We start from the raw sequence: 57,671 nt of genomic DNA on the forward strand, positions 1-57,671 counted from the left end.
AAATCCTGATTTTATACTAATAAGGAAATGATCATAGAGATACTTTTCATTTTCTGTCATAGTGTAAAAAAATTAAGACACTTCCCATCCTTCAGAAACAAAAGAATGTGTACTTGTTTAGTTAGGTATCAATTATTTAAAGTTAATATCAATTCTAGTCCAGCCTCATAATATTAGCGCCCAGCTGATTAAGACGTACGTCGATATTCTGATATCCACGGTCTATCTGCTCTATATTGTGTATCGTACTTTTTCCATCGGCACACATAGCGGCAATAAGCAAAGCTATACCGGCACGTATATCCGGTGAGGTCATAGTTGTGGCACGCATAGGACGTTTTCCTGTACCAATTACCGTTGCACGGTGCGGATCGCATAGTATAATCTGTGCTCCCATATCGATAAGTTTATCCACAAAGAACAAACGGCTTTCAAACATCTTCTGATGTATCAACACACTGCCTTTGGCCTGAGTAGCCACAACAAGAAGCACACTGATTAGGTCGGGAGTCAACCCCGGCCATGGAGCATCGGCAATAGTAAGAATCGACCCGTCGATAAATGTATCTATAGTATATTCTTTCTGTGCAGGAATATATATATCATCTCCTCTGCGTTCCAACTGGATACCCAAACGGCTGAATGTATCGGGGATAATACCCAAATCATCGTAGGCTACATCTTTAATTGTAACTTCTGATCCTGTAATAGCTGCCATACCGATAAAACTACCGATTTCGATCATGTCAGGCAATATACGATGTTTTGCAGCACCCAAAGAAGTTACTCCTTCGATACGCAACAGGTTAGACCCCTGCCCGTCTATCTTGGCTCCCATCTTGGTAAGCAAACGGCAAAGTTGTTGTATATATGGTTCGCAAGCTGCATTATAGATTGTGGTTTCTCCTTCGGCTAATACCGCAGCCATAACAATATTAGCTGTACCGGTAACAGAAGCCTCATCGAGAAGCATATATGTACCCTTCAGCTTTTCGGCTGATATATTATATATCTGTTCTGCGTCGTTGTAATTAAATTCAGCACCTAGTTTTTGTATCCCGACAAAGTGAGTATCGAGACGGCGGCGACCAATTTTGTCTCCTCCCGGCTTAGGCAAAATAGCCCTGCCAAAACGAGCTACAAGAGGTCCTATAATCATCACCGAACCACGCAAAGAGGCACTTCTCTTCAAGAATTCCGATGTTTCCAGGTAGTCTATATTTACATTTTCGGCCTTGAATGACCAAGTATCTTCTGCCAACCTTTTGGTTTCGACACCCATATCGCCCAATAGACGTATCAGGTTGTTTACATCCAGAATATCCGGAATATTTTCTATAATAACTTCCTCTGCGGTAAGCAATGTCGCACAAATAACCTGCAATGCTTCATTCTTTGCTCCTTGTGGAATAATTTCTCCACTCAAGCGACAACCTCCCTCTATTATAAATGATGCCATGTTTTTAGCTAATATATTTTTTTAATAAATTCTAACTTCGGGTTCAAGCTCGATACCAAATTTATCGTTCACTGCCCCCTGCACTTCTTTCATAAACCTGACGATGTCGTTTCCATCTGTTGTGCCATAATTGACTATAATAAGCGGCTGGTTGGGATATGTTCCTACGTCGCCTATTCTTTTTCCTTTATATCCTACTTTATCGATAAGAAATGCGGCTGATGTTTTTACCAACCCATCTTTATACGGAAAAACAGGCAGAGTCGGATATTCTACTAAAATCTTATCCGCAGACTCTTTTGTAATATACGGATTTTTAAAGAAACTTCCGGCATTTGGCAGTACCCTTTCATCCGGTAGCTTTCTTTGACGAACACGTATAACAGCATTGCGTACATCCTCAACTGTAGGTTCTTCTATCTCTTCTAGTTCTTTATTCAGATCGGCATACTTGGGAGTGTAAACGAAAGAACGTTTCAGGTGAATAACAACAGATACGATCAAATATTTATTTGTCCTTTTGAAGATACTGTCACGATATCCGAACTCACATTCCGCGTTCGAAAACGAAACAATCTTCCCTGTTTCCATATCTATTGCAACAACTTCACGTATCACATCTTTTACTTCAGCCCCATAAGCGCCTATGTTTTGTATAGGTGCAGCACCTACCGTACCGGGAATCAGCGAAAGATTTTCGAGCCCTACGAAACCACGTTCCACACAATAAGCGACGAGTTCATCCCAGTTTTCGGAAGCGTTGACTTCCAGAAATACATCATCGTCTTCGTCATCATCGTCTGATATTTCACGAAGCCCTTTGATATGGGGATAAATCACCAGTCCATCAAAGTCTTTGGTAAAAAACAGGTTGCAACCGCCACCTATTATCAGCTTTTTTTCGTCCGGGTAATCAGATAAACATTTGCGAAGCTCTTCGATTGTAGTGGGCTTGCAAAAAATCTTTGCTTGAGCTTCTGTTTTTAATGAATTGTAATCTTTTAATTGGGTTTGCCTATAATAGTCCATTTCAGGAATTATTGATTCTACATAAATCCGGTATCAACGCTTTCGCTTCAACCAGAAAATTAATATACCCAGTGCGACAACAATTCCAAGAACAATGAGAACTGTCTGCCAATGGGTCATGATGAATTTGATGATAAATATTAAAGCTATGACGGCAAGAATAATGCCTACTATTTGCAAAACTCTGCGGATTGTCTGCTTTCTTTTTGCGGCTTTTTCTTCTTCGCTTATATCGAGAGAGTCATCCTCTTCGCTTTCACTACTTTCTTCTATATCAACATGCTCTTCCGCTTTCACATCTTCAAATGGAACGTAACCTTTTACAACATCCTCCGAAATAGATTCGATCTCCTCAAAATCTACATCTTCAGTCTGAACCAAGGCTTCTTCCTCCCCCTCGTATATTTCCATCGGAATATCATCAGGATTGATATAGCTGTCTTCGGTTTCATCCAACAGTGATTGATCTTCTACACCAGTCGGCTCAACAATCTGAGGCGTAACCTTAGCGGCTTGCGCCCTTTCGGTATCAGCAAGACGGATAATTGTATCTACACGAGATGAAGCCACCTTTGTATCAAAGTCCCCATCCTCAACCATAGATATCAGTTCATCTTCTATAGCCGGATACTTGATCATAAAAGACTTCAATGCATTCGCAAAATCACGAAAGCGTTGTATTTTTTCTATTTTTGCCTTTACTTCTTCCCCACTTCCTGAGGACAAGTCAAGCACTTTATCTGCCAATATAGATTTTAAGCGCTCCATAAATAATTAATCAGAAATATATTTATCTGTTTCCGTACATTTGCTCGTAATACTTCATATAGTCGCCCGAAGTAACTTCTTCAACCCATGCCTGATTGTCGAGATACCAGTATATTGTTTTCACAATACCTTTATCGAAGGTCGTCTCGGGCAACCATCCCAATTCGTTCGATATTTTAGCAGGGTCGATAGCATAACGTTGGTCATGCCCCTGACGGTCTTTCACAAAAGAGATAAGATTGTCGTTGATCCAGCTTATATCGATGCTTCCATCGGCGGCGATTTCTTTTTTCTTCAATACGTCACGATACTTAGGTTCTTTCTCCATTATATCGTGTATTGTTTTTATTACCAGTTTAACGATCTCAATATTTTTTCGCTCGTTATGTCCTCCTATATTGTACACTTCGCCTAAACGTCCTTTGTGCAAAACAATGTCGATAGCCTTACAGTGGTCGTCCACGTATAGCCAATCTCGCACATTGCTGCCATCGCCATACACCGGAAGTTGTTGTCCTGCCAAAATATTGCGTATAATGAGCGGAATAAGCTTTTCAGGGAAATGGAATGGTCCGTAATTATTCGAACAACGGGTTATATTAATCGGCATCTTATAGGTTTCGCCATAAGCTTTTACAATCAGGTCGCCACCTGTTTTTGCTGCACTATAAGGAGAACGGGGATCTAAAGGAGTTTCTTCTGTAAAGTAACCTTCTTCGCCCAACGATCCGTATACTTCATCTGTAGATACCTGCAAGAATTTCACGCCTTCGCGCCAAATCGGATAATTATTTTCATCTTTGCCTACAGTCCAAAATTTTCTCGCTGTATCCAATAAATTCTGAGTACCAAGAATATTCACCTGCAAAAACAACTGAGGATTCTCGATACTTCTATCAACATGACTCTCTGCCGCAAAGTTGACAACATAGTCTATCTGATGATCCGAAAAAACTTTCTCCGTAATATTTTTATCACAGATATCTCCCTTTACGAATGTCACGCGGGAGTCCTTCAACTCCTCTGCAAGGGTTCCAAGATTTCCGGCGTATGTAAGTGCATCAAATATAACGAGTTTTGCTTCAGAATGTGTCGCCAACATGCGTTTCACAAAATTCGAGCCTATAAATCCGGCTCCGCCTGTGATTAAGTATGTCATTGTTTTATATTGTTATTTATTATTCATCACAAAAATAAGAAAAAAACAATATTAAAAACATTCGCAAGGGTATTATATGAGGTAAATTTATTTATCTCAATCCTTCCATTTTGAAAAAATGCCACGTTTGTGTTGTATTTTTTAACAAATAGACATTTTTTTCATATATTTGTGGCATCCATAAATCAAAACCCGTTTTTTATAATGAAGGCAGAATTAGTATTACAAGACTTAAAACGCAGATTTCCGAACGAACCTGAGTACCATCAGGCTGTTCAGGAAGTATTAGAATCCATTGAGGAAATTTACAATCAACACCCTGAATTTGAGAAGGCAAACTTAATAGAAAGACTATGCATCCCTGATCGTATCTTTTCTTTCCGTGTAACATGGGTTGACGACAAAGGCAATACGCATACCAACATGGGATATCGCATACAACATTGCAATGCCATAGGCCCATACAAAGGTGGTTTACGCTTACATGCTTCTGTAAATCCGTCTATATTGAAGTTCCTTGCTTTTGAGCAAACGTTCAAAAACTCGCTTACAACCCTACCTATGGGAGGAGCAAAGGGAGGTTCGGACTTTAGTCCTAAAGGGAAATCTACCGCAGAAATCATGCGTTTCTGTCAGGCTTTTATGCTCGAACTGTGGCGCAACATTGGTCCCGACACAGACGTTCCGGCAGGAGACATCGGCGTAGGTGGCCGCGAAGTAGGATATTTCTTCGGAATGTACCGCAAGTTGGCTCGTGAATTTACAGGAACATTCACAGGTAAAGGGCTTACATTCGGTGGTTCGCTCATCCGCCCCGAAGCTACAGGTTACGGAAATGTATATTTCCTACTCGAAATGCTGAAAACAAAAAACATTGACATAAAAGGCAAAAAATGCCTTGTTTCAGGTTCAGGAAATGTAGCGCAGTATACTTGCGAAAAATTGATAGAGTTGGGAGCAATACCTGTTACATTATCTGACTCTAACGGGTACATCTACGATCCTGAAGGAATCACAATCGAGAAGCTGGAGTATGTAAAAGAGTTGAAAGAGCTTTACAGAGGCCGCATCAGCGAGTATGCAGAAACATACGGTTGCAAATACGTTCCGAGTGCACGTCCTTGGGGAGAAAAAGGCGATATCGCACTACCATCGGCAACACAGAATGAAATAAACGGAGAGGATGCTAAGAAACTTGTTGCAAATGGCGTTATTGCAGTATCGGAAGGAGCAAACATGCCGTCTACACCTGAAGCTATAGAAGTATTCCAACAAGCGAAACTACTCTATGCACCGGGAAAAGCAGCCAATGCCGGAGGAGTTTCTGTATCGGGACTGGAAATGACACAAAACTCGGAGCGCATAAGCTGGTCTGCTGAAGAAGTTGATAAGAAGCTGAAATGGATTATGCAAAACATCCACGAAAATTGTGTGAAATACGGCACAGAAAAAGACGGATATGTAAACTATGTAAAAGGTGCTAACATAGCCGGATTTATGAAAGTTGCCAAAGCCGTAATGGCTCAAGGCATCGTATAAAGCCGTTTTATAAATAAAAGAGGCTGAGTAATTACTTTTACTCAGCCTTTTCTTTTCGCTGAAATCCATAAAAATTAATTTATATCTTTGCAATACTTCAACAATAAAACATCTGCCAAACATGAATAAAAAGTATATACTTTTCGGACTTATTATTATTTGCAGTATCACTTTTATGAGTTGTTCTCAAAAAGATGAAAAGCAAATAACGAAAAAGGAAGCCGCCTTATCTGTAATCTATAACAGAAAAAGTGTACGCAGTTTTATCAAAGACAGACCTGTTTCGGAAGAAGATATTCAGTCACTCATAAAGGCCGGCATGTCTGCACCTTCGGGAAAAGATACGCGTCCGTGGGAATTTGTGATTATAAATGACAGGGCTATATTGGATAAAATGGCAGAAGAACTGCCTACAGCCAAGATGTTATCTCAAGCGCCAATGGCAATTGTTGTTTGTGGAGATACTATCCGTTCTTCGTACTGGTATCTCGATTGTTCGGCTGCAACAGAAAACATTCTTCTGGCTGCCGAAGCGATGGAGCTGGGGGGCGTGTGGACTGCCGCTTACCCATATCGGGACAGAATGGCAACAGTGATAAAGCATACGAATATGCCCGCACAAATTTTACCTTTGGTTGTAATACCAATAGGCTACCCAATGGGAAACCATTCGGTAAAAGATAAGTATGACGAAAAGAAAATACACATGAATAAGTGGTAGTTTTATAAATCTACCTGAAATAATCCGTATTTTTGTAATGAACAAATACCATCGATATGAATGATTGGAAAGACCGTCTGAATGTTGTGTATTCCACAAATCCGGACTTCAAATATGATACAGACAAAGAAGAGGAGCAAGACACCCTCCCGAAAGAAAAACAGCAATTACGCATCCAGCTCGATAAGCGCAACCGCAAAGGAAAAGCGGTGACTCTGATCACAGGATTTGTAGGAACAATCGAAGATCTCGAAGAGTTGGGTAAATTCTTAAAGGTAAAATGTGGTGTTGGCGGATCGGCAAAAGACCACGAGATAATTGTACAGGGAGATCTCCGTAACAAAGTATTAGAACTACTCCAAAAAGAAGGGTATGTCAAATCACGCATCATTTGATGATGAAATAAACTTATACGTATATAAAGCCTCTGCCGGCTCGGGAAAAACACACCGACTGACAGAGAAGTATCTTAATTTGCTCTTCTCATCTCCCTTTGCATATAGGCATATACTCGCAGTAACCTTTACCAATAAGGCTACAGACGAGATGAAAAGCCGTATAATAGAAGAGTTGGCAAATATCGCCACAGGGCAAGAATCGGATCATATAAGTTTTCTCTCGAAAGAATATAAATACAACGAAGAACAGGTAAGAAAAGAAGGTCGGGATATATTGGTACGTATCCTGCACGACTATTCTTCTTTTTCGGTAAGCACTATCGACAAGTTTTTCCAACAAACAATGCGGGCTTTTACCCGTGAAATAGGTTTAGGAGGCGGATACAATGTAGAACTCGATACCAACAAAGTATTGGGCGAAGCTATCGACTCCATGCTGTACGATCTGGAACGGACAGATAATAAACTATTGTTGGATTGGTTGATTCGTTTTTCGGAAGAAAAAGTAGAAAACGGAGAAACCTGGAATATCCGCAACGATATACAATCCCTATCGTCCGAAATATTTAAAGAAAGCTACAAAGCATATAGTAATCAGGTGCAAACAGACATCAACAACAAGCAACTGATGACCGACTATAAAGATATGCTGTTTACCATTATCAGGGATTTTGAAAAAGCATCGCAGCAGATCGGAGAAAAAGCATTGAACATAATGTCTCGCTTCGGGCTCAAAGGTGAAGATTTTAAAGGAGGAACCCGCTCTCCGTTTCTTAATTTCTTGAAATGGGCTAACGGAACGATTGCCGAACCAACGGATACGTTCCGCACGTTAGCCGATAATCTTAGCGGATGGTACACCAAAACAACAGGCTCAGCAACACGAGATAAAATAGAAAATGTATATCCCGAACTCAACATCTGTGTGTGCGAAATTATAAACCACTATGACAACTCACTTATCTATCAGACAGCATACGAAATAAACCGTTACTTCTTCACATTAGGGATACTGGGAGACGTAGATAAAAAAATTCGGGAATATAGTACCGAGAATAATATCATGCTAATTTCGGATACGACCGAACTGCTAAACCGTATCATAGAGGGCAATGAATCTCCGTTTATATACGAAAAGGTCGGTCAACGAATCAACAATTACATGATCGACGAGTTTCAAGACACATCGGGCATGCAGTGGCAAAACTTTCTCCCATTGGTAAAGGATAGTCTCGCTAGCGGCAACAAAAACTACATAGTAGGCGATGTAAAGCAAAGTATTTATCGTTGGAGAAACTCAGATTGGAAACTTCTGGATGAACAACTCGATATAGATTTCCGAACCGAAGGCATAGAACATGATACGCTGGACACCAATTGGCGGAGTTCCTGCAATGTTATTAATTTCAACAATGCAGTATTTTCTATTGGTTCGGCGTTGTTGCAAGATACATTCAATAAATCGTTGCAAGATCTTGATAATGCAAAACTCAAGCCATTCCTCACACGAATAACAAAAGCTTATGACGAGCTGTATCAGGAGATACCCGAAAGCCATAAAAACAACGAAGGGCGAGTAAGAGTAGAATTTATTGATACAGACGAATATATATGGCAGAATTATGTATTGGATCAATTACCTATAGAGATAGAGCAATTGCAAGAAAGAGGTTACAGCCTCAAAGATATTGCTATACTGGTACGTACCAAAAAAGAGGGAGCAGATGTAGCAAATTGCCTGTTGGAATATAAAAAGCTGCACCCGGACTCAAAATATCGTTATGACATTATATCGGATGAAGCGCTGTTTGTAAGCAACTCAAAGAGCATCAAACTTATAATTGCCCTACTAAAGCATTTGCACAATCCTTTGGATAAATCACTGAAGGCATTGGCTGTTTTCGAATATTTCAAATACAGCAAGCAAATGAATGCCGAAGAGGCGCTGCTCAAATACTTCTCGGCAAAAGACGATCTGCCTCAACAGATAGAGGACAGGCTGAGCCATATACGAGAACTACCATTGTATGAAATGACAGAAGAGATCTTCAATTTGTTTCGTGAGGCAATGGAAAACGATGAGCAAGTATATATACAATCGTTTCTGGACATGGTGCTCGACTTCACTGTTCGTAATTCTTCCGATCTGGATGCATTTCTCAGATGGTGGGACGAGACAGGTACAAATAAGACTATTTTTACCCCGGATGGTCAAGATGCAATACGGATTATGACAATACACAAGTCGAAAGGGCTGGGTTTTAATGTTGTACTAATTCCGTTCTGCAACTGGGAAATAGATCATAAGCTAACAACGATACTGTGGTGTCACCCACAAACAGAACCGTTCAACAGACTACACCTCGTTCCTGTAAAATATTCACAAAAGCTAAAAAACACCATTTTTGCTTACGAATATTTCGATGAGCGGCTTCATGCCTTCATCGACAATATCAATGTATTGTACGTGGCATTTACTCGTGCAAAAAATGAACTGATAGCTTATGCCCCCAAGCCGAAAAAAGAAGAGGTGAACAATATATCGTCTTTGTTATGGTCTACAATAAACAGCGGCTCTTTAGGTGATGGCAAACAAGCTTACACAGACTTATCTCAACACATAGATGAAGAAACTGCGACTTTTGAAATAGGTGAAAATTATGTACCAATCAAAAAAGTTACGCACAGATCGGTAGAAGAAATCAGTGTAGATAGCTTATCTAGTATTCCTTATGACGAAAGAGTGAAACTATTGTTGAAAAACAAGTACTTTTTCACCGATACCGGACAGCGAGACTACGGTACTCTGATGCACGAAATTGTGAGTAAGGTAAAAACAATTGACGACGTACAGAAAGCTGTAGAAGAATATCACATTGTGGGAGAAGTGACTACAAGTGATAAGAACAAGATAACAGGACTATTAGAAGAATACCTTTCCAATCCTCTGGTTGCCCCGTGGTATAGCGGTGAATACAAGGTATTGAATGAGATACAGATATTACAGCCCAAAGGCAAGTTTGTTCGTCCCGACCGTGTGATGATAAAGGGCAAGGAGGTTATTGTAATTGACTATAAATTCGGAGAAAAGGAAGACAAGAAATATATCCGCCAGGTGAAATATTATGCCGATCAGATCCGTAAAATGGGCTACACCGACATAAAAGGATATATTTGTTATATCACGTTAGGTAAAATTGTAGAAATATAATTTGTGGAGAATCCTTTACAAGAGCCGACTTCAGGCAGTACCGACATTCCAATTAACTAATTATTTAACTATTTTACTATTTTTAATACAGTGTAAATAAACTATTTACGCATATCCCACGTTTATATTATGTGTTTTTCATAGTATTAGATTTTAAGGTTAACAATAAAGATTGGTTGTCGTGATGACAACCTTTTCTTTTTTATATAACCTTTAATACAATAAACGATTAAATAATATCAACGATTGGTATCCGGACTGCTTTATTCAATCGACCATTACAACTCTTACCGACCTTATTTTATCCATTTAGGGAAAAGAGTAGCGAGAGAGGAAGCATATAAGGCAAATATCGAAAAGATATCATATCTGACAAGTTTAATCAGAGGGTCTCAAAGACAGATAATCCCTGTATTCTCAGATATTGTTTAGCCACGAGTGCAGCCCGAACATAATTTCCCGGAGCCAAAATCATCAAACCAAAGCCAAGGCATAATCCGATCAAGCCTGCGACTGCCTATTTAAGGAGCTTCAAGTTTTTCTTATAACAATTGCAAATCAGGTACATTGAACAGATCAGCAATACATAAGCCAATGTATTTAGTATATCATTGAAGGGTGTGCCTATCCACAGAAGAAATTGGGCTATGAAGTGAACAACTGAACGCCCACCCCAATTGACATAATGGGCATACTAAGATTAGAGTATATCTTTAAAACTCGCTATCTTTTCATTCCTGGAGGGGAAACCATAATCGACCAGTACCTCTTTAAATGAGTACGCCCAATCGTCGGCTTGCAGAGGGAATAAATAGTTAAAGAAATAGATAGTAGCACCAATACAAAAAAGTACAACTACAAATAGAAATCTTTGTAGTTGCAATTTTTTTGTATTTAGTTTATCTATCATACATAAATTTTATTTCTCTCTGATAATGATGCTGATCGGAGTACCCGACAAATCCCAATTATCACGAATACGGTTTTCGAGAAAACGTTTGTATGGATCTTTTATCCATTGAGGAAGGTTGCAAAAGAACACAAACGTAGGAACATGTGTATTGGGTAACTGCGTAATATATTTTATCTTGATATATTTTCCTTTATTCGCAGGAGGCGGAGTGCGCTCTATGATAGGGAGCAATATCTCATTCAGCTTATGTGTAGGAATCTTAGTTTTTCTACGGCCATACACTTCTTTGGCTGTTTCTAAAACTTTCAGAATACGTTGTTTGGTCATAGCCGAAGCAAAGATGATCGGAAAATCGGTGAAAGGAGCTAAACGTTCCCGAATTGCATTTTCGAAAGTCTTTATTACAATTAGTTCCTTATTCTCTACCAAGTCCCATTTGTTTACACAAACAACAAGTCCTTTACGGTTTTTCTGTATGAGAGAAAATATATTCATATCCTGACTCTCTATCCCTTGGGTAGCATCAATCATCAGGACACAAACGTCTGAATTTTCAATCGCTTTTATAGAACGAATCACCGAGTAGTATTCTAAATCTTCGGTAACCTTTCCTTTCTTACGGATACCCGCAGTATCTACAAGATAAAAGTCCAGATTAAACTTATCGAAACGTGTATAGATCGAATCACGTGTTGTGCCTGCTATATTGGTTACAATATTACGCTCCTCATCCATCAAGGCATTTACCAAAGATGACTTCCCTGCATTAGGTCGACCAACGATAGCAATACGTGGTATATCTTCGAGATGTTCTTCTTCACTTTTTTTGGTAAACTTGGTTATTATCACATCCAAAAGATCACCTGTTCCCGAACCGTTGATCGCCGAAATATTAATAGGATCACCTAAGCCGAGAGCATAGAACTCTGCCGACTGAGCGTGCAAATTAAAGTTATCTGCTTTATTGGAGACAAGGAGAATTGGTTTCTTTGAACGGCGAAGCATGTTTGCAACACTCGAATCCAAATCTGTAAGCCCGTTCATTACATCTACCATAAACAGAATTACATCAGCTTCTTCTATAGCAATGGCTACTTGCTTATTTATTTCATTTTCAAAAACATCCTCAGAATTCACAACCCATCCGCCTGTATCCACAAGCGAAAAATCCTGACCACCCCACTCTACTTTTCCGTATTGGCGGTCACGGGTCGTACCCGAAGTTTCATCGACTATAGCCTGGCGACTTTCTGTCAATCGATTAAACAGGGTTGACTTACCCACGTTGGGGCGTCCAACTATAGCTACTAAATTTCCCATATTTGTATATTGTACTCTAAATTTTGTGCAAAGGTACGTATTTTTATTGAAAACACTTTCAACGAAAAAGGCTTGCGTGTGCAAGCCTTTCATATTTTTATAACTTATATCCTATTGAAAGTGTGATACTCGTGTAATCCACATAATCGTATCGCCTACAGGCAGGCTGGTTTTGTGGGCACTTTTAAGAGCATCATCCAACGTGAACGTTTCTGTCGGTATGCCCTCAAATAGAAAAATATTCTTATCTGTACTCTTATATCCTACATAATGCTGTCTTATCCTCAGATTTTTTTTATTACCACTACCATAATATTGCTCTATGCCTCCTGTAGTAATATACAACAAAGTATCATTAAGGAAGCGATACTGGCTGCGTTCTTTGACTACATCACCTTGGTTTACATAAACAAAATCATCATCGAACAAGATATATGTATCAGTAGGGTATTGTTCATAGAGACGAGTAAAGACGGTTGCGGGATCAAATTTCTTTGTAAGAACTGTATCAGAACCCGATACTGTGCCTTTATAGATACTAAAGTCTGTAATAGACGAACTAATGTATCGTATATTATCCGTCTTATTTTCGTTGCTGCATGCTATCAACAAAATTGCAGATAAGACAAAAAGTATATATCGTTTTTTAGAAAAAATCATCTTACGGTCAAGTTAGATTTACGAATCATTTGAACTGATAAATTGCATTACACCACACAAGGGTATCCTTCGGGTCGGTCATCTCGCTCAGTGAAGAAAGCCCTCTCATTTCGAGCGTTTTCTCCAAGCTTACAGCCTGATTAAACGAACGTATAGTATCATTACCTCTTTCGTTACGATAACGTACCAAAGCTTTAATCCTATATAAGTTATCAGCATTACCAAGAGCCACAAATACTTTATGCCAAGTATTGTTTACAGTATCAAGTTTATTTATAAATAGAGAATCTTTTTCATAAACATAGCTGGATACTATTTTTTTAAGCCCTAAAGAATCAATATAGGTCAATTTATCATTGTCAAATTGAATCCTTATATTATCATATAAATCATATTTATACGAACCTTTAAAGAAATAATTTGCCAAGTCAGTTCTTCTCAATTCATTAAATTGCACTTGCTTTCCCCCAGTAGCCGAACCCGCATACACGGCGAGGCTAGACAAGTCTACATTTGTTACCTGTAGTACACCATCCACTTCTTCCTCACTCGAACAACTGACAAAAAAAAGCGCGCAAAATACGATATATAATATATTTCTCATTATCTAGCTTGTTTTTCAAAAACGTAAAGATAATCAAAACAGTTTTATTCCTGCCACAAAATAGTTATCACCTGAATCGACAGTCTCTATCGGTTCTAGTTTTATATAACGGGCCTTCTCTGATTTCGTTGCAAACAAAGTAACATCTTGTTTCACCGGATTGTTAGCTATATTATTAAAAATAGCGTTCTTCTTCACTTGTGTCCAGCTTTTACCATCTAAACTGATATAAAAATTATATCTGAGAATATTTGATGATTGTACTTTATTGAAAGGAATATAAGTAAAACCTTTGATTAACTCAGCTTCTCCTAAGTCGATCACCAATGGAGTTTTTTTCTTTACTTCGAGGAAAGTATTATCATCAGTATCAGTAATTTTTGACAAATCAGCAACAGGCGATACTAATTTCCATTTAGATGTAGAAAGGCTCTTATTATTTTCTTTATTTACTCCTTCTGTTGCCGAGAATGATTCAGGAGCATTATATAAACTTACTTTGCTTATTAGCGGACAAGCAAGAGCAGTAAGGCTTATTTTCAGTTTTTGAGTAGAGATCGTAGGGAAACGCAAAATGCGTTTGTAGCCTATTGTTGTAGCCTCCGTCAAGTCTTTCCAAACTCCGTTATCCCAATATTTCACACTAAACGATGCTACTCTTTGCCCCAATGGAATATATTCTTGTAAAGCCAAACGGTTGAAAGTCTTCACTTGTTTCAAATCAATTTCAATAGACGGATTTAATTCGCTATCGTCTGTAGCCCAATACGTATTATAGTTATCGTCAAGCAGGTTTGCAACAGAATATTGGACAGCGTTGTCTCTCACATTGCTTGCTTTTATTTCAGCACCTTCAATCAAATCTTTACCAAATGACTCTTCTCTTGCTTTACGAAACTCCATCAAACGAATAGAGTCGTTGGCATGAATACGCCCTGTGCGATCGGGAGGAACATTCAGCAACAAGTTAGAGTTACGTCCGACTGAAGTATAATATATATCCATCAGTTTATCTACCGACTTTACCTTATCGTCTGTAGACGGACTATAAAACCATCCCGGACGAATAGAAACATCCGTTTCGGCAGGAACCCATGCCTCGCCACCTTGCACTCCTGTATTCAAAATATCTACAGACGGTGCACCGCGTCCCGGTTCATAGCCCTTGATATTGAGTGTAGACCAGTTAGTCTTACCCGCAACACCCTGCTCATTACCCATCCAGCGACAGCCGGGACCTACATCACTGAATATTACAGCTTGAGGTTGATTTCTATATACTGTATTGTGAAATAAATTCCAATCATAGACTTGTTTTTTGCCATCTTTTCCTTCTCCGTTTGCGCCATCAAACCATTGCTCGAACACTTCTCCGTATCCTGATAGCACTTCGTTTAATGTATTTGCAAAAACCTGATTATATTCAGGAGTTCCATAAGCAGGGTGATTCTGATCCCAAGGGGACAAGTATACTCCAAACTTTAAACCATATTCGCGGCAAGCTTCAGAAAGCTCTTTCAACAGGTCACCTTTTCCATCTTTCCAAAGGCTTTCTCTTACTGTATGCGTACTATATTTACTTGGCCACAAGCAAAAACCATCGTGGTGCTTTGCCGTGATAATAATACCTTTCATACCTGCAGCCTTGGCTGTAGCTGCCCATTGACGACAGTCCACATTGGTAGGATTAAACACTTTCGGATCTTCCTTTCCATTTCCCCATTCTACATCGGTAAAAGTATTAGGTCCAAAATGGGTGAACATATAGTATTCCATTTGTTGCCAGTCAACCTGATCTTGCGTTGGTATCGCTCCATAAGCCTTTAGTGGTTGATTCTGGGAATTAGCAGTTTGATATAAAAATAAAAAAAGGAAAAAGGTTAAACTTAATTTGAATTTCATGTTATCTCAGTTTATTAGAACTATAAAAATAAGATTGGTTATTCTTTTGCTTGAACGAAACAAAAGGACTAAATATTATGAGCAGGCTAATTTTATCTACCGAGCGCTTCTATATTTGCAGCCTGCAACTGTTTAGGGAAAGTACAACTTTCATCTATTATATAAACCCACTTCGGATTTTTTATTATCTTCTTCGAATTTGAGCTACCAAACGTACGATCACCATCTTCTACAGGATCAAAATATTCGGAAAAGTCCACTTGTTCGTTTTCTTTACACGAAATAATAAATATACGATTCGTCATAATGAAGTAACCATAAGTCTTTTCTCCCGGCTCATACATTTTGTTCCATTCATTATCAAGTGCTGTAATATCCAGTTTCAATACGCCTTTGTCTTTCGAAAACAAAATTTTGGTTACCGGCCAAAGATATCCGTTTTTTCTGCGAAAAATGAAGTTGCTGATATCGGAAGCTAAGTGTCCTATCTTATCATTCTTCAACGAGTAACATGATAAAGTCAGTTTATTTACATCACCGTCAGAATGAGAAATGGCGAATATCTCGGATAAAAAACAGATACAGAAAATTGTTAAGATTGCAGCTTTTTTCATAACAGTACTAATATTTCAGCATCACAAAAATACACTATTTTTTCTCTTTTTTGTGCTTAATATTATAAATGCTATAAATAGTTAATCTTTTTTATCAGATCAGACTAATAATTTATTTTTGTATAAAGTTATAAAATAGTTAAAGGCATGAATAATATTGTCCAGATATTGAAACGAATCGGCCTTTTTTTATTTGGAGTTTTGTTAGTGATTTGGGGCTATAAGGTAAATGCCGCCAACGCTGAAGAAAAAGCCAAAGAGGAAAAAGAAAAGAATACAAAAGAAGTTGAACAGCCCATCGTCTTACCTCCTGCTGACGAACCCAAAATCGAAGAGCAGCCCGTAAAAGAAGAGGTAAAGAGTTTAACTGCTCCGGCTAAAGTATCGTCTGAAAAGAAAAAAACAGAAGATGTCAAGCCGAAAGCTTCCGCCACACCCCAGACAAAAAAATCAGCAACAGCTGTAGAAAGTAAAAAAGAAAAGGAAATTCAGACGGAAGAAGAAAAGGTAGAGGAAGTCAAGCAAACCGTTATAGAAAAAGCAACACCCGAAGAGTCGTCAGGAACAGAGTAACCCTGTAAATGGAATTATTATACAAAGCCCAGACCCGATTCTTATTCCATTCGCATATAAAAATCAAGCTATCTGCTTTTTACGAAGAAAGTATATTTGATGAATTATTTGCGGTTCTCGAACATGTGGATAAGAAATACAATTCGTATCAAGCAGGTTCTTATTTCGACATAATAAATAAGAACAGCGGTAGCTTTGTAGATGTTGATGAGGAAACTGTAAATATATTAAATCAGGCAATTACAATCTCCGATTTCTTTAATGGGACTTATGATATTACAGTCATGCCACTTATTAGACTCTGGGGATTCTACAAAGATGAGCAACGGCAAATACCCTCAATCAAAGAAATAGAAGATATAAAGAAACTGGTTGATTATAGAAGGATAGAGATAGACGGAAAAAAAGTCAGGATAGAAAAAGGACAGGAAATCATTACAGGCTCGTTCATTAAAGCCTATGCTGTAGATTGTCTGGCTGAAAGAATGCTAAAACTGGGAATAAATGATGCGATAATCAATGCCGGAGGAAGTACGATAATGGCAATAAATAACGAATCGCACCCACAATGGCAGGTCATGGTGAGACATCCCCAAACAGAAGAAGTCTTATTTAAGTTAAACATTGCAAATCAGACATATTCGACGTCATCGCAGGCTAAAACTTTTGTAAATATAGATGGTAAAGAATATGGACATATACTAAATCCTATTACGGGTTTCCCGTCGGCAAACAAGCAGGTGGGAATTGTCAGCGACAATTGTATGATCGGCGATATGATCTCTACGGCGCTGTTTAACGAATCGGCGGAAGGGTTCTTAAAAAAGATTGATCTACTATCGGAACATTACAACATACAAGGTTTTATGCTCGATAGTGATAATAATATTATATACACTCAAGATTTCAGATAGTTATTTCAAATTAATATAACAAAAGCTATGATAATGCACATACTTTCGATGAAAGGGAAAACCAAGAAGAAGAGTATTCAGGCTATTGAAGACGCTCCATTTCTATACATTCCCCTCGCTGAATATTTAGGCTGTGCTCCTACTCCTGTTGTCAATGTTGGCGATAAGGTAAAGAAATATCAATTGATAGGAGAAGCAAAGGATAAGTTTGCGACCAAAGTACATGCGCCTGTATCGGGTGTGATTTTGGAAACAAAAGACTATCCTTTTGCAGATGGCTCTTCTGTAAAAACCATCGTTATACAGAACGACTATGAGAACGAAGAAGTAACCGGCATTTCGTACAAAGATTACAACCAATGTAGCCCCGAAGAGTTGATAGAGCGAATTAAGGATACAGGCATAGTAGGACAAGGTGGAGCTCAATTTCCGACAGCTATAAAATATAGTGTTGGGGAGCATAAGATCCATACCTTTATTGTAAACGGTGCAGAGTGCGAACCTTACCTTACATCAGATTATTCGCTGATGGCAGAGCGTACCGAAGAGCTATTTAAAGGAATTGATATCATAAAAAAGATACTCAATGCCGACAATGTTATCATTGGTATAGAGCATCAGAATAGAGAACTTCTAAAAGCATTTGCTCCATATCTGCAACAGAAAGAACATAAGGGCTACAAAGCAATATTATTGCCGGATCAGTACCCTCAAGGTGGCGAGCTGCAATTGATAAAGTCTGCCACAGGCATTGAACTACCAAGATCGAAGCGACCAGCCGAAGCGGGAATAATAGTGAGTAATATCGGCACTATCTATTCTGTTTATCAGGCCGTAGTAAATCACAAACCTGTTATCAGCCGGATAATAACAATCTCGGTTGAGCGATCTACCAATTATGGCAATTACGAGGTGAAAATAGGAACGCCGATAAGACATATCACAAAGTCGCTAGGGATAGAAACTTCGGGTAACACCATCGTACAGGGAGGCCCAATGATGGGAAAGGCAATACAAGACCTGTCGATACCCGTAACCAAAGGAGCATCGGGAATACTATTTCTAAAGAAAGAAGAAGTAAAACGGAGTAATTGTATTTCGTGTGGTTATTGCGTCGATGTATGTCCCATGCGGCTGATGCCAATGAAGTTTGAAGAAAATTACAGAAAGAAGAAATACTTCAATCTTGAAAAATACAACATCAGCAGTTGTATCGAATGTGCAGCATGTGAGTATATCTGCCCAAGCAATGTACCGCTTATAGAAAGCATAAAAGAAGGAAAAGTAAAACTTAAAGAACTAGCAAATGCAATCAGATAAAACAATATTTGCACCCTTTGTCAGAAAAAGTGACAGTACCAGCCGTGTAATGGCAGATGTTATTTTAGCATTGCTTCCATGTATAGCCATGTCGTATCTGGCATTCGGGTTTGTACCTGTCATGGTAATCTTGGTGGCAGTAGGAAGCGCGCTATTAACAGAATTCCTGTTCTCTATTATCTTTTCCAAAAACACGGAATCTCTTTCTGATGGGTCAGCCATTATTTCGGGAATTCTACTTGCATTCACGATAGCGCCTTTCACCCCTCTCTATGTTGTTGCATTTGGGGGAAGCATGGCCGTTCTGTTCGGAAAACTACTCTGGGGTGGCTTAGGACGCAATATATTCAATCCTGCGCTCATCGGACGAGAGTTTATGACTGTATTCTTTCCCGCTGTGATGGCTTCACGTACTATTTGGTACGACAAGACAGCAGTAAATATAAGTGAGCTCAATATTTTCAACGATAGTTTTATAAACCAACTATTTTATAAAGCATCGGGAGCAATAGGCGAATATTCGATATTCTTTTTGGTACTAGGAGGTTTGTTCTTGTTGATTAGGCAAAGAATCTCATGGCATATACCATTTGCCTTATTAGCGGCTTTCACTGTATTGCTTCTTACCGTGTCTAATCTGACCGAATATACAATACAATTCTCTCTGGGAGGCTTATTGCTGGGTACTATATTTATGGCAACAGACATGCCCACAAGTGCAAGTACCAACTATGGTAAGTTATATTATGGAGCAATGATAGGTCTAACAGCAATACTCTGCATCATCAATGATGTGAAGTATGAATACATGTCTTACTCAATACTATTGTTGAATGCCTTCGTTGTACCTATCAACTGGGTATTTCGCCCGAATGTATGGGGACAAAAATTAGACATCCTTACCCGCTTGTGGCAAGGTCTGTCACTTACGGCATGTATACTAATGGCGACATTCGCTGTTATCTATCTGCATCATACAGGGTTGATAATGTATCTTGTATTTATTTATATTGCTTATTGCATCATAAGGTTCATAGCGAAGGGAATAAAAGCCGAATAGCGGAGGAAAATATAAATACAAAAAAAGAGCAGACCGTCAGATCTGCTCTTTTCTATTTCTTATATCTTATCTAATTATAAGTTCAGTCCCATAATTACAGAAGGAAAAATTCCAAGTAATAAATTCAAAGATATAGCGATTACAGCTACAGCTTTATATTCGAAAGGAACTCTTAGAGGCTCTTCCGTTTCGCTTTCTTTGGTAATCATTATATTTGCTACTCCCAGATAATAGAACACTGCTATAATCGAATTTATAATACCGAATATAACAAGAACTAAGTGTCCTGATTGTAACATCTGATCAAACACAAAGAACTTAGCAAAGAAACCTGCAAAAACAGGAATTCCACTTAATGACAACAATGCACAAATAAAGATTGCGGTCAACACCGGCTGACGTTTTACCAAGCCAAAGAAGTTTGTCATATCCTCATTGTCTTTTCCCCGGCAAACACCAAGTATTACAGCAAATGCAGCAATCCCCGCCAAGCTATATGCTGCGGCATAATACAATACGGTATTTGCTGATGTACCTATTGCAAGCAAGGTCATCATCATAAATCCGGCGTGCGATATACCCGAATAGGCCATCATACGCTTTATGTTTTTCTGCTTCATTGCAGTTACGTTTCCGACTGTCATTGTCAGTATAGACAATACAATCAGTACAATCTGATATACAGGTGTTACCGCAACAGACAATATTGTTATTACCTTAAACAATGCTCCTATTGCAGCCACCTTCACCAAGGTGCTCATGAGAGCAGTAGAAAGTGTAGGTGAGCCTTCGTAAACATCAGGCGCCCAAAAGTGGAACGGTACGATAGATGCTTTAAACATCAAACCGACAGTCAACATCACAAAGCCAAGACTAAACCATATAGGTAAAGATCCTCCCTGAGCAGTAGATGCAATAGCAACTGTAGCTATATCGAATGAACCAAATGCACCATATATGAGAGCAATACCGAACAGAATAAAGCTGGATGCAAATGCACCCATGATGAAATACTTCATACCGGCTTCGTTACTTCGCAAGTTCTTCGGATCGCTGGCTGCCAAGACATAAGCGGCAATAGACAATACCTCGAGCCCCACGAAAAACATAATGAAGTTTCCGAAAGAGACCATAGCCACAGCTCCGGCCACAAGAAAGACCTTGAGGGCTACATAGTCGGCAATCTTATCTATTCTGTCTTGATAAAACTTGGGACTCATCACAAGAATCAGTACAGCAAGAATAATAAACAGGATAGAGAATCCTTGCGAAAATCCTGTTGATACCAACATATTGTACTTATCCGTACCAAGGAAAGATTGTCCTAAGTAAAACTCGGTAACAGTCAACCCCAATACAGCAATCAGTCCGATAAGTGTAACTGGTATAAGGATTTTTCTCAAATTGAATATCTCTAATAAAAGGCAGATTATACCTAATGCTGAGATGGCTATCAATGTACTCATTATATATCTGGCTATTTTTATCTGTTAATATACATTACTATCTCTGTCAGGCTTGTAGACACCAAGTCTGTAACCGGCTTCACATACACCCCGAAAAATATAAGTACTCCTATTATTAAGGCGAAAACTACCGTTTCGGTCTTCGATAAATCCCTAAACGGATTCACTGACGGTTCTCCTAACATCACCTGCTGATACATTCTCAACATGAACAGAGCGCCAAGGAACAATGCTGTTCCTATTGTAAGGGCGTACCAAAGATTTACTTGATACAATCCGAACATTATTGTAAACTCTCCGATAAAGTTAAACGTAAGCGGTATACCGATAGAAGAAAGGATGCTTATAAAGAACGCCACCGCAAACTTTGGAGCATGTTCTTTAATACCACCCATCTTACTTATAGTCAATGTATGCATACGTGTTTGGATTACATCTGCGGAATAGAACATACCCACAATACCAAAACCATGAGCCAGGATAAGTATTACAGCTCCTTCGAGGCCATCGTATGTCAACGCATAAGAGCCAGCCGCAATAAATCCTACGTGAGACAATGATGCATACGCTAAGAATCTTTTCAAGTCATCTTGACGCAGCGCCATTATAGCTCCGTATACAACTCCAATGATACACAGAATCACAATTACTGTTCTAAACTCGTTTGAAGCGTAAGGAGTTATCGGCAACTGCCAACGAATAACGCTATATGCTCCCATCTTAGACATGATACCCGCCAGTAACATAGTACCTATTGCCGGTGCTTTCTGATACACATTTGCCTGCCATGTATGGAAAGGGAAAATCGGTATCTTAATCGCATAAGCAAGGAAGAATGCCAAGAATATCCAGATTTGTTCTGTTTGGCTCAGACTCGCATTATAGAATGCTTCGAGCTGAAAGCTTCCCGTTTTTGTATACATGTATATAATAGCGGCAAGCATAAACAATGATCCGGCAAATGTAAAGAGGAAGAATGTCATCGCCGCCTTACGTCTTTTGACGATCTCGCCGTTACCCCACAGTACGATGATGAAATAGATGGGGATAAGAGACATTTCCCAAAACACATAATACAAAAGGGCGTTACTGCTTAAGAATGCACCTACCATAGCAAAAACCATAAACATGACTAAGCTATACAGCATCTTTTCATTCTTAAATTCGCGCGATTGCGTACCCAGTATAATTATAGGCAGCAGTATCGTCGTCATTAATATCATAGCCATCGACAAGCCGTCGGCCTTTAACGAAAACGAGATATTAGGCTTACTAATCCAGTCTATGCTGAAATTTGCTCCTGCTGCTCCGTATTTAAGACATAATGCTACCGAAAAAATAGCTGCGGCAACACCAAACAGCATAGCTACTTTAGAGGCAAATCTATTTCCTGATAAATAAGTAAGAATTGCACCTACCAATAATATGATTAATATAATAGTGATATTCATGTTTCTTTTTTAATTTTTATACAAGAAATAAACAGATGATTAGTGCACTGAATCCCAATACAAAGAAAAACAGATAAAAACCAAGACTTCCATTCTGTAGTCTTCGCGCCGGAACTGTCAACAACTCGACCAAGCCTCCGAAGCTTTTCAGTATATTTTTTAATGCTTTCTCTACTACACGTTCAAAGAAGCCGGCTAAAGCATAAAGAGGTTTTACAAACAATGCATTGTATATTTCATCAATGTAATATTTGTTGTAAGACACTTTAGCAAGTCCCGAAATCTCATCATCCTCAGCAGGAACTTCAGATTTCTTTATATATTTAAAGTATGCCAGCGCAATACCAACGATAGCGATTATAGTAGAAATTACCATTGTCAACACCATCTGGTCTACAGGAGCATGCTCGCCTGTTATACCCGGTAATATTGGCTCTAGGTAAGCGTTCAACCAGCTAAGTCCTCCGAAAGGAATACTGATAAGCCCTCCGAAAAATGCTAAGAAAGCCAGCACGATAAGCGGCAGAGTCATACTACTTGGCGATTCGTGCAAATGATGTTTCTGTTCTTCTGTACCTCTAAACTCTTTGAAGAATGTAAGATATAGCAAACGGAACATATAGAATGCAGTAAGCAAAGATGCTAATGCTGCTAAAATCCATAAGAAGATATTATGCTCGAAAGCAGTCAGCATGATTTCATCTTTGGAGAAGAAACCTGCCAAAGGCGGAATACCTGCAATTGATAACGTAGAGATCAAGAACGTATAATACGTCGTCTTCATCTTATTCTTAAGGCCTCCCATCTTGCGCATATCCTGTTCGCCTCCCATAGCATGGATAACTGAACCTGAACCAAGGAATAAGCAAGCCTTAAAGAATGCATGTGTGATCACATGGAATACTGCCACGTGATAAGCACCCAGCCCAAGAGCCAAGAACATAAGCCCGAGCTGCGATACGGTAGAGTATGCAAGTACTTTCTTTATATCATTTTGTGTAAGAGCTATCGTTGCAGCAAATAATGCTGTTACAGCACCTACAATAGCAATCAAAGTCTGAATATCGGGAGTGAGATCGAAAACAAAGTTCAATCGAGTCACCATAAATATACCCGCTGTAACCATCGTTGCAGCATGTATCAGTGCCGATACAGGAGTAGGACCTGCCATCGCATCGGGCAACCAAGTATATAACGGGATCTGTGCACTTTTACCTGTAGCTCCGATAAACAATGCCAATGTAGCAACGCCCAATAATGGGTCGGGACTGGTAACAAGATCTTTTAACGAAACGTAGTCCACCGTTTTGAACATATATCCCAGTGTAAAGATACCGATAAGGAAGCCTAAGTCTCCGATACGGTTCATCACAAAGGCTTTCTTTGCCGCATCGTTGTTCTTGTGATTTCTCGACCAAAAACCAATAAGCAGATAAGAACACAAACCTACACCTTCCCAGCCGATAAACATAACGAGAAGGTTACTTCCCGAAACAAGTATCGTCATAAAGAAGATAAATAGATTCAGATATGAAAAATAACGGTCTATATTTTCATCATCGTGCATATACCCCATCGAGTAGATATGTATCAGCGTACCTATACCTGTCACAAACAGTAACCATACTAGAGACAGTTGGTCGAGCGTGAAAGACAGATCGGTGGTAAACTCGCCTAAGGCAATCCATTGAAACAGGTTGACATTGAAAACCTGACCTGTAGAAAGATTCTGGATGAAAAGGTAAAGAGATATTACAAAACTTAAAGCTACTGCTACGGTAGCAATAATTCCCGGTAATGTACGCCCCGTTAGTTTTTTACCAACCAGCAAATTAATTGAGAAACCGATAAACGGACTAAGCAAGAGTATTAATACTAATATTGTTTCCATCCAAATTTATCCTTTTAAGTTTTTCAATTCATCAATATCTATCGTGCCTATGTTTCTGTAGATGGCAACCAAAATAGCCAACCCTACAGCCACCTCAGCCGCAGCTACGGCCAATGAGAATATCACAAACATTTGTCCGCTGGTATCCTGATGATACACAGAAAAAACAGCCAACAACATATTGGCGGCAGCCAGCATCAATTCTACCGACATCAACATCACAATCGTACTCCTACGATACAATATTCCAATTGCACCTACACAAAACAAGAGTATGCAGAGGTAAATGTAATTGTCAATTCCTACTTGTTCTAATATATTATTCAGCATAGCTTAAGCTTTTTTCTCTTTTTTAGAAATAAGTACTGCCCCGATCATGGCCGTTATAAGCAATATAGCAGCAAATTCAAATGGCACTAAATACTCGTCAAGCAGCACCTGACCAATAATATTTACCGACTGATAGTCTAACCCCTCGGCTTTGTATGTTTCTATCACAGGCGTAGCCTTCAGAAGCGCAGCCAACAGGACAATTCCCATCAAGCAGCTCGATATTGTAGCCGCCACACGACTGATCACTTTTTTCTTTGGCTCGTGGCTTTCACTCAGGTTCATAAGCATCAGAGTAAATAGCAATAATACCATGATAGCTCCGGCATAAACCACAATATTTATAACCGATAGAAACAAAGCATTCAGCAGCAAAAAGTGCCCCGATATGGAGAAAAAACAGATAATCATATACACTGCACTATGAATGGGATTCTTAGACAATACCGTCAGAAGTCCCGTACCGAGTGTTATGGTTGCCAGAATATAAAAAATTATTGTAATCATATCATTATTTATCTCGTATCTCTATTTAATCATATTTGCGTGCTTTGGCATCCTCTACCGAAATCACGAGTTTATCTTTACCATAGATAAAGTCTTCACGTTCTAATTTCGGCTTCACCAGAAGCTTAGACTTGGTTAAGAAAATAGCTTCTTTCGGACAAGCCTCTTCGCATATTCCACAAAATATACAGCGTAGCATATTTATTTCATATTCCGAAGCATATTTTTCTTCACGGTACAGATGTTCTTCTCCTTTTTTACGCTCAGCAGCCACCATCGTGATTGCTTCTGCCGGACAAGACAAGGCACACAACCCGCATGCCGTACAGCGTTCGCGTCCCTGATCGTCACGCATCAATACATGCTGACCACGATATACAGGGCTGAATTCGCGTTGTTGCTCAGGATACTGAACAGTCGCCTTCTTCTTGAAAAAGTGCTTAATTGTAATTATAAGCCCTTTTATCACAGCAGGAAAGTATATCTTCTCTGCGAAGGTCATGTTTTTATCAACAACCTCCGTCTTTCTTCCTGATAATGATATTTTTTCTATTGACATCGCTAATTTCTTATTTTCATTTAAAAATCAGGACAAAAATTCCTACCAAGATGATATTTACTATCGCCAACGGAAACAGCATCTTCCATCCCAGTTTCATCAGTTGGTCGTATCTGAATCTCGGTATTGTCCAGCGCACCCACATATAGAAGAAAATGAAGAATGAGGTTTTGGCTAAAAGTGATAGCACTCCCAGTAGACCAGCTATATTTACACCCCAGTTTTCTGTTACCCAATCTATTCCCGGATAATTGTATCCTCCAAAGAAAAGAACAGAGATAAATGCAGATGAGAAAAACATGCTCGCATATTCGGAGAACATATAGAATCCCATACCCAACGATGAATATTCGACATGGTGTCCGTTAACCAGCTCCGACTCACATTCTGCAAGGTCGAACGGTGTACGGTTACATTCTGCAAACGAACAAACAAGGAAAATAATAAAGGTCAATGGCTGATAAATCACATTCCATTGCATACCATGCCAGCCACTTTGCTGCTGAGTGATTTCTACCAGACTCAAAGAACCTGTCATCATAATCAGCGCAATAAGAGAAAGCCCCATTGCTATTTCATACGAAATCATCTGTGCTCCGGCACGGATACTTCCCATCAGGGAATATTTATTATTTGATGCCCATCCTCCGATTACAACACCATATACGCTTGTAGATAATACAGCTACAATATATAGAATAGCCACATTTACATCTCCGATGTAAGGTTTAACCTCTCCATAGCCTGCTATAACAAATTTCTCTGCCCACGGGATCAACGCCCCCCCAAGCAAAGAGACTGTCATAGCAACAGCCGGACCTACAACAAAGAGAATCTTATTCGGCGTATTTGGCATGAGGTCTTCTTTGGCAAACAACTTTGCTCCATCGCAAAGAGGCTGTAGCAAACCAAAGATACCTGCACGGTTCGGGCCGAGACGATCTTGTAAAAAACCGGCTACCTTACGTTCTGCATAAGTAGAATACAACGCAAAAAGCATTGTGACAGCAAACACAAGAACGATAAGGATCAACTTTTCTAAAATAAGTGCAATCTCCATTATTTTATTTATTCTTTTGTTTTCTTTATAGCTTCCAACTCCTCTGCATCATAAGGAGAACCAGGCATGCTTATTTTCTTCTGATCTTCTTTACGACCTTCCAATACAAGTTCGTCTGTATTTATCTTTACTTTATGTATCGGCTCTGTATAGTTGTTTACATTGATTACAGATGGCTTCTCAAATTTGCGAGGGCCTTCTATAGTCCAGTCTTCAACATTCTTATGTTCGAAACGACACTCGTTACAGATAAATTCTTCAACTTCGTGCCATTCGTCTTTGCGGGCTGTCACACGTTGAACTTTGTCGCCAAACATCCATAGCACTACTTTCCCCGAACATTTAGTACAATGACGATGTGCATTAAACGGTTTGTTGAACCAAACACGAGACTTGAATCGGAATGTTTTATCGGTAAGAGCTCCTACAGGACAAACATCGATCACATTACCCGAGAAATCGTTATCGATCGCACGTTCTATATATGTGGAAATCTGAGCATGATCTCCCCTTCCCACTACTCCATGAACACGTTCAGGCGTTAATTGATCAGCCAGTTTTACACAACGGTAGCAAAGAATACAACGATTCATGTGCAACTGTATGTATGGTCCTATATTTTCGGGTTCGAATGTTCTTTTTTCTTCTATATAACGCGACTTGAAGTTATTATTACCATAAGCAAGGTTCTGCAAATCGCACTCTCCCGCCTGATCGCATACCGGACAGTCGAGAGGATGGTTGATCAACAAAAATTCGGTTACAGCCTTTCGTGCCTCCAGAGCTCTTTCGGATGTAGCGCTTTTCACTTCCATACCGTCCTGAACAGCTGTTACGCATGACGGCTGAAGCTTAGGCATAGGACGAGGGTCTCTTTCGCTACCTTTGTTTACCTCCACCAAGCAACAACGACATTTGCCGCCGCAGTCTTCCAGCTTAGAGTAATAGCACATTGTAGGAGGAACACTGGCTCCGCCTATCATACGTGCCGCCTGCAACACTGTGGTTCCAGGTTCGACGTCTAAAACATGTCCATCTATTGTAATTTTCATATTGCTTTACTTCAAAAGGTGACGAACTTTTTCCATAGGCTCGTCTACAAAATGATCTCTATTTTTTATCTTTTCAGGGAAGCGTACATGGTATTCGAACTCTTCGCGGAAATGGCGTATTGCTGCTGCAACCGGCCATGATGCCGCATCACCGAGAGGACAAATCGTATTGCCTTCAATCTTACTTTGTATGCTCCATAGCAGGTCGATGTCTTCTTCTCTACCCTGTCCTGTTTCGATGCGATGAAGTATTTTATCCATCCATCCTGTACCTTCACGACACGGAGAACATTGCCCACAGCTTTCGTGATGGAAGAAACGAGAAAAATTCCATGTATTACGAACGATACATGCTGTATCATTGTACACGATGAAACCTCCCGATCCGAGAGAAGAGCCGGTTACGAAACCACCGTCAGCCAGTGATTCATAGCTGATCAAACGATCTTCACCATTTGCTGTTTTAAATATATATTGAGGAGGTAAGATCGGAACCGAACACCCGCCGGGTATTACAGCCTTTAGCGGACGATCGTCTAGCATACCACCGCAATATTCGTCTGAATTGAAAAATTCATCGACAGTCAAACCTAATTCTATTTCATACACACCGGGATTCTTAATATGACCCGAAGCTGACATCAGCTTGGTTCCTGTAGATTTTCCTACACCAATTTTAGCATATTCAGCACCGCCATTGTTTATAATCCACGAAACAGTAGAAATAGACTCCACATTGTTCACCACTGTAGGCTCACCCCACAACCCGCTAACAGCAGGGAATGGCGGTTTGATACGCGGATTACCACGCTTACCTTCGAGTGATTCTATCAGGGCTGTTTCTTCTCCGCAAATATATGCTCCTGCTCCGCAATGTACATACAAGTCGAGATTATAGCCTGTACCCAATATATTTTTGCCCAGCCAACCATTGGCATAAGCTTCCTTTATTGCTTTTTCTAATATCTTGAATATCCACATATATTCGCCGCGGATATAGATATATGATAAATTAGCTTCTAATGCGTAACTGGAAACAATAGCACCTTCGATTAGCAAATGCGGAATATGATGCATCAAGAAGCGGTCTTTGAATGTACCGGGTTCCGATTCATCGGCATTTACAACCAAGTGGCGAGGCTTGCCGGACTTCTTATCGATAAAGCTCCACTTGAGCCCCATCGGGAAACCTGCACCTCCACGGCCTCTTACCCCTGAGGTCTTCACTTCTTCTACAACCTCATCGGGGGTCATAGTTTTCAGCGCTTTCTCCACAGACGCATATCCGCCATTCTTGCGATAAACTTCGTATTCCGCTATTCCCGGAATATCTAATTTCTCTAATAATATTTTTCTAGCCATCGCAATTAATATAGGTTTACTTTTCCTTGTTTACAATCTTCGATCAGTGTATCAATCTTTTCTTTGTTAAGATTTTCATGATAGTTGTCTCCCAACTGAAGCATAGGACCGTAGCCACATGCTCCAAGGCACTCTACCCCTACTACACTGAACATCCCGTCAGGTGTTATTTCACCGGGTTTAACACCCAGTTTCTGACAGGTATATTCCATTAAGTTTTCGCCACCACGCAAGCCACAACAAGCGGTACGGCAAAACTCAAACATATATTTAGCTATCGGTTTCTGATTGAACATCGAATAAAATGTTACTACTTCATAAACTTCGATAGGTGTAATCTCCAATATCTCGGCTACTTTATCCATCAGTTCGAGGCTCAGCCAATTGTCATGAGCATCCTGTACGGCATGAAGCACGGGTAGTAAAGCAGATTTCTTTTTATCGGCAGGGTAATGGCTCAACAATTCATTGATACGGGCCATCAGGCTCTCCGACATATTTATTACTTGTGTATATTCTTTAGTTTCCATTGACATGATTATGCATCTAATTCTCCGGCAATAACATTAATACTTGAAAGCGTGGCAACAGCATCCGAAAACATCCCGCCTTTTATCATTTCAGGGAACGCCTGATAATAGATAAAACACGGTCTGCGGAAGTGCACCCTGAAAGGAGCTCGTGAACCATCGGTAATAAGATAAATACCCAGTTCTCCATTAGCACCTTCTACGGCGTGATATACTTCTGCTATAGGAACAGGAACTTCACCCATCACAATCTTGAAGTGTTGGATAAGCTGCTCCATCTGTGTATATACTTCTTCTTTTGGAGGAAGGTAATAGTCTGGTACATCTGCATGGAAGCTACCATCAGGCATATTATCGCGAGCCTGACGAATTATGCTCAAGCTTTCTTTTATCTCTGCTGCACGTACACACCAACGATCGTATGTATCGCCGGATGAGCCTACAGGTACTTTAAAATCAAAATCTTGGTATGAACTATATGGATTCGCTACACGCACGTCGTAATCGACTCCGGCAGCACGCAGGTTAGGTCCTGTAAACCCATAGTTTATAGCCTTTTCGGCTGATATAGCACCTACACCAACGATACGATCCATAAAGATACGGTTGCGGATAAACAGTCTCTCCAACTGATCCCATGCTTTAGGGAAGCCTTCGATAAACTCGTCTAACTTACGCCATGCAGCTTCGCTCCAGTCTCTTTCGAATCCACCTATACGCCCCATGTTTGTAGTCAAACGTGCACCACATATTTCTTCATAAATCTCGTATGCCAACTCCCTGTATTGCATTACATACAAGAAAGGAGTATATGCACCAAGGTCGACCCCCAAGATAGAGTTACATATCAGGTGATCGGTAATACGTGCCAGTTCCATCACGATAACACGCATATATTGCGCACGTTTAGGAACTTCTACGCCAAGTGACTTTTCTACAGTCATCCACCATGCCATATTATTGAGAGGGGCAGAACAATAGTTAAGACGATCGGTCAGGGTTGTAATCTGATAGAAAGTGCGGTGTTCTGCAATCTTCTCAAATGCACGGTGAATATAACCGATAGTGGTATCCGCATCCAGAATGCGCTCGCCATCCATCAGCAATATATTTTGAAACACACCATGGGTAGAAGGGTGAGTTGGCCCGAAGTTAAGAACGGACAACTCTTTATCATCCCCAAAGGCTTGTTCTTTTATCATTTTCGCAAAGCGATGTTCCGGATTTATTAGTTGATCTGACATTTCCTTACTTTGCTATTTAGTTTGTTCATAATTATTGGGAGTCCTACCAAAGAAGCGGTCATCTTTATCCGTGCGCCCGGCATCCTCAAGCGGATGATCTTTACGCATCGGAAACGACACCATTCCCTCATCATTAAGTATACGCTTAAGATTGGGATGCCCTTTGAAAATTACCCCGTAGAAATCATAAGTCTCGCGTTCCATCCAATTGGCTGCGGCAAAAACGTCCACTACAGATTCAACATACGGCCTGTCTCCATCAAGAAACGTTTTCACTCGTACACGCACATTGTCGATCCAGTTGTGAAGCAAATAAACAACAGCAAACTGAGCCTTCTTGTCATTATCAGGATAATGCACCCCACATAAGTCTGTCAAGAAGTTGAAACGCAGAGTTTCATCATCTTTCATAAAACGGATTACTTCTTTGATTACCGCCGGAGCAGCTTCGAAAGTAAAAATATCCCGTTCCATTCTGAAATTCATCACTTCGGTTCCGAATTTCTCGCTCATCTTATTTTCAATAACTGTAGTATCGAGAGCCATTATTCAAATTTATATGATTCCAGAAGCTCCTGATATCTTTCCGAGCCTCTACGAAGAATAGATTCATGTTTTACTAACTCCTGCAATTGCATTACGCCATCCAATATCTGTTCAGGACGTGGAGGGCATCCGGGAACATACACATCTACCGGAATTACCTTATCGATACCTTGCAAAACCGAGTATGTATCGAAGATACCTCCCGACGAAGCACATGCACCTACTGCAATTACCCATTTAGGTTCGGCCATTTGTTCATATACATGGCGAAGGATAGGAGCCATCTTTTTAGAAATAGTCCCCATTACCATTAACATATCTGCCTGACGTGGCGAAAAGCTGTTACGCTCTGCCCCAAAACGTCCCATATCGTAAGTAGCAGCCATTGTAGCCATAAACTCAATCCCGCAACAGGATGTAGCAAATGGCAAAGGCCATAGGGAATTGGCACGAGCCAAACCTATGACGTAGTCAAATTTTGTAGCAAAAAATCCATGCCCCCTATATCCATCCGGAGCAGGCACTACATTTATATTAGAAGAATTGCTCATACTTGTAAAATTTTTATCTCTCCCAATCCAAAGCCTTACGTTTAGCTTCGTACAAGAAACCTACCACAATAATTCCGATAAAGATTCCCATCTTACCAAATCCTTCCCAACTAAGCTCTTTAAAGTTTACAGCCCATGGGTACATAAAAATGATCTCGATGTCGAAAAGGACAAACAAGATCGCAACAAGGAAATATTTAACAGGGAACGGAGAACGAGCATCGCCTATAGGATCGAGACCGCACTCGAAATTTGCATTTTTCCGTGCACTCCTACGACTTGGACCTAACATCTTAGAAATAAATACCGTAGCAAATACAAATATCGCAGAAAACGCGATTTGCATCAGAATAGGTATAAAATCATATATACTTGAATTCATATCCTTAATTTTAACACACTTTGTTTTTACAGATTACAAAGATACTCTATTTATTTCTCAAAAAAGAACAAAATGACTCATATATTTTATCAATAAGTCAATAAACAAATGGCATCAGAAGCCAAAATGCAGCATTTTGTCAAGTGCAGTTTGCAATATTGTCTTTATAAAAAAACATTATTATTGTGAAAAGAATAACATCAATTTAAGAAATAATTTTTTAACATTTAAGACTATTTTAGATCTATTTTAGATGCAAGTTTTCATTTGCGAAAATGATTTATTTAAACCAACAGCCCCAATTGTGCTATACACACAGAGATTGCCACGGAGAGTAATACGCAAAGATAGATATAGAGACAATATCAGACAGTTTTCCATAAACAAAAAAAATGTTATAAGACATAGCTATCTTTTAACATAATTAATATTTTATTTCATACATTTACATAATTTATGATCTATCAACATCTCAATAACCAAACAATGAAGACAACTTACTTATTAGCTATAATGCTATGTTTTATTTTTCTGTTTCAGGTTCAGGAAAGTCATTCCCAGTCTAAGTATGGCAATGCAACTATGGATGAACTGAATATGACCGTATATCCGGAGGACACAACAGCCTCGGCAGTTATCCTACTCAAAAAAGGGGACTTAAGGTTTATCTTTAGCGAACTGTATGGATTTCAGTTTGAATACGCCATACAAGTTAAAATAAAAATCTTGAAGACAGAAGGTCTTGATTGGTGTAACCAAGAAATATCATACTATGAGACCAATAGATCAACGAAAGAGCAAATTAATGGCCTATCGGGTACAACATACAATCTTGAAGATGGAAAAATTACAAAAACAAAACTTGCGAAGGAATTCATTACCGACGAGGATATTGACAACACATTGAAAGTAAAGAAATTCTCTATGCCTGCGGCAAAAGTAGGATCTGTGATCGAGTATAAATATACAATCGTATCAGACTACTATTACAACTTAAGAGACTTCCGATTTCAAGAGTCTATCCCTATTGCTTATGTGAACTTTGAGGCTAAAATTCCGGAATACTTCCGATACAACATCAACTATCAGGGATATGCCAAATTAAACTCCGTTAAAGAGCCGGACAATGAATCTTTCCATATAAGATATAAAGACGACTATGGACGTTTACAAGCAACGACCGTAAGATGTAATGCCGAAACGCTAAAAAGCGAAGGCTTCAATATTCCGGCAATGAAAAAAGAAGCATATCTATGGACGATAAATGATTATATAACACAAGTATCCTTTGAGCTAAAAAGTATACAAATGCCGTATAGTATGACAAAAAACATGTCTAACTCATGGGAAACTATAGACAAAGATATCCTTTCGAGCTCACTTGGAAGCAACATGAAAAAGGCCGATCTGTTTAAAGAAGAAATAGCTAAAGGAGAGACGACCCTTAAACGGGCAAAAGAAATACAAGATATGGTTAAATATCGGGTAAAATGGAATGATAAGAGAGCTATCGTTCCGGGTAATCTAAAAGATGCTCTTAAAGATGGCATAGGCAGCAGTGCTGATGTAAACTTTTTACTCATAAATGCTCTAAAAGCAGGAGGATTCGACGCATACCCTGTTATACTCAGTACCAGAACAAACGGAAGATTGCCAATATCCCATCCTAGTATAACGGCATTTAATTATGTAATTACAGCACTGAAGATAGATTCACTTATGTACTATACCGATGCGTCTGCTAAGTATGGAGACTGGAACTTACTGCCTGAAAAGTGCATGGTCCCTCAAGCACGTATAATGAGTGAGAGTGGCGGCAGATGGGTTAATCTTAGCAACGTTTCGAATGGCTCTGCATTAAAAACAGCAAAATTCATATTCAATGACTCCAAATATATAGGAACTATAACAGATACCAGAAAAGGTAATGCAGCCTATGACTTGAAAGTATCTTATTACAATCACAAGAATAAAGAAGACTTCATCGAATCATTAGCAAAGAAGACAAATTGTAAGATCGACAGTTTTTCAGTTTCAGCTATAGATGATACTTCAGCTCCTATAAAGATGGAATATACACAGGTTGCGGACGCCAGCTTAGGGGATGATTTCTTATACATCAATCCAATGATGGAAAAACATATTGCCGAAAATCCTTTTCAAAGGGAGAAAAGGGAATACCCTGTAGAGTTCGATTATTTGACAAATTACCTCCAAGTTGTAGATATAGAAATACCTGAAGGATATGTAGTCGACGAGTTGCCGCAGGCTGCTAAATTAGTATTAAATGATAACGATATCGTTTTGACATATCGTCTGGCTCAGGCCGGAAATGCAATTAAATTGCATTATCAATTCCAATTAAAGAAATTAACGTTCTTACCTGAAGAGTACGAGTCATTAAAAGACTTTTATGCTAAAATTGTAGCTAAAAACAGCGAGCAGATCGTTTTGAAAAAGGCCTCTGCAATTTAAAATGCTTGTCTCAATATGAATATCAGATATATATTTGCATGTGTTCTCTTATTTATCCTATCCCAAACGCAAGCCTATGGGCAATTTGTTATACAAAAGGTTGATAGTTTGCGAGAGAACGCATGTGCCATCGTAGATAATTATTCTGCAGTATTTAGTCAAACTGATTTGAATAATGCAACACTGTCAGTGAGTAAGGTAATAACTATCCTAAATGAACAGGGAGAGGAATATGGTTACTTCAACGAAACGTATGATAAATTCAGGGAATTGAAGGATTTCTCGGGTGTAATAAAAAACATGTCGGGGACTGTAGTCAAGAAAATAGGAAAAAAAGACTTGATATCTTCATCCTTATCTGAACATTTAAGTACCGACGACTACTCTATGTTCTATGAATATAAGAACCCTACATACCCTTATACTATAGAGTATACCTATCAGGAAAAATGGAAGAATGGTATTTTATACTATCCAGCTTTCGCACCAATCAATGGAAGTCTGTTATCTCTAAAACAAGCTAGCTATAAGATTGAACTCCCGATAGGAATGAATCTTCGCTACCATACTAATTATTCTTGTAATATCAAAGATGAAACTGTAGGCAATAAGCATATATATTCGCTATCACTCGAAAACATAAAAGCGATCGACAGGGAACCGTATGCTCCTCCATTCCGCGAAATAGTACCAAGAGTATTGTTAATGCCGAATGATTTCTGCTACGATTCAACCTGTGGCAATTTGTCAAACTGGGAAAATCACGGCAAATGGATATCAAGCTTGTTAACAGGGAAAGATATTCTTCCTGCCGATTTTGTGATTAAAATCAAAGATCTCACAAAAGATGCAAAAAACGATAGAGAAAAGGTGGCGATTCTTTATCAATATCTACAGAATAACACAAGATATGTCAGCATACAATTGGGTATAGGAGGCTATCAACCTATCGATGCAACATCTGTAAGTAAAAGTGGATTTGGCGACTGTAAGGGCTTAACCAATTTAATGATGGCCATGCTAAAAGCCGTTGATATACCTTCCAATTACAGCATAGTAAGTACGAGAGAAAAGGATATATTACCAGACTTTCCTAATTTCAATCAGTTTGACCATGTTATTCTACTAGTCCCACTCAAGAACGATAGTATTTGGCTGGAATGTACAAGCCAGACGCTCCCCTTTGGATATATACATGATAAAATTGCAGGCCATAATAGCCTTATTATAACGAATGAAGGAGGCAAAATGTGCCGTTTACCCGAATATAAAGACGATCAAAATTATCAGGTATCAAAGCTAGATATAGATATATCCGAAAACGGAATGGCTAAAGGCAAAATGCAGTTTACAGAACATTTACATTTGTACTACAAGTTTTCTTATTGGATGACATCTAAAGACAGAGAAAAAGAGATGAACTACATCAATGCGAATATGAATATGCCAAAAGTAAAGATTTCACAGATCGAAGTCTCTGAATACAGATCGTCGCTACCATCATGTACATTGTCTGCGAATTTCGAAGCTGAAGACTTTGTGAACAAAACGGGAACCCGATTATTTGCATCTGTATGCCCTTTGAGAAAAGGTAATTATAATATATTTACATCTTCTACACGGAAACAGGATATCGTAATAGAAGACGGATATTCTGATTGCGATTCTATCACATTCAATATTCCTGAGACATATACTATTGAGTCATTACCTAAAGACATCTTGATAGAGACTCCATTTGGGAAGCTAAAGACACAATGCAAGGTGGAAGATCATAAAATTACATATATACAGAATATAGATATTTTTACAGGAAGGTATGACAAATCGAGCTACAACGAAATCAAATCCTTTTTCTCAGAAATAAATTCAGCAATAAAGAGAAAACTCGTATTAAAGAAAATCTGATAAAATAGGAATAAGAATAAGTTAATACGAAATAGAATAAAGCTGGAAGCTGCTAGGTAGCTTCCAGCTTTATCTTTTAATAACACATTTTAGCACACCGACAAAGTTTAACAAATGCTCTATACTTGCTTAGGGTAGAGAATATATGGCAATATCAAATCAGCCAGCATATCTTAAGCATATCATTATCTAAAATCGTTCTTTTATCGAGTATTGCATCAATACGAAACAAAAAAAAAGAGTGGAGATATACTCCACTCTTTTCTATTCTTATATTTTCGTTAGCCGAAATTATTCAGCAAAGAAGATAGCAACACGGTTCCATGCATTTTCTGCATATGGTTGTTCTGTGTCACCTTTCCATTCAACTTTAACGCGGTTGCTGTTGATGTTGTATTTGTTGATCAACGCATTAGCAACATTCTTAGCACGTTTTTCAGAAAGTTTCATGTTGATAGAAGCTGTACCAGTTTTCTTATCAGCATAACCTACGATCTTAACATTTTTGCTAGGATTATCTTGTAGATATTTAGCTGTGTTGTAGATGCTAACTTCTTGGTTTTTGTCAATAACTGCACTACCAAGACGGAAGAATACTACGTTAGAAACAAAGTTTTTAACCTCAGCTGGTTTAACTTCTGGACATTTTGGACAATCCGGACATTTTGGAGCTTCAACTTTTCTGTTTTTCAAAGCTTCATTCTCTTGACGCAATTTGTTGATTTGACCGTTTAGTTCATCAAGAAGACCTTGATCCATCAACAACGCTTCAGAGAAGTCATTTCTTTTACCGATTTTGAAGTTAAATCCTACGAATGCAGATAGCATGCCATCCCATTCGAAATCTCCACCACCCATACGGTCGAAAGACTCTTGAACCATATTTCCAGCTATTTCTACGAATAGAGAAGCTCTGTTAGACAGACGGAAATTGTTGATAATACCGGCATTCCATGTAGCAGAGTTGTTCTTGATAGATTTCCAATCTTCGTCAAATCCATGAACAAATCCTATACCAACATAAGGTATAAAGCTGTAGAAGCGATTTTCGTTATAATGTCCTAAATAGTTAGAAACATTAAATAACAGGTCAACGTTAGCACCTAAATAATGAGGATGATTCATCACCTTTGCATCATTTTGAAATGTGTGGTAACCACCACCATTAAATTTCAAACGTGCTCCGAAATAAGGATTATACCATTTACCTACGAAAACAGTTGGAGCTAGGTTAAGGCGGTTAGTGAATTTAGCATCATTTGCGTTATCATTAAGATACATTGTTGCTCCACCACCAATTCCTACGAACCAGTTATCCCAAAAACCGTTACGCGCAAAAGTTGCATTGCGACCAGCTTTAGTACTAAATCCGCTATCTTGAGCAGAAATAGCCATAGCCGCAAAAACTAAAACTAAAAGTAAACTTACTTTTTTCATAATCAATCTTTTAAATTATAATTAAACACTCTTTTTTTAATTTAATATATTATACTCAGTATACCAAGCATACATCAACTTCAAGCCATCTTGTATTTCAACTTGATGTTGCCAGCCCAAAGAATTAAGTTTTGATACATCTGATAATTTTCTCATCGTTCCATCTGGCTTATCTGTATTAAACCACAAACTTCCGGAGAATTCGACTATTTCTTTCACAAGGTTTGCAACATCTTTTATCGATATTTCAATACCTGTTCCAATATTAATGTGTGTGTTCTTTATCTCCCTTCCATGTATAACATCAACTAAGTCGAAAAAGTTTACAGACTCCATCACAAAAACAGTGGCATCGCCCATTTCCTGACTCCACAGAAATTCTCTCATTGGTTTTCCAGACCCCCAAAGTTCAACCTGAACAACGTCTCCAACTTTTTTTATACCATACTTAGCTAATATTTCCAGTATTTCTGTTTTAGACGAGCTTCCGGACACTCCCTCTATTGGCCTAACATTCAAGTCCTGCTCTATAATATCCCAGGCATTATTTTCTAAGCATTTCCCCAAATGTACTTTTCTTAGAATCGCTGGCAATACATGGGATGTTTCAAGATTAAAATTATCATTCAAACCATATAGGTTTGTTGGCATTACTGCTATAAAATTTGTTCCATACTGTATATTATAGCTCTCACACATTTTCAACCCGGCAATTTTGGCTATTGCATACGGTTCATTTGTGTATTCCAAAGGGCCTGTCAACAGTGTATTTTCCGTCATTGGCTGAGGAGCTTCTTTGGGATAAATACAGGAACTTCCTAAAAATACTAATTTTTTAACATTATTCAGATATGATTGATGAATTACATTGTTCTGGATCATCAAATTTTCATAAATGAATTGCCCGCGATATGTGTTATTGGCGACAATACCTCCTACTTTAGCCGCTGCTAAAAAAACATATTCAGGTTTTTCCTTTGCAAAAAATTCGGATACAGCCTTTTGATCTGTAAGATCTAATTCTTGATGCGTTCTTAAGACAAAATTTGTGTATCCTTTATTTACAAGACTTTTAAGAATTGCAGAACCAACCAAGCCTCTATGGCCGGCTACATATATTTTAGCATTCTTTTCTATCATCTATATTTTCTTACTTTTATTCAAAGTAATTCATAATTCTATATCCTCCGTTTTTGAGGTATTCTTCTTTCTTCATCAGCTCAACATCATGAACAACCATATCCTGACATAAAGCTTTAAGATCGTATGTAGGCTCCCAGCCTAATTTAGTTCTGGCTTTTGTATTATCACCAATGAGAATATCAACTTCGGTCGGACGAAAGTATGCAGGATCTACACCTACAACAGATTGTCCTATCCGCTTTATGAAGCCTTCGAGATATTCGGCCCCAACTATTTTAGAAAATTTATTCTCATCAACACCTACAATATAGCCTTCTTCCTTTTCATCTTCACCTCTAAATTCAACATCTACCCCGACCTCTATAAATGACATTTTGATAAAGTCACGAATAGTGGTTGTGACGCCTGTAGAGATAACATAATCATCAGGCGTATCTTGTTGAAGTATAAGATACATAGCCTTAATATAATCTTTGGCATGTCCCCAATCTCGTTTACTGGAAAGATTTCCCATATAAACCTTATCTTGAAGCCCTAAGACTATACGTGCAACTGCACGTGTCACCTTTCTTGTAACAAACGTTTCACCCCTCAATGGTGATTCATGATTGAACAAGATACCATTGCTGGCATGCATACCGTATGCCTCTCTATAATTAACCGTAATCCAATATGCGTACATTTTAGCAACAGCATATGGACTCCTCGGATAAAATGGAGTTGTTTCTTTTTGAGGTATCTCTTGCACCAAACCATAAAGTTCGGATGTTGAAGCCTGATATATCCTAGTTTTTTTCACCAAATTAAGAAGTCGAACAGCCTCTAATATACGAAGAGTACCTATTCCGTCTGCATTTGCTGTATATTCAGGGATATCAAAACTAACCTTAACATGGCTCATTGCCGCAAGATTATATATTTCATCGGGCTGTACATCGCCGATAAGTCGTGTCAGATTCATGCTATCAGTCATATCGCCATAATGAAGAATCATATTTCTATCTTCAAGATGAGGATCTTGATATAAATGGTCTATACGATCTGTGTTAAACATGGAAGATCTTCTTTTGAGTCCATGTACTGTATAGCCTTTTTTTATCAAGTATTCTGACAAATAAGCTCCATCTTGTCCTGTAACGCCTGTGATGAGTGCTACTTTACCCATATAGTTCACTTAATAAAAAATCTTTATTAAGATTTATGTTAATGATCAATTTTATACTTAACCTTCCCTGATTATTGCATCTTTTAACTAACGCGAACAATCAGTTGAAGCAACAAAGATATATTTTTTTTAACTAAAACAAATAAAAAAGTCTTTAAATTAGAGATTACACATTGATTTTCTCTCATTTTATTGCATATAAGTCTCTAATCCTGAAATTTGCAAAAAACTTTTTTTTAACTATTTTATTTATCATACACTCCAATTCTTCCGATCGGCAGGTATCGCAACAATACTCTTGACTATAATATAGTTATATCTGTTATATAACCTTTGCTATTATAATAATGGAGAGAATAAGCGCATGACAGACTCTTTAAATTTTTCAATCCGTGACCTTTGGTCCCATTCTTCGACAAGCAACTGTGTAGAGCACTCCATGTCCTTCAAGAATATTTCTTGGGCTCTACGACAAGTCTCTTCGCTATATATAAAAGCATCAATTTCGAAATTATGTTCAAAGCTACGCATATCCATATTAGCCGAACCTGTTATAGTAAGAGAGTTGTCTACCGTCATTAGCTTGGAGTGAAGAAATCCGGCTTCGAAAAAATAGACATTCACTTTGGCATCCAAAACTTCCTTCAGGAAAGACATGGATGCAATATGCACAAATGTGGTATCTGAATGGCGAGGCAACATCAAGCGCACATCCACACCACGCATTGCTGCCATTTGTATAACCTGCATCAATGAGTCGGTAGGAATAAAATAAGGGGTCTGTATATAAACACTTTCTTTGGCATTGGAAATAGCTTGCAGAATACCTAAATGTATATCTTTAAATTGGCCTACAGGTCCACTTGTAACCAGCTGAATCATATTATCTCCCTCTGTGTCGAGTATCGGATAATAAGTATCTGATGCTAGAAATTCTTTACGAGACGAATACCAGTCGATAAGAAAAGATGTCTGTAATCCTGCCACAGCCTTGCCTTCTATTTTAACATGGCTGTCACGCCAAATTCCACTTCCTACACCGTTGATATATCGATCTGCAACATTCATACCTCCAACAAAACCGACTTTGCCATCAACAACTACAATTTTTCTGTGATTTCGATAATTCACTCTGCTTGTCAAAAATTTGAATGCCACCTTCAAGAAAGGTTGAACTTCAACACCTCCCGCTTGCATATCTTTAAAGAATCTACGCTTTGCTTTCCAAGAACCAACATCGTCATAAATAAGACGCACTTCAACACCCTCCGCTGCTTTACGAAGCAGGATATCTCGGGTTTTGCACCCTATCTCATCATCTAAGAAGATGTAGTATTGAATATGTATATGCTTTTCCGCTTTCTCAAGCTCCTCAAACAAAGCCTCAAACTTATCGGGTCCTGAAGAATAAAAAGTAACACTACTACCTCCATATAAGGGTGTACCCTTCAGGCGGTTTAACAAGTTTACTAACCCTTTATACTCGACAGGCGGATTCAACGTCTCTAACAACTCCCGCCTACCAATAGACCGACGATTAAGCTTCTTGTACATCTTATGGGATATCAGACGCTGCTTGCGATTATCTTCGCCAAAGAAATAGTATATGATAAGACCTACCAAAGGAAGCAACAATAGAATAAGCACCCAAGAAATCGTTTTCAAGGGGTTCCTGTTCTCCGAGATAATCACAACCATCGCACCCAACGCTGTAACCACATAAAGTATCTGGAAAAGAAGGATAAGATGATCTGTTGCTTGCGCTGCTACATCCATACGCAAATAATATACATTTTTTTCAAAGTTATAACAAATTTAAACTCAAGCTCTTTTTTTATCAAATAATTCGAATGACTTACATTCACTCTCTGATATTTTCTTAAAAAAGCTCTTGTATGAATGATTGTAAAGATGTCATTTGTGTTATTATCGGATATCTATTTTTCTTTTCTATCGATAAGATAACAAATAATAGCTCCAACAGTATAGCATAAAATATCGATTCAAGAAAATGATGTTCCTAAAACGATCTTCATCACTTTATGATCTTGAAGTCCCAGCACCTCTACCATCTTGAAGTATTGCCCGACCTCTACCATATAGGCAAAAAGAAGTACACCCAGCGCCAAATAGAAGGGTTTTACTTGGAGAAATGACTTTACAAAATAATAGATCAATATAACTACTAAGATATCACCGCCATAAGGACGAATAAAAGCATCATCTACAAATTTAGCGATAAGGACTTCTATAAAAAAAATAACAATAGAGATCAAGAATGACGATCGATCAAACCTCCACCTCATATCTATTTTCTATACTTTTCTTCAATGTCCTCTTGCATCATACTCATGTATGACTTGTAGCGGCTCTCGCTTATATAATGATTTTCTACAGCTTCACGCACTGCACATCCGGGTTCATTGATATGAATACAATTATTGTAACGACAATCTTTAGACGCCTTAAATATCTCGGGAAAGAAGTGAAATATTTCATTTTTCTCCATATCCACAGTACCAAAGCCTTTGATACCGGGAGTATCTATTATAAATCCTCCCTGTGGCAGTTCTATCATTTCCGAAAAAGTGGTTGTATGCATTCCTTTGCCATGATAACCGGATATTGCACCTGTCTTCAGATGAACATCAGGTACAAGCGCATTGATAAGTGTAGACTTTCCGACGCCTGAGTGACCCGAAAATAAGGTAATTTTGTTCTTTATCTTCTCTTGTAGAATCTCTAAACCAGTGTTATGTAAAGCTGATATTTTGATGCTTGGGTAGCCAATATAATCATAAAGACTAATCAAAGCATCCATGTATTCTATCTCCTCTTCTGCATATAGGTCTGTCTTGTTGAAAATAAGATTTACCGGCACACGATACGCTTCGGCTGCAGCCAAGAAGCGGTCAATAAAAACAGTAGAAGTTACCGGATGATTGATCGTTACAATCAAAAAACACAGGTCGATATTCGCTGCCAAAATGTGCGATTGCTTCGATAAATTAGACGAACGGCGTATAATATAATTCCTACGGTCTTCGATCTGCGTTATCAGAGCAGTACCCTCATTGTTTGGAACAATGGTTACTCTGTCTCCTACAGCAATGGGATTGGTGCTACGTATATCTTTGAGGCGAAAGTTTCCTTTTACCTTACATTCGACGTCGCTACCTTCATCGGTACGAACCAAATACCAACTACCCGTATTTTTTATTACAAGACCATCCATCAATCAATCCTTTAAAATGCAAATGTGCCAATGTGCCGATACTGTAAAGCGATCAGCATATTGGCATATTCTATTTTCAGTATATTTCGTTATACAGTTAAAATCTCTTTTTCTTTAAGAGCAAACAGATCGTCTATCTTTTTGATATACTTATCATGAAGCTTTTGCATTTCGTTTTCACCATCTTTGGCTACGTCTTCTGCCAAGCCTTCTTTCACTGATTTTTTGATCGTATCAATTGCATCACGACGAGCGTTACGCACGCTTACTTTAGCGTCTTCGGCCTCCTGCTTGGCTTGTTTCACCAAGAGCTTACGACGTTCTTCTGTCAACGGAGGTATAGAAAGACGTATCACTTCGCCGTTATTATCGGGTGTGATACCTACATCAGAGTTCAGGATGGCTTTTTCCACCTCTTTCAACATTTGTTTTTCCCAAGGTTGAACGATGATCGTTCTAGCATCAGGTGTATTGATAGCCGCCACACCACTTAGCGGGGTAATTGATCCGTAATACTCAAGTTTTATACCATCAAGAATGTGCGGATTGGCTTTTCCGGCACGAATACGAGATAACGTTTCGTCCAGAAACTCTACAGAGGCCAACATCTTAGCTTCCGCCTTTTGTTCGATTTGTTTTAGGTCTGCTGCCATAAATATATATTTTTTGTTTTCAATATTTTAAGATTAAATAAATCTACTTACACTCTACTCGGCAATTGGGTAAGACCAATAATAAGCTGCCCTATCCCTGCCAAAATTAGTAAAGAAGTAAGCAAGGTATGTGCAGTAATGGTAATAAACGCACCTACAGCACAAACCAAACAGCCCATAAAGATATTTCTTCGTGCTGTTTTCATATGTTCTTTATCTACCTGATGTATAATCTGGTCGAGTAAGATATAAGCATCTTCTTCGTTAAGCCCTCGTTCGATTAGAAAGATCTTCACCTTTTCGGGATTTTCTCTTTTTCTAATCAAATATACAGCCTGATTATACAACTGATCTTCAACTACTACTTTCTCTCTGTTATGCATGTACATATGTACCTATTTTTTCACCTTTAATTAGCTTCTCTAAATTGCCCGGAGTATCCATATCGAAGACAACGATAGGCAAATTATTCTCCTTACACATCACTGTTGCCGTCATATCCATAACCTTCAGTCCGCGTTTGTAAACCTCATCGTAAGAGATGGAATCAAACTTAACGGCTGCAGGGTCTTTTTCGGGATCGGCAGTATAAACTCCGTCTACACGTGTACCTTTTAGCATCACGTCGGCTTCTATTTCTATTCCCCTGAGTGAAGAACCTGTATCGGTTGTAAAAAATGGATTGCCTGTTCCGCAAGAAAGGATAACAACTTCACTATTTTCCATAGCCTCTATTGCTTTCCATTTGCTGTAGATTTCTCCTATCGGTTCCATCCTGATGGCTGTAAGTACTCTCGACTTCTGCCCTATTGCAGTAAGAGCCGAACTAAGAGCCAAACTGTTTATCACAGTGGCCAACATACCCATCTGGTCTCCTTTTACCCTGTCGAATCCTTCGGAAGCTCCGCTCAGACCTCGAAAAATATTTCCTCCTCCAATAACAATACTTATCTGTACACCCATATCGGCTACAGCTTTTATTTGTGTGGCATATTCATTCAGTCGGTTTACATCTATGCCATATTGCTGTTCTCCCATGAGGGATTCACCGCTCAGTTTTAGGAGGATTCTGTTATATTTTACCATTTCTGCTTTTATATTAGTGCAAATCTAGTATAATTTGTGAAATTATAAAAGTCAAACTTTACGAATTGATTTTTATTATAATTTAAAAGTACTGATATAACAGCATTTAGTTATTTTTACACATCTAAACAAATTTATTATGATCACTCAAAGCTGGCTCTTATTTGTCCTCGCACTATTACTTGGATTCATTACGTTCGTAATCATATTATGGACTATTATCAAATGGAAACATAACAAGGATCGGAACATAGGCTGCGGATTAACATTTTTATTCTCTATGTTAACTATAATCTGTACTGTTATAGTAATAGTAAAAGTTGTGGAAACAATTAGGGTAGTTGTTCCTAATAAAATTGAAGAAGGGCTTGATATATTCACCAACAGTTTATCTTCAAGAAATACAGAAACTCCTTTTATGGACAGCCTGAAATTGATGCAACCAACCGACAGCATAATACCAAATAGTTATTTCTCTTACGCGGGACTTCGCGATTATTTCCGTATGCCCCTGATATATCCGTATTCGATAACTGCTATTGATGTTCTCGAGAAAGGGACTTTACAAGACGAAAAAGGGATAAAGTACATAGCTGCAGATCACAATGAAAACGAGCCTATTCTTCATGATATTACGTACTTCACCTTTGACAGAAATATTCTGTTAGCAAAAACGGAATCCTCTTCGTCCCTGAACGCTCTCAGATTCTATATTTTTAATCTAAACACAAGACAATTAGAGGAATTCAATACCGAAAAAGAGATGAAGATACAAGCTGCAAAATTTGGCTTTGATACAATAAAACCAATGATAACCATACAAGAATATTTTGATAATTTTTGAATGTAAGAAACTCTGTGGTACTCTTTTTACTCTGTGGTAAAAAATTGAATAAGAGCGAATACGAAAGCAATTATTATTCATTACTTAGAGCCCTATTATAAAAAGATTCTGAAATATCGATTCGAAGCTTCTATTATTTCAAAGTAAGTGCTCAAAAAAACATTATCTTTGTGTGACTTCATACAGAAAAATGATATGAGAAATATATGTATCGCCTGTCTAATCTTTTTATTCACCATGTGTAATAATAAACCGAAAGAACCCATAGTCGTTATACAAACAAGCTATGGCAATATAAAAGTTAAGCTCTATAATGAAACTCCGGGGCACAGAGATAATTTTCTGAAACTAGCAGAAGAAGGATTCTATAAAAACCTTACGTTTCACCGAGTTATCAATGATTTTATGATACAGGGTGGAGATCCTCAAACAAGAAATATTGCAGATTCTGCAGCATTGAAAGAAGAAAAAACGCTGGGTGACACAATCCCTGCCGAAATAAAGTTTCCTCAGCTATACCACAAACGAGGAGTACTGGCAGCCGCACGATGGGGCGATGCCGAAAATCCGACAAAAGCCTCTGATGCATCTCAGTTCTATATAGTGACAGGTGAGTTATGCTTCGACGATAAATTATCAGAGATAGAAAAACAACGTTTCGAACGTTTTAAGCAAAAGATATATAAGGAAATACAATCGGCACATCTTGATGATCTGAAAGCATTGCTAAAGAGTGGCGATAGTATATCTGCATCTGCAATGCGTGCTGATTGGCTAAAGCAAGCGGATGAGCAAGCCAAAGCCCGAAAGGCTGAGGTTTCGTATACAGACGAGCAGCGGGAATATTACAAAACAAGGGGTGGCACTCCATTTCTGGACAATGAATACACCGTTTTCGGTGAGGTAATAGAAGGAATGGACGTTGTGGATAAAATACAAAAAGTAAGAACCAACGAAAAAGACAAGCCTCTTAAAAACATCTTAATGAACGTAGTGGTTCTGGAAAAATAAAAATCCCATCAACGTATTAACAGTAAAAAATGAGCGATACAGATAATAAAAAGTGGAAGGTATTGAACAGTGAGTATCTTTCGCAAGAGCCTTGGTTTACCGTACGCAAAGACCATGTAGAACTACCGAACGGAAACCAAATTCAAAATTATTATGTATACGAATATCCCGACTGGGTATGCACCATAGCAATAACCAAAGACAAACGGTTTGTGATGGTACGTCAATACAGGCACGGACTGCAATGCACCTCACTGGAGCTATGTGCAGGAGTATGCGAAGAAGAAGACCCTAGCGCAGAAGTTTCTGCAAGAAGGGAACTCCTCGAAGAAACCGGCTACGGAAATGGAAAATGGGAGTTATTTATGACTACTTCGGCAAATCCCGGTACGCATACCAACACGACTTACTGTTTTCTGGCTACTGATGTAGAAAAAATATCGGAACAGCATTTGGAAGCCACCGAAGACATTTCAGTTCACCTGCTATCTATTGACGAATTGGTAGAGCTATTGAAAAAAGATGAGATCAGGCAATCTATGCACGCTGCCGCATTGTGGAAATATCTGGCAACGAATCACCTTATCTAAAATTCGAGCTGATCTTTGTAGTTTCGTGAATTTGGATGAGGAACACCAAATACTTTTGAAGAAATAGAATCAACCTCTACTTTCCATATCTTTACATTATTTACAGCCGGCTTAGAATAAGTAAATGCCCTTGTTGTGTATTTTTTCATCATTATGTCCAGAGCCTTCACTTTGTTATCATAATCTTCTTCAAATACGACCTTGCCCCTACAAATAACGCTGCTTCCTTTCATACGATAACTACAGGCTACCTCTTCATTCTGATAAGTTAATGACGACTCGCCACAGAAAGTAATACATACATTCGGGTTTATGTGGAGAGATTCGATACTCTTTCCTTCCTGTGCCGAATGTAGATAAATAACATCATCTTGATAACCAAAATTCATAGGGATAACGTAAGGAAAACCTTCTTTATCTACCATACCAACATAGCATATCGTGTTTTTCGAAATAATCTCTTCTATCAAATGACGTTCTTCAATATTAATCGTTATCATAAGGCTGTATATATTCTTTTATTCCTATTAATCAAAAGAGCTGCATTTTGAATACAGCTCTTTTTTATTTTATTTCTTATTTACCTTTGAGCAATCCGTTATACATTTTCTCATTCCGTATAATCTCGTATGCTTTCTTAAAGGTTTCGCTATCTTCGTTAAATACCCTCACCATCGTCTCCGTATCATATACATCACGTGCTATATATGCTTTTATCTGACGCTTGAGTGTTTCTTTCGACTTCTCATATCCATCCTCATCGAAGTCCACTTTTTCATCCTTTCCGGCTGCGATTAGCTTATTCATAATCTCGTCCGAAACTTGGTATTGCTTATAAAAGTCCGTTGCTGTAGGATATTTTTGTAAAATCTCAGCCCTGTGATTATCCACTTCATTATAAGCTATGCGCAGCGTTATGCCTTTGTTCCAGATTTTTCGGTAATATTCTGATGCAAAAGTTGTATCGGCAGGCACAAAATAGTCGGGCATGATACCTCCTCCGCCATATACCGTACGATGATTCAGCAAAGTTGTATATTTCAATGAATCAGGAAAATGTATACTATCAGCATGCATCATCTCGCCTTTATTATAGCGTTCTATTACATCCAGATTGTATGACATGATGTCTCCCTTTGTATACGGCTTTTGTATAGAGCGTCCTGTAGGGGTATAATAACGGGCAACAGTGAGCCTTATCATCGATTCGTCAGGAAGCGGTATTTGTCGTTGAACAAGCCCTTTCCCGAAACTGCGACGACCTACAATCACACCTCTATCCCAATCCTGTACGGCTCCCGACAAGATCTCGCTAGCCGAAGCAGAACCTTCATTGATAAGTACGACAAGACGTCCTTTCTCGAATGCGCCTTTAGCTGTGGAAACTTCATCTCTTCTCGGCTGGCGTAAGCCTTCGGTATATACAACCAACTTCCCTGCATCCAGAAAATCATCAGCTATTTCAGTAGCGGGAGCCATGTAGCCGCCACCATTATATTCCAGGTCGAGAATAAGATTCTCCATTCCTTTTTCTTTAAGCTTTTGGAGTGCTTTTCTGAATTCTTCGGTAGTGGTTGCTCCAAATCTTATGATGCGTATATAGCCTGTAGTCTTATCCACCATGTAAGTGGCATCGATACTATAGATCGGAATTTTGTCGCGAATAATCTTAAAGCTTAGTAAATCAGCTATACCCTTGCGTTGTACTTTTAGGTTTACAGATGTTCCTTTCGGGCCTTTAAGACGAGACATAACGTCTTTAGTAGACATTTTAACTCCGGCAATAAGCGTATCGTCTACATACAAAATCTTATCTCCTGCCCTAAGACCTACCTTCTCGGATGGCCCTCCCGGAAGCGCTTCGATAACATACAGTGTATCTGTAAGCATATTGAAAGAGATACCTATACCATCGAAATTACCTTCCAGCGGCTCGTTCATATCTTTTACCTCATCGGCACTGATATATGTAGAGTGAGGGTCGAGTTTTTCCAACAAAGCTTTCACTGCATCTTCAGCCAACTTGCCGTCGTCTACCTTATCTACATACATATTCTCGATAACGGCGATTGTTGTAGCTACTTTCTTAGACCCTTCGCTCATCTTAAACTGAGCAGAGGCGGCCAAAACAATGACAAAAAAACCGAGAACCGACATTAGAACTCTTTTCATACTAGAATTACATTTTGGATAATCGCGGTTAACGCTGATTACATCTGATTTTTAACTAATCACTATTCAGTCCAGATTCATCCCTTTAGGTATAAACTGACTGACATCGTGTCCGAATCGCAACAGTTCGCGTACAATAGTAGAACTGATATGTGTTAGTTCCGGTTCGGTAAAGAGTACGATTGTCTCTATTCCCGATATATTTCTGTTCATATCGGCAATCGTTTTTTCGTATTCGAAATCATTTACAGAACGGATTCCACGTATTATAAAATTTGATCCTGTTTCTTTGGCATAGTCCACAGTAAGGCTATCATAAGTACCTACCACTATGCGGCTGTCGTCTTTATACAAAGAACGGATCATATTGATGCGCTTGTCGAGCGGAAAGTAAGTTTTCTTGGTATCATTCACTCCAATAGCAATAACGATCTCATCTACCAATTCGAGAGATCGTTTCACTAATGAATAATGTCCTATTGTAAAGGGATCGAATGTCCCCGGAAAAATTGCTTTTCTCTTCATTCTTTAGTTAGCCATATCGGAGATAAACTTGATCCTGACAAGGCGTATTTCGTCTTCAGAATATTCGCCAAGTTCATTAATCGCAGCTTCCAGATCGTCCGATTCTGCTTCTTGAAAATATTCAAATATATCGTCGAGATGGTCTTCATCAATAACCTCTCTGAGGAAATAATCTATATTTATTTTTGTTCCTGAAAATACGATAGCTTCTACTTCGCTCAGCAATTCAGCAAAATCAATTCCTTTCGATTCGGCCAAGTCGTCTAATGCTACTTTGCGGTCGATAGCCTGTACGATGGCTACTTTTAGTTTCGATTTGTTTGCTACTGTTTTTACACGTAAATCTTCAGGTCGTTCTATTTCGTTTTCTTCAACGTGCTTCTTTATTATTTCAAGAAACTCTGTCCCATATCTCTTTGCCTTTCCTGCTCCTACCCCCGGAATATTTTGCAATTCTTCCATTGTTATCGGGTAGATTGTAGCCATAGCCTCCAGAGAGGGGTCTTGAAATATCACGTATGGGGGAACATTGTTGTGTTTTGCCATCTTCTTGCGAAGATCTTTCATGATAGAAAACAAAACCGGATCCACTGCCGATCCTCCTCCGCCACCTTTTACCACTACATCATCGATATTCTCATCATCAGACAAGTCTTCTTCGTCTGCTGTGGTAATCTTGAACGATGCCGGTTTTTTCAAGAAATCTTTTCCTTTTTTGGTTACTCTCAGTAAGCCGTAATTTTCGATATCCTTATCGAAATACCCGGCTATTAATGCCTGACGTATAACGGCGTTCCATGTTTCATCATCGGTATCATCACCTGATCCAAATACATCTAAATCCTGATGCCCGTACGTTTCTATCTCGGAGGTTTCTTTACCTCTCAAGATATTGATAACGTAATCAGTTTTAAACTTTTCTTTTAATGCAATTACAGCTTCAATAGCCGTCAATAATAAATCTTTAGCTTCCACTTGTTTTTTAGGATTTACACAATTGTCACAGTTCCCACAATTTTTCTCTTTATATTCTTCTCCAAAATAATGAAGAAGTACTTTCTTCCGGCATAATGCAGTTTCGGCGTATGCTGCGGTCTCAAGGAGTAGCTGTTTTCCTATTTCCTGTTCAGCAACGGGCTTACCCTGCATAAATTTCTCCAGTTTCTGTAAGTCTTTGAATGAATAAAACGCTATACATCTTCCTTCACCGCCATCGCGTCCGGCCCTACCGGTTTCTTGGTAGTATCCTTCAAGGCTCTTTGGCATATCGTAGTGAATCACATAGCGCACATCGGGCTTATCAATTCCCATACCAAATGCAATGGTAGCAACAATTACATTCACTTTTTCCATCAGAAAAGCATCCTGATTGGCAGAGCGTGTACTTGGGTCTAGTCCGGCATGGTACGGCAGTGCATTGATGTTATTTGTTTGTAATATTTCGGCAAACTCTTCTACCTTTTTTCTACTCAAACAATATATAATTCCAGATTTTGTGCCTTGCGATTTAATGTATTTTATTATATCCTTATCTACTTTATCCGTTTTTGAACGAACTTCGTAATAGAGGTTTTCCCTGTTGAATGATGATTTAAACACATCTGCTTCCACCATTCCGAGGTTCTTCTGTATATCCATCTGCACTTTTGGTGTTGCCGTAGCAGTAAGTGCAATGATAGGATGCTTGCCTATTTCGTTTACAATGGGACGTATACGTCTGTATTCAGGACGGAAGTCGTGCCCCCACTCCGAAATACAATGTGCCTCATCGATAGCATAAAACGATATTTTTATCTGACGCAGAAAGTCTATATTCTCTTCTTTTGTAAGAGATTCGGGTGCTACATATAATAGTTTTGTCTTTCCCGAAAGTATATCACCTTTTACTTGTTCTATCGCAGCTTTGTTTAGTGACGAATTCATGAAGTGCGCTACGCCGTCTTCTTCACTAAAATTGCGCATGGCATCCACCTGATTTTTCATCAGGGCTATCAGGGGAGAAATAATTACTGCTGTCCCCTCCATCAAGAGTGCCGGTAGCTGGTAGCAGAGCGACTTTCCGCCACCCGTAGGCATCAACACAAAGGTATCTTTTCCATCCAGCAAGTTTTGAATTATTGCCTTCTGGTTACCTTTAAAATTGTCAAAGCCAAAATGCTTTTTCAATGAACACGTCAATATATCCTCTATATCCGGCATATAAATAGGCTATTAATTATTACGAAGATAAACCCCTAAATTTAATTCTCCAATATAAAATAGGCTATTTTTTGTCAAAAAAACAAACTTTATAATGAATTTCTTAGTTTTACGACTTGTGAGTTCTCCAATTGCTCTACAGCGTACTCTTTAGTAACATGCAGTTGAGCTTGCTTTGTGGAAGGGATATTAAACATAGCATCCATCATGATGGTTTCGACTATGGATCTCAATCCTCTTGCTCCCAATTTATATTCCACTGCCTTATCTACAATGTACTCATACACATCATCTTCGAAGGTAAGATCAACGCCATCCATTTTGAACAATTTGACATACTGCTTAATGATAGAATTTTTCGGCTCGGTAAGTATCCGGCGCAAAGCACTCCTATCCAAAGCGTCAAGATATGTCAAAATAGGCAGACGTCCTATAATCTCAGGGATTAGCCCAAAAGACTTCAAATCCTGAGGTGCTACATATTGCAGCAGATTGTTACGGTCTACCTGTGCGTTGTTTTTAGATGAAGCATAACCCACAACCATTGTATTCAATCGTTGTGCTATCTTCCTTTCGATACCGTCGAAAGCTCCACCACACACAAATAATATGTTTTTGGTATCTACGGCAATCATCTTCTGGTCAGGATGCTTACGTCCTCCCTGAGGCGGAACGTTTACAATCGACCCTTCCAGCAATTTAAGTAGGCCCTGTTGCACACCTTCACCGCTAACATCACGGGTGATTGAAGGATTGTCGCTCTTACGGGCTATTTTGTCAATTTCATCGATAAAGACAATTCCTCTTTCTGCTGCTGCCACATCATAGTCTGAGGCTTGCAACAGTCGGGTAAGAATGCTTTCTATATCTTCGCCTACGTATCCGGCTTCGGTAAGCACGGTTGCGTCTACGATAGCAAAAGGGACATGCAGCAGTTTGGCGATAGTACGGGCCAACAATGTTTTTCCTGTACCTGTAGGGCCAACCATAATGATATTCGACTTTTCTATTTCTATATCATCTTCTTTCCCTTGTAGTATACGTTTGTAGTGGTTATAAACAGCCACAGACAGGTAGCGCTTGGCATTCTCCTGACCGATAATATATCCGTCAAGATACTCTTTTATCTTCTTTGGGTCGGGCAATTGTGTTTTATCTATACCCAAAGATGTTTTCTTTGCCTCTACGCTTTCTTTTACAATCTGATATGCTTGTTCAGCACAGCTATCGCAGATGTCAGCCGACATGCCGGAGATAAGCATATTTACATCCTTATCGCTTCTGCCACAGAAACTGCAATAGCCGTTAGTATCTTTTTTTGCCATTTATCCTTTTGTGAGTAAATGAATCTGATTTTTGAATTATTGTTTATTTTTCATCAAAACATCATCTACCATTCCATAGTCTTTAGCCTCAGCCGAAGTCATCCAGTAGTCACGGTCTGAGTCTAGTGCCACTTTGTCAAATGGTTGTCCCGAGTGGTCTGAAATAATAGTATAAAGTTCTTTTTTCACCTTACCAATCTCACGAGCTGTAATCTCGATATCCGAAGCCTGTCCCTGAGCACCTCCCAACGGTTGGTGAATCATAACACGTGAATGCTTCAACGCAAAGCGTTTTCCTTTTTCTCCGGCAACAAGCAATACGGCTGCCATAGATGCGGCAATACCTGTACAGATTGTAGACACATCGCTGTTGATAAACTGCATAGTGTCATAAACACCATATCCTGCATATACCGATCCTCCGGGAGAATTTATATAGATAGATATATCTTTGCCCGAGTCGGCAGAATCAAGATATAGCAATTGAGCCTGTATTACATTGGCTGTATAGTCGTCGATCTGAGTTCCCAAAAAGATAATACGATCCATCATCAAACGAGAGAACACATCCATCTGAGCAACATTCAACTGACGTTCTTCGATAATAGTAGGTGATATATAACTGCTTGTTATATCGATATATTTATCAAGAGCTAACCCATTCAAGCCTAGATGCTTCGTTGCATACTTTCTAAATTCATTGTTCATAACATTTTCTTTTTTTATTAAATAATGTTTTACCATTATTACTATAAACAATTATCATGCCACTCGTACAGGCATAAAAAAGAGGCTAATAGCACAGCCTCATTTCTTATAAACAAAGTTATAAATAAAAAATTGAAAAGCTGGAATAATAATGGATGTATTTTCCTTATTTATAATGTTAAAGACAAACGGACAGAAAGAAAACACTATCCTTCCTGTCCGTTATTTTTATCTTCTTTTCATTTACGCTTCTGTTTCTGCTTCAGCTGCTTCTTCTTTCTCAAAGAACTTGCGAAACTCGTCAAGCGAGATTACTGTTTCTTCGAGTCCAAGTTTTGATTTCAATACGTCGATGATTTTATTTTCCATTGCGCGATCGAGCAGGTTGCGTGCATTGTCTTTGTTTTTCAACATATCATTTGCATAATTCTCAACCATTTCGTCAGGAAGATTCATCATTCCATATTGAGCAAACTGAGCTCTTGCCGCCTGCATAGCAATGATTTTCATATCTTCGTTTTCGATCTTGATATCGTTATCTTTTGCTATTTGTTCTTTTATCAGGTGGAATTTAAGATCTGCTATGATTTTCGGATAATCCGCTTCTACAGATTCAGCAGTTCTTTCTTCGCCCGAAGCAACAAGCCATCTTTTGAGGAATGCATCAGGGAATTGCAAGTCTCCTGTTTTCTTTTCAAGAAGTTCTTTCGCATCCAACAGGAATTTGTAGTCACTATCCGGCGCAAACTGCTCAGCAATAGCTTCTTTTACTTTTGCTTTGAAGTCAGCTTCGGTAGTTACATTGCCTGCACCAAAAACCTTATCGAATAGGTCTTGATCAAGCTCTGCTTCCTGATAACGAGTGATCTCTGTGATAGCAAACTGAAATTCGGCAGCAATTGTTTCTACTGCATCCTTTTCGATATGAAGCATAGATGCTATTTCAGTCTCGTTGCCATTGTAAGCTTTACCTGGATTGAATACAATCACATCTCCGGCTTTTGCTCCTACAAATTTAGCTTGCTCTGCTTCGTCTTTCATATACGAAGGCATTACAATACCTGCTTCTACAAAGATGCCACCTTCTTTTACCTTACCATCTTCCAATTCAGAGATTGTACCTCTGATAAGGTCTGTTTCTTTTGCACCTTCTTCTATTTTTTCATATTTGCCATAGTTAGCTTTGTACGAAGCGATCTGTTTATCAACAAGCTCTTCGTCTACCTCAATAGCATAATATTTTACTTTATCTTTCTTTGTCAGTGATAATTTTATTTCGGGAGCGAGAGCCACGTCGAAATAAAATTCGTAGTCACCTTCGAGTGAAAAATCTATTGGCTGTTGCTTTTCTTCGTTCGGAAGAGGCTCGCCCAATACATTTAGTTTGTTGTCTTGTATATATTTATATAGATTTTCGCCAACAAGCTTATTTACTTCTTCTGCCAAAATCGATTTACCATACATTTTTTTCACCATACCCATAGGTACAGTTCCCGGACGGAATCCCGGTATGTTAGCTTTTTTTCGGAATGTCTTAAGTGCGTTATCAAGCTTTTCTTGATAATCTTCTTTCGTTACATTTATCTGTAATATAGCGTTTACACTATCTACATTTGTTAGAGATACATTCATCTTAACGAGTTTATTTAGTTATTGTTACAAATTTCAATCGAAATGCAAATGGAGTAAAAACACCACTCTATTTTTTGGTGGTGCAAAAATAGTCTTATTATTGTAATATTCAAAGTGAAATATAAAAACTTTATTTGTTTAACATACTAAAACATTAAAGAGTTTATCAACAAACTAACTTTTACACAATTCATACTTTCTGAATTATTTAGGTATATCATGGCAAAAAACTTAACAAAACAAGAGAGAGCCTGATTGTAAATTCTAAAATTGGAATCATCATTTTTCAAACAACAAATTATCTAATCTTAGAAATATTTGCCATCATCAACCGAAAGCGAAAAGTAACACTAAAAAAGATCAGAAACCTGTTACTTTTACATACGCTCCGCTCCTGTGACCGCTGGTTGTCACTTTTTTAGAAACGAAACACTTTCGCATGTATAAATAGAAGCAAAAGAAAAAATA

54 protein-coding genes and 1 pseudogene (1 of these 55 cut by a window edge) are annotated in these 57,671 nt (G+C 38.7%); 13 read left to right on the forward strand and 42 right to left on the reverse strand.

Annotation, left to right across the window (positions count from 1 at the left end; all coding sequences use genetic code 11):
- The 5 genes from HMPREF9456_RS09180 to rfbB form a co-directional block, all read right to left on the reverse strand.
- On the reverse strand, positions 1-60 hold the 5' end (the start) of the coding sequence (locus HMPREF9456_RS09180) for a DUF6891 domain-containing protein (RefSeq protein ID WP_006843233.1). Its footprint begins 582 nt before the window's first position; 60 of the gene's 642 nt are visible here — the first part of the coding sequence; its start codon is at positions 58-60; the stop codon falls past the left edge of the window.
- A 94-nt stretch (positions 61-154) separates the two neighbouring features.
- Positions 155-1,459, reverse strand: a complete 1,305-nt coding sequence (gene murA / locus HMPREF9456_RS09185; protein WP_006843234.1) for a UDP-N-acetylglucosamine 1-carboxyvinyltransferase — start codon at positions 1,457-1,459, stop codon at positions 155-157.
- A gap of 21 nt (positions 1,460-1,480) precedes the next feature.
- The gene (gene murB, locus HMPREF9456_RS09190) at positions 1,481-2,488 is read right to left on the reverse strand and encodes a UDP-N-acetylmuramate dehydrogenase (protein WP_006843235.1); all 1,008 of its coding nucleotides are present in this window, start codon (positions 2,486-2,488) and stop codon (positions 1,481-1,483) included.
- 33 nt (positions 2,489-2,521) lie between these two features.
- Positions 2,522-3,256 carry a hypothetical protein gene (locus HMPREF9456_RS09195; protein ID WP_006843236.1) on the reverse strand — a complete coding sequence of 245 codons (735 nt, stop codon included), beginning with the start codon at positions 3,254-3,256 and terminating at the stop codon, positions 2,522-2,524.
- Positions 3,257-3,278: 22 nt separating this feature from the next.
- Entirely contained in the window at positions 3,279-4,415 is a 1,137-nt protein-coding gene (rfbB, locus tag HMPREF9456_RS09200) for a dTDP-glucose 4,6-dehydratase (RefSeq protein WP_006843237.1), read from the reverse strand.
- Positions 4,416-4,619: 204 nt separating this feature from the next.
- On the opposite strand from rfbB, the gene HMPREF9456_RS09205 reads away from it, so the two are divergent.
- The 4 genes from HMPREF9456_RS09205 (at position 4,620) to HMPREF9456_RS09220 (ending at position 10,284) form a co-directional block, all read left to right on the forward strand.
- Entirely contained in the window at positions 4,620-5,954 is a 1,335-nt protein-coding gene (locus HMPREF9456_RS09205; RefSeq protein ID WP_006843238.1) for an NADP-specific glutamate dehydrogenase, read from the forward strand.
- 121 nt (positions 5,955-6,075) lie between these two features.
- Complete coding sequence (locus tag HMPREF9456_RS09210; protein WP_006843239.1) at positions 6,076-6,675, forward strand: nitroreductase family protein; 600 nt, start codon at positions 6,076-6,078, stop codon at positions 6,673-6,675.
- Positions 6,676-6,725: 50 nt separating this feature from the next.
- Positions 6,726-7,070: a translation initiation factor gene (locus tag HMPREF9456_RS09215; RefSeq protein WP_185091203.1), complete on the forward strand. Its 345-nt coding sequence runs from the start codon at positions 6,726-6,728 to the stop codon at positions 7,068-7,070.
- A complete protein-coding gene (locus tag HMPREF9456_RS09220) occupies positions 7,048-10,284 on the forward strand; it encodes a UvrD-helicase domain-containing protein (RefSeq protein ID WP_006843241.1) in 3,237 nt (1,078 codons plus the stop codon). Before HMPREF9456_RS09215 ends, HMPREF9456_RS09220 begins: the two co-directional genes overlap by 23 nt.
- 382 nt (positions 10,285-10,666) lie before the next feature.
- Here HMPREF9456_RS09220 and HMPREF9456_RS17670 read toward each other — a convergent pair whose 3' ends face one another.
- From HMPREF9456_RS17670 to HMPREF9456_RS09250, 7 genes and pseudogenes are all read right to left on the reverse strand, one after another.
- Entirely contained in the window at positions 10,667-10,789 is a 123-nt protein-coding gene (locus HMPREF9456_RS17670) for a hypothetical protein (protein WP_221405441.1), read from the reverse strand.
- Between the two features lie 12 nt (positions 10,790-10,801).
- Positions 10,802-11,194 (reverse strand): annotated as a pseudogene (locus HMPREF9456_RS17565) (DUF6056 family protein).
- Positions 11,195-11,203: 9 nt separating this feature from the next.
- Positions 11,204-12,517, reverse strand: coding sequence for a ribosome biogenesis GTPase Der (der, locus tag HMPREF9456_RS09230; protein WP_018074897.1), 1,314 nt, complete (start codon positions 12,515-12,517; stop codon positions 11,204-11,206).
- A 111-nt stretch (positions 12,518-12,628) separates the two neighbouring features.
- Positions 12,629-13,177, reverse strand: coding sequence for a hypothetical protein (locus HMPREF9456_RS09235; RefSeq protein WP_006843244.1), 549 nt, complete (start codon positions 13,175-13,177; stop codon positions 12,629-12,631).
- A 25-nt stretch (positions 13,178-13,202) separates the two neighbouring features.
- Positions 13,203-13,781, reverse strand: coding sequence for a hypothetical protein (locus HMPREF9456_RS09240; RefSeq protein ID WP_006843245.1), 579 nt, complete (start codon positions 13,779-13,781; stop codon positions 13,203-13,205).
- A 33-nt stretch (positions 13,782-13,814) separates the two neighbouring features.
- On the reverse strand, positions 13,815-15,683 hold the full coding sequence (locus HMPREF9456_RS09245) for an alpha-L-fucosidase (protein WP_006843246.1): 1,869 nt from the start codon (positions 15,681-15,683) through the stop codon (positions 13,815-13,817).
- 92 nt (positions 15,684-15,775) lie between these two features.
- Positions 15,776-16,297 carry a hypothetical protein gene (locus HMPREF9456_RS09250; RefSeq protein WP_006843247.1) on the reverse strand — a complete coding sequence of 174 codons (522 nt, stop codon included), beginning with the start codon at positions 16,295-16,297 and terminating at the stop codon, positions 15,776-15,778.
- A 147-nt stretch (positions 16,298-16,444) separates the two neighbouring features.
- Between HMPREF9456_RS09250 and HMPREF9456_RS09255 the strand changes: the two genes are divergently transcribed.
- From HMPREF9456_RS09255 to HMPREF9456_RS09270, 4 genes are read left to right on the forward strand one after another with little or no spacing between them, the layout of a single operon-like run.
- Positions 16,445-16,870 (forward strand): hypothetical protein, encoded by a 426-nt coding sequence (locus HMPREF9456_RS09255; RefSeq protein ID WP_006843248.1) that lies wholly within the window; start codon positions 16,445-16,447, stop codon positions 16,868-16,870.
- A gap of 8 nt (positions 16,871-16,878) precedes the next feature.
- The gene (locus tag HMPREF9456_RS09260) at positions 16,879-17,784 is read left to right on the forward strand and encodes an FAD:protein FMN transferase (protein WP_006843249.1); all 906 of its coding nucleotides are present in this window, start codon (positions 16,879-16,881) and stop codon (positions 17,782-17,784) included.
- A 27-nt stretch (positions 17,785-17,811) separates the two neighbouring features.
- Positions 17,812-19,104, forward strand: a complete 1,293-nt coding sequence (gene rsxC, locus HMPREF9456_RS09265; protein WP_006843250.1) for an electron transport complex subunit RsxC — start codon at positions 17,812-17,814, stop codon at positions 19,102-19,104.
- Positions 19,091-20,164, forward strand: coding sequence for an RnfABCDGE type electron transport complex subunit D (locus HMPREF9456_RS09270; RefSeq protein ID WP_006843251.1), 1,074 nt, complete (start codon positions 19,091-19,093; stop codon positions 20,162-20,164). The genes rsxC and HMPREF9456_RS09270 overlap by 14 nt, the downstream gene beginning before the upstream one ends.
- Before the next feature lie 74 nt (positions 20,165-20,238).
- On the opposite strand, the gene HMPREF9456_RS09275 is transcribed toward HMPREF9456_RS09270, so the two are convergent.
- The 14 genes from HMPREF9456_RS09275 to HMPREF9456_RS09340 are packed head-to-tail and all read right to left on the reverse strand — an operon-like array spanning position 20,239 to position 33,095.
- On the reverse strand, positions 20,239-21,630 hold the full coding sequence (locus HMPREF9456_RS09275) for an NADH-quinone oxidoreductase subunit N (protein ID WP_006843252.1): 1,392 nt from the start codon (positions 21,628-21,630) through the stop codon (positions 20,239-20,241).
- Positions 21,631-21,647: 17 nt separating this feature from the next.
- Positions 21,648-23,081 carry a complex I subunit 4 family protein gene (locus tag HMPREF9456_RS09280; RefSeq protein WP_006843253.1) on the reverse strand — a complete coding sequence of 478 codons (1,434 nt, stop codon included), beginning with the start codon at positions 23,079-23,081 and terminating at the stop codon, positions 21,648-21,650.
- Positions 23,082-23,097: 16 nt separating this feature from the next.
- Complete coding sequence (gene nuoL, locus HMPREF9456_RS09285; RefSeq protein ID WP_006843254.1) at positions 23,098-24,972, reverse strand: NADH-quinone oxidoreductase subunit L; 1,875 nt, start codon at positions 24,970-24,972, stop codon at positions 23,098-23,100.
- Positions 24,973-24,978: 6 nt separating this feature from the next.
- Complete coding sequence (nuoK, locus tag HMPREF9456_RS09290) at positions 24,979-25,302, reverse strand: NADH-quinone oxidoreductase subunit NuoK (protein ID WP_006843255.1); 324 nt, start codon at positions 25,300-25,302, stop codon at positions 24,979-24,981.
- Positions 25,303-25,305: 3 nt separating this feature from the next.
- Complete coding sequence (locus HMPREF9456_RS09295; RefSeq protein WP_006843256.1) at positions 25,306-25,809, reverse strand: NADH-quinone oxidoreductase subunit J family protein; 504 nt, start codon at positions 25,807-25,809, stop codon at positions 25,306-25,308.
- A 25-nt stretch (positions 25,810-25,834) separates the two neighbouring features.
- Entirely contained in the window at positions 25,835-26,368 is a 534-nt protein-coding gene (locus HMPREF9456_RS09300) for a NuoI/complex I 23 kDa subunit family protein (protein ID WP_006843257.1), read from the reverse strand.
- Positions 26,369-26,384: 16 nt separating this feature from the next.
- Positions 26,385-27,428 carry an NADH-quinone oxidoreductase subunit NuoH gene (gene nuoH / locus HMPREF9456_RS09305; protein WP_006843258.1) on the reverse strand — a complete coding sequence of 348 codons (1,044 nt, stop codon included), beginning with the start codon at positions 27,426-27,428 and terminating at the stop codon, positions 26,385-26,387.
- 8 nt (positions 27,429-27,436) lie between these two features.
- Positions 27,437-28,480 (reverse strand): NADH-quinone oxidoreductase subunit G, encoded by a 1,044-nt coding sequence (locus tag HMPREF9456_RS09310; RefSeq protein WP_006843259.1) that lies wholly within the window; start codon positions 28,478-28,480, stop codon positions 27,437-27,439.
- A 6-nt stretch (positions 28,481-28,486) separates the two neighbouring features.
- A complete protein-coding gene (gene nuoF, locus HMPREF9456_RS09315; RefSeq protein WP_006843260.1) occupies positions 28,487-29,842 on the reverse strand; it encodes an NADH-quinone oxidoreductase subunit NuoF in 1,356 nt (451 codons plus the stop codon).
- Between the two features lie 5 nt (positions 29,843-29,847).
- A complete protein-coding gene (locus HMPREF9456_RS09320) occupies positions 29,848-30,372 on the reverse strand; it encodes an NADH-quinone oxidoreductase subunit NuoE family protein (protein ID WP_006843261.1) in 525 nt (174 codons plus the stop codon).
- An 8-nt stretch (positions 30,373-30,380) separates the two neighbouring features.
- Positions 30,381-31,616: an NADH dehydrogenase (quinone) subunit D gene (gene nuoD, locus HMPREF9456_RS09325; RefSeq protein WP_006843262.1), complete on the reverse strand. Its 1,236-nt coding sequence runs from the start codon at positions 31,614-31,616 to the stop codon at positions 30,381-30,383.
- A gap of 12 nt (positions 31,617-31,628) precedes the next feature.
- A complete protein-coding gene (locus tag HMPREF9456_RS09330) occupies positions 31,629-32,162 on the reverse strand; it encodes an NADH-quinone oxidoreductase subunit C (protein WP_006843263.1) in 534 nt (177 codons plus the stop codon).
- On the reverse strand, positions 32,162-32,713 hold the full coding sequence (locus tag HMPREF9456_RS09335) for an NADH-quinone oxidoreductase subunit B (protein WP_006843264.1): 552 nt from the start codon (positions 32,711-32,713) through the stop codon (positions 32,162-32,164). The genes HMPREF9456_RS09330 and HMPREF9456_RS09335 overlap by 1 nt, the downstream gene beginning before the upstream one ends.
- Positions 32,714-32,726: 13 nt before the next feature.
- Complete coding sequence (locus tag HMPREF9456_RS09340; protein ID WP_006843265.1) at positions 32,727-33,095, reverse strand: NADH-quinone oxidoreductase subunit A; 369 nt, start codon at positions 33,093-33,095, stop codon at positions 32,727-32,729.
- Between the two features lie 486 nt (positions 33,096-33,581).
- Here HMPREF9456_RS09340 and HMPREF9456_RS09345 point away from each other — a divergent pair, with 486 nt between their 5' ends.
- Both HMPREF9456_RS09345 and HMPREF9456_RS09350 read left to right on the forward strand, forming a co-directional pair.
- Positions 33,582-35,570, forward strand: a complete 1,989-nt coding sequence (locus HMPREF9456_RS09345; RefSeq protein WP_245531011.1) for a DUF3857 domain-containing protein — start codon at positions 33,582-33,584, stop codon at positions 35,568-35,570.
- A 15-nt stretch (positions 35,571-35,585) separates the two neighbouring features.
- Positions 35,586-37,478: a DUF3857 domain-containing protein gene (locus tag HMPREF9456_RS09350; protein WP_006843267.1), complete on the forward strand. Its 1,893-nt coding sequence runs from the start codon at positions 35,586-35,588 to the stop codon at positions 37,476-37,478.
- A gap of 291 nt (positions 37,479-37,769) precedes the next feature.
- On the opposite strand, the gene HMPREF9456_RS09355 is transcribed toward HMPREF9456_RS09350, so the two are convergent.
- The 9 genes from HMPREF9456_RS09355 to pyrH all read right to left on the reverse strand — a co-directional run bounded on the left by HMPREF9456_RS09355 (position 37,770) and on the right by pyrH (position 46,197).
- Positions 37,770-38,915: an OmpA family protein gene (locus HMPREF9456_RS09355; protein WP_006843268.1), complete on the reverse strand. Its 1,146-nt coding sequence runs from the start codon at positions 38,913-38,915 to the stop codon at positions 37,770-37,772.
- 36 nt (positions 38,916-38,951) lie between these two features.
- Positions 38,952-40,052, reverse strand: a complete 1,101-nt coding sequence (locus HMPREF9456_RS09360; protein WP_026177063.1) for a GDP-L-fucose synthase family protein — start codon at positions 40,050-40,052, stop codon at positions 38,952-38,954.
- A gap of 19 nt (positions 40,053-40,071) precedes the next feature.
- Positions 40,072-41,223, reverse strand: coding sequence for a GDP-mannose 4,6-dehydratase (gene gmd, locus HMPREF9456_RS09365; RefSeq protein ID WP_006843270.1), 1,152 nt, complete (start codon positions 41,221-41,223; stop codon positions 40,072-40,074).
- 339 nt (positions 41,224-41,562) lie between these two features.
- On the reverse strand, positions 41,563-42,999 hold the full coding sequence (gene cls, locus HMPREF9456_RS09370) for a cardiolipin synthase (protein ID WP_006843271.1): 1,437 nt from the start codon (positions 42,997-42,999) through the stop codon (positions 41,563-41,565).
- Positions 43,000-43,226: 227 nt separating this feature from the next.
- Positions 43,227-43,529, reverse strand: coding sequence for a ribosomal maturation YjgA family protein (locus HMPREF9456_RS09375; RefSeq protein WP_006843272.1), 303 nt, complete (start codon positions 43,527-43,529; stop codon positions 43,227-43,229).
- A gap of 2 nt (positions 43,530-43,531) precedes the next feature.
- Positions 43,532-44,458 (reverse strand): ribosome small subunit-dependent GTPase A, encoded by a 927-nt coding sequence (gene rsgA, locus HMPREF9456_RS09380; RefSeq protein ID WP_006843273.1) that lies wholly within the window; start codon positions 44,456-44,458, stop codon positions 43,532-43,534.
- 89 nt (positions 44,459-44,547) lie between these two features.
- Positions 44,548-45,111, reverse strand: coding sequence for a ribosome recycling factor (frr, locus tag HMPREF9456_RS09385; protein ID WP_006843274.1), 564 nt, complete (start codon positions 45,109-45,111; stop codon positions 44,548-44,550).
- Between the two features lie 47 nt (positions 45,112-45,158).
- A complete protein-coding gene (locus HMPREF9456_RS09390; RefSeq protein ID WP_006843275.1) occupies positions 45,159-45,500 on the reverse strand; it encodes a hypothetical protein in 342 nt (113 codons plus the stop codon).
- Complete coding sequence (gene pyrH, locus HMPREF9456_RS09395; RefSeq protein ID WP_006843276.1) at positions 45,487-46,197, reverse strand: UMP kinase; 711 nt, start codon at positions 46,195-46,197, stop codon at positions 45,487-45,489. Before pyrH ends, HMPREF9456_RS09390 begins: the two co-directional genes overlap by 14 nt.
- Positions 46,198-46,336: 139 nt before the next feature.
- On the opposite strand from pyrH, the gene HMPREF9456_RS09400 reads away from it, so the two are divergent.
- The 3 genes from HMPREF9456_RS09400 to HMPREF9456_RS09410 all read left to right on the forward strand — a co-directional run bounded on the left by HMPREF9456_RS09400 (position 46,337) and on the right by HMPREF9456_RS09410 (position 48,642).
- Positions 46,337-47,041 (forward strand): hypothetical protein, encoded by a 705-nt coding sequence (locus HMPREF9456_RS09400; RefSeq protein WP_006843277.1) that lies wholly within the window; start codon positions 46,337-46,339, stop codon positions 47,039-47,041.
- Positions 47,042-47,236: 195 nt separating this feature from the next.
- Positions 47,237-48,052, forward strand: a complete 816-nt coding sequence (locus tag HMPREF9456_RS09405) for a peptidylprolyl isomerase (RefSeq protein WP_245531012.1) — start codon at positions 47,237-47,239, stop codon at positions 48,050-48,052.
- 29 nt (positions 48,053-48,081) lie between these two features.
- Positions 48,082-48,642 carry an NUDIX hydrolase gene (locus HMPREF9456_RS09410; protein ID WP_006843279.1) on the forward strand — a complete coding sequence of 187 codons (561 nt, stop codon included), beginning with the start codon at positions 48,082-48,084 and terminating at the stop codon, positions 48,640-48,642.
- Here HMPREF9456_RS09410 and HMPREF9456_RS09415 read toward each other — a convergent pair.
- The 7 genes from HMPREF9456_RS09415 to tig form a co-directional block, all read right to left on the reverse strand.
- Positions 48,639-49,142, reverse strand: coding sequence for a pyridoxamine 5'-phosphate oxidase family protein (locus HMPREF9456_RS09415; protein WP_006843280.1), 504 nt, complete (start codon positions 49,140-49,142; stop codon positions 48,639-48,641). The two genes, HMPREF9456_RS09410 and HMPREF9456_RS09415, sit on opposite strands and share 4 nt — an antisense overlap.
- Before the next feature lie 76 nt (positions 49,143-49,218).
- Entirely contained in the window at positions 49,219-50,814 is a 1,596-nt protein-coding gene (locus tag HMPREF9456_RS09420) for a S41 family peptidase (RefSeq protein WP_006843281.1), read from the reverse strand.
- A 66-nt stretch (positions 50,815-50,880) separates the two neighbouring features.
- Complete coding sequence (gene coaD, locus HMPREF9456_RS09425) at positions 50,881-51,339, reverse strand: pantetheine-phosphate adenylyltransferase (protein WP_006843282.1); 459 nt, start codon at positions 51,337-51,339, stop codon at positions 50,881-50,883.
- Positions 51,340-51,342: 3 nt separating this feature from the next.
- Positions 51,343-53,538 carry a DNA helicase RecQ gene (recQ, locus tag HMPREF9456_RS09430; protein WP_006843283.1) on the reverse strand — a complete coding sequence of 732 codons (2,196 nt, stop codon included), beginning with the start codon at positions 53,536-53,538 and terminating at the stop codon, positions 51,343-51,345.
- Between the two features lie 89 nt (positions 53,539-53,627).
- Positions 53,628-54,863: an ATP-dependent Clp protease ATP-binding subunit ClpX gene (gene clpX, locus HMPREF9456_RS09435; RefSeq protein ID WP_006843284.1), complete on the reverse strand. Its 1,236-nt coding sequence runs from the start codon at positions 54,861-54,863 to the stop codon at positions 53,628-53,630.
- A 36-nt stretch (positions 54,864-54,899) separates the two neighbouring features.
- A complete protein-coding gene (gene clpP, locus HMPREF9456_RS09440; RefSeq protein ID WP_006843285.1) occupies positions 54,900-55,571 on the reverse strand; it encodes an ATP-dependent Clp endopeptidase proteolytic subunit ClpP in 672 nt (223 codons plus the stop codon).
- A 243-nt stretch (positions 55,572-55,814) separates the two neighbouring features.
- Complete coding sequence (tig, locus tag HMPREF9456_RS09445) at positions 55,815-57,203, reverse strand: trigger factor (RefSeq protein WP_006843286.1); 1,389 nt, start codon at positions 57,201-57,203, stop codon at positions 55,815-55,817.
- Between the last annotated feature and the right edge of the window lie 468 nt (positions 57,204-57,671).

It is taken from the genome of Dysgonomonas mossii DSM 22836 (genome assembly GCF_000213575.1).
GTDB classification, from domain to species: domain Bacteria; phylum Bacteroidota; class Bacteroidia; order Bacteroidales; family Dysgonomonadaceae; genus Dysgonomonas; species Dysgonomonas mossii.

What these genes read in the sequence shown, in the direction of transcription:
- murA (WP_006843234.1), bottom strand. Translation starts at nt 1,459, where the DNA reads ATGGCATCATTTATAATAGAGGGAGGTTGTCGCTTGAGTGGAGAAATT.
- murB (WP_006843235.1), bottom strand. Translation starts at nt 2,488, where the DNA reads ATGGACTATTATAGGCAAACCCAATTAAAAGATTACAATTCATTAAAA.
- HMPREF9456_RS09195 (WP_006843236.1), bottom strand. Translation starts at nt 3,256, where the DNA reads ATGGAGCGCTTAAAATCTATATTGGCAGATAAAGTGCTTGACTTGTCC.
- rfbB (WP_006843237.1), bottom strand. Translation starts at nt 4,415, where the DNA reads ATGACATACTTAATCACAGGCGGAGCCGGATTTATAGGCTCGAATTTT.
- HMPREF9456_RS09205 (WP_006843238.1), top strand. Translation starts at nt 4,620, where the DNA reads ATGAAGGCAGAATTAGTATTACAAGACTTAAAACGCAGATTTCCGAAC.
- HMPREF9456_RS09210 (WP_006843239.1), top strand. Translation starts at nt 6,076, where the DNA reads ATGAATAAAAAGTATATACTTTTCGGACTTATTATTATTTGCAGTATC.
- HMPREF9456_RS09220 (WP_006843241.1), top strand. Translation starts at nt 7,048, where the DNA reads ATGTCAAATCACGCATCATTTGATGATGAAATAAACTTATACGTATAT.
- der (WP_018074897.1), bottom strand. Translation starts at nt 12,517, where the DNA reads ATGGGAAATTTAGTAGCTATAGTTGGACGCCCCAACGTGGGTAAGTCA.
- HMPREF9456_RS09235 (WP_006843244.1), bottom strand. Translation starts at nt 13,177, where the DNA reads ATGATTTTTTCTAAAAAACGATATATACTTTTTGTCTTATCTGCAATT.
- HMPREF9456_RS09240 (WP_006843245.1), bottom strand. Translation starts at nt 13,781, where the DNA reads ATGAGAAATATATTATATATCGTATTTTGCGCGCTTTTTTTTGTCAGT.
- HMPREF9456_RS09245 (WP_006843246.1), bottom strand. Translation starts at nt 15,683, where the DNA reads ATGAAATTCAAATTAAGTTTAACCTTTTTCCTTTTTTTATTTTTATAT.
- HMPREF9456_RS09250 (WP_006843247.1), bottom strand. Translation starts at nt 16,297, where the DNA reads ATGAAAAAAGCTGCAATCTTAACAATTTTCTGTATCTGTTTTTTATCC.
- HMPREF9456_RS09255 (WP_006843248.1), top strand. Translation starts at nt 16,445, where the DNA reads ATGAATAATATTGTCCAGATATTGAAACGAATCGGCCTTTTTTTATTT.
- HMPREF9456_RS09260 (WP_006843249.1), top strand. Translation starts at nt 16,879, where the DNA reads ATGGAATTATTATACAAAGCCCAGACCCGATTCTTATTCCATTCGCAT.
- rsxC (WP_006843250.1), top strand. Translation starts at nt 17,812, where the DNA reads ATGATAATGCACATACTTTCGATGAAAGGGAAAACCAAGAAGAAGAGT.
- HMPREF9456_RS09270 (WP_006843251.1), top strand. Translation starts at nt 19,091, where the DNA reads ATGCAATCAGATAAAACAATATTTGCACCCTTTGTCAGAAAAAGTGAC.
- HMPREF9456_RS09275 (WP_006843252.1), bottom strand. Translation starts at nt 21,630, where the DNA reads ATGAGTACATTGATAGCCATCTCAGCATTAGGTATAATCTGCCTTTTA.
- HMPREF9456_RS09280 (WP_006843253.1), bottom strand. Translation starts at nt 23,081, where the DNA reads ATGAATATCACTATTATATTAATCATATTATTGGTAGGTGCAATTCTT.
- nuoL (WP_006843254.1), bottom strand. Translation starts at nt 24,972, where the DNA reads ATGGAAACAATATTAGTATTAATACTCTTGCTTAGTCCGTTTATCGGT.
- nuoK (WP_006843255.1), bottom strand. Translation starts at nt 25,302, where the DNA reads ATGCTGAATAATATATTAGAACAAGTAGGAATTGACAATTACATTTAC.
- HMPREF9456_RS09295 (WP_006843256.1), bottom strand. Translation starts at nt 25,809, where the DNA reads ATGATTACAATAATTTTTTATATTCTGGCAACCATAACACTCGGTACG.
- HMPREF9456_RS09300 (WP_006843257.1), bottom strand. Translation starts at nt 26,368, where the DNA reads ATGTCAATAGAAAAAATATCATTATCAGGAAGAAAGACGGAGGTTGTT.
- nuoH (WP_006843258.1), bottom strand. Translation starts at nt 27,428, where the DNA reads ATGGAGATTGCACTTATTTTAGAAAAGTTGATCCTTATCGTTCTTGTG.
- HMPREF9456_RS09310 (WP_006843259.1), bottom strand. Translation starts at nt 28,480, where the DNA reads ATGAAAATTACAATAGATGGACATGTTTTAGACGTCGAACCTGGAACC.
- nuoF (WP_006843260.1), bottom strand. Translation starts at nt 29,842, where the DNA reads ATGGCTAGAAAAATATTATTAGAGAAATTAGATATTCCGGGAATAGCG.
- HMPREF9456_RS09320 (WP_006843261.1), bottom strand. Translation starts at nt 30,372, where the DNA reads ATGGAAACTAAAGAATATACACAAGTAATAAATATGTCGGAGAGCCTG.
- nuoD (WP_006843262.1), bottom strand. Translation starts at nt 31,616, where the DNA reads ATGTCAGATCAACTAATAAATCCGGAACATCGCTTTGCGAAAATGATA.
- HMPREF9456_RS09330 (WP_006843263.1), bottom strand. Translation starts at nt 32,162, where the DNA reads ATGGCTCTCGATACTACAGTTATTGAAAATAAGATGAGCGAGAAATTC.
- HMPREF9456_RS09335 (WP_006843264.1), bottom strand. Translation starts at nt 32,713, where the DNA reads ATGAGCAATTCTTCTAATATAAATGTAGTGCCTGCTCCGGATGGATAT.
- HMPREF9456_RS09340 (WP_006843265.1), bottom strand. Translation starts at nt 33,095, where the DNA reads ATGAATTCAAGTATATATGATTTTATACCTATTCTGATGCAAATCGCG.
- HMPREF9456_RS09345 (WP_245531011.1), top strand. Translation starts at nt 33,582, where the DNA reads ATGAAGACAACTTACTTATTAGCTATAATGCTATGTTTTATTTTTCTG.
- HMPREF9456_RS09350 (WP_006843267.1), top strand. Translation starts at nt 35,586, where the DNA reads ATGAATATCAGATATATATTTGCATGTGTTCTCTTATTTATCCTATCC.
- HMPREF9456_RS09355 (WP_006843268.1), bottom strand. Translation starts at nt 38,915, where the DNA reads ATGAAAAAAGTAAGTTTACTTTTAGTTTTAGTTTTTGCGGCTATGGCT.
- gmd (WP_006843270.1), bottom strand. Translation starts at nt 41,223, where the DNA reads ATGGGTAAAGTAGCACTCATCACAGGCGTTACAGGACAAGATGGAGCT.
- cls (WP_006843271.1), bottom strand. Translation starts at nt 42,999, where the DNA reads ATGGATGTAGCAGCGCAAGCAACAGATCATCTTATCCTTCTTTTCCAG.
- HMPREF9456_RS09375 (WP_006843272.1), bottom strand. Translation starts at nt 43,529, where the DNA reads ATGAGGTGGAGGTTTGATCGATCGTCATTCTTGATCTCTATTGTTATT.
- rsgA (WP_006843273.1), bottom strand. Translation starts at nt 44,458, where the DNA reads ATGGATGGTCTTGTAATAAAAAATACGGGTAGTTGGTATTTGGTTCGT.
- frr (WP_006843274.1), bottom strand. Translation starts at nt 45,111, where the DNA reads ATGGCAGCAGACCTAAAACAAATCGAACAAAAGGCGGAAGCTAAGATG.
- HMPREF9456_RS09390 (WP_006843275.1), bottom strand. Translation starts at nt 45,500, where the DNA reads ATGTACATGCATAACAGAGAGAAAGTAGTAGTTGAAGATCAGTTGTAT.
- pyrH (WP_006843276.1), bottom strand. Translation starts at nt 46,197, where the DNA reads ATGGTAAAATATAACAGAATCCTCCTAAAACTGAGCGGTGAATCCCTC.
- HMPREF9456_RS09400 (WP_006843277.1), top strand. Translation starts at nt 46,337, where the DNA reads ATGATCACTCAAAGCTGGCTCTTATTTGTCCTCGCACTATTACTTGGA.
- HMPREF9456_RS09405 (WP_245531012.1), top strand. Translation starts at nt 47,237, where the DNA reads ATGAGAAATATATGTATCGCCTGTCTAATCTTTTTATTCACCATGTGT.
- HMPREF9456_RS09410 (WP_006843279.1), top strand. Translation starts at nt 48,082, where the DNA reads ATGAGCGATACAGATAATAAAAAGTGGAAGGTATTGAACAGTGAGTAT.
- HMPREF9456_RS09415 (WP_006843280.1), bottom strand. Translation starts at nt 49,142, where the DNA reads ATGATAACGATTAATATTGAAGAACGTCATTTGATAGAAGAGATTATT.
- HMPREF9456_RS09420 (WP_006843281.1), bottom strand. Translation starts at nt 50,814, where the DNA reads ATGAAAAGAGTTCTAATGTCGGTTCTCGGTTTTTTTGTCATTGTTTTG.
- coaD (WP_006843282.1), bottom strand. Translation starts at nt 51,339, where the DNA reads ATGAAGAGAAAAGCAATTTTTCCGGGGACATTCGATCCCTTTACAATA.
- recQ (WP_006843283.1), bottom strand. Translation starts at nt 53,538, where the DNA reads ATGCCGGATATAGAGGATATATTGACGTGTTCATTGAAAAAGCATTTT.
- clpX (WP_006843284.1), bottom strand. Translation starts at nt 54,863, where the DNA reads ATGGCAAAAAAAGATACTAACGGCTATTGCAGTTTCTGTGGCAGAAGC.
- clpP (WP_006843285.1), bottom strand. Translation starts at nt 55,571, where the DNA reads ATGAACAATGAATTTAGAAAGTATGCAACGAAGCATCTAGGCTTGAAT.
- tig (WP_006843286.1), bottom strand. Translation starts at nt 57,203, where the DNA reads ATGAATGTATCTCTAACAAATGTAGATAGTGTAAACGCTATATTACAG.